The organism is Exiguobacterium sp. TNDT2 (genome assembly GCF_003331145.1).
GTDB lineage: Bacteria > Bacillota > Bacilli > Exiguobacteriales > Exiguobacteriaceae > Exiguobacterium.
On the sequence record NZ_QLVE01000023.1, the window covers coordinates 57672 to 98544 of the forward strand.

The window sequence follows — 40873 nt, forward strand, 5'->3', positions numbered from 1 at the left end:
AGACAGCGACGAAGACAGGCCTCGACCATATTAAAGACCTCGGCGTCACGCACGTCCAGTTCATTCCGGTATACGACTACAACACGGCCTCGGTCGATGAGACGAAACCGGATGCATCGTACAACTGGGGCTATGACCCGAAAAACTATAACGCGCCGGAAGGCTCATACTCGACGAACCCGTATGACGCCAAAGTCCGGATTCGCGAGATGAAACAAATGATCCAAGGGCTCCATGACAACAACTTGCGCGCCGTCATGGACGTCGTCTATAACCACATGTTCGATGCGCAGGCGTCGAACTTGCACAAGATCGTCCCAGGATACTACTATCGTTACACTGAAGGCGGCGACTTCGCGAACGGAACGGGCGTCGGCAACGACACCGCGTCGGAACGCAAGATGATGCAGAAGCTCATCGTCGACTCGGTCGTCTATTGGGCAAAAGAATACCATTGGGACGGGTTCCGTTTCGACCTCATGGGCATCCATGACGTCAAGACGATGAACCAAGTCCGTTCGGCGTTGAACAAAGTGGATCCTTCCATCCTCATCTTCGGCGAAGGGTGGGACCTCAGCACACCGCTCGACCCGGCACTCAAGGCGAACCAAAAGAACGCCTACAAGATGCCAGGCGTCGCACACTTCAACGACAACATCCGCGACGGCTTGAAAGGCAGTGTCTTCGTCGACACGGACAACGGCTTCATCAATGGTAAAGCCGGCCTTGAGAACCGCATCAAGACGGGAATCGTCGGCGAAATCGACTATAGCGCCGACATCAAAGGCTTCACGAAAGAACCGACGCAAGCGATCACATACGTCGAAGCGCACGACAACCACACGCTCTGGGACAAGCTCGAACTCACGAACCCAGAAACGTCGGAAGCGGACCGCACGAAGATGCACCGTCTCGCGTCGAGCATTCTCTTGACGAGCCAAGGAACGACGTTCATCCATGCCGGTCAAGAGTTCATGCGCACGAAAGAAGGCGACCACAACTCGTACAAATCACCGGATCGCATCAACCAAATGGACTGGAAACGGGCCGCTGACCGTAAGGCGGACGTCCAGTACATGAAAGGCTTGATCGAGATGCGTAAAGACAACCCAGGTCTTCGCATGACGAAAGCGGTGGACGTGAAGAAAAACTTGAAATTCTACAAAGCCGAAGCGAACGTCATCAGCTACTCGATCGATGACAAAGCGCCAGGCCAGAAGAAAGACTTGTTCATCACGCACAACGCCAACGCCAAGACGGTCAAAGTGAAATTGCCGAGCGGGCAATGGAACCTCATCGTCGATGGCAAACAAGCGGGCACGAAGACGATTAAACGCGTCTCAGGCTCAATCGATGTACCGGCTTACGGCTCGGTCGTCGTGAAACAACGCTAAAACGGGAGACCACGGCTCAATCGAGTGCGTGGTCTTTTTGCAAGGGTTAAAAATAATGACATTAATTTGAAAATATATACAAAAGAGGGATTATTCCCCTTATTTTCAAAAACAGATACCTGTTTGATCGTTCCCGTCTTATATAATCAAGGTAATACGATATTTTTGTGACGGACGTCACACCGGGGAGTGGTGGAAATGGGCTTCTTCCGACCCCGCAGACTGGGAACCTGCTCGGTTTGACGAAGCGACAGCTCGCGAATATGAAACGAGAGGACTTCCGAAACCTGATTCATGAGGACGACCGGGGCGCGTTCGAGGCGGCGCTCGAGGCGGGCACGCTGACCCCGATCGAGGAATATGTCGAGACGATTCCGTCCTCGAGCCGCTTGATTCACGCCGGTATCACGATCATACGCCTGCGCGACCAAGACGTCGCGGTCGGCACATCACCGATCGTCATCATGCGGCGCGGCTTCAAGACGATTGCCTTTTACGCGTCAATCCGCCTGCCGGTCGACAGTGACCTGAGCCTCGTCATCTTGTTAGATGACGGGATGGCACCGTTCCCGATCCAAGTGACGCGTCTGACCGAACTTGCCAACGGGCTTTATCAATACGAGGCGTCCTATGAACAGACGGTCGAACTCGAGAAACGATTGACCGCCTTAGAAAGTGAGAAACCGCGAGGCTTCACGATTCAAAAAGCGAAAGACTTGATTGATCAGACAGAATGAGTGCGAGCCTTCACTGGCTCGCTTTTTTTGTATGTCACAGGTGGAAACTCGGAGCGATTTTCTCTAAGATGAGAAGGACAGACTAAAGATAGAGGAGATTGACGATATGGACATCGAGGCAGCCCGACACTTTTTCTCACAACTTGAAGGCGATTATACGGACCGGCTCGAGGCGATCGCCGTCGAGCTAGAGCGGACGGGGACGTACACGCTCACGACCGAAGAGTTGACGGCAGGCGCGAAGCTCGCCTGGCGAAACTCGAACCGATGCATCGGCCGTCTGTTTTGGCAGACGCTCACCGTCCGGGACGCACGGCACGTGACGACGTTCGACGAGGTGTTTGAGGCGCTCGTCAGCCATCTGCGCTACGCGACGAACGACGGGAAGGTTCGCTCGACGATGACCGTGCTCCCGAACGAGTTTCGGCTCTTGAACACCCAACTCATCCGCTATGCCGCATATGAGACGGAAGATGGCATCATCGGCGACCCGTTATCGCTGACGATCACGAGGCAGGCCGAGCGACTCGGATGGGTCGGGCCGGGGACTGCATTCGACGTTTTGCCGCTCCTGATCACCGACGGGCGTGAGGTCCGACTCCATGAACTGCCAGACGACGCAGTGCTCGAAATCGAGATTCGGCATGAGGCGTACGACTTGTTCGACGGACGAACGATCAAATGGCACGCCGTCCCGGCCATCGCCGACATGGAACTTGAGATCGGGGGCTTGCGCTTCACGTCGGTCCCGTTCAACGGCTGGTATATGGAGACGGAGATCGGGGCGCGCAACTTGGCCGATTCGGACCGCTATAATCTATTGCCGCTCGTCGGCGCGTCGCTCGGGCTCGATACGTCGAAAGAACGGACGCTTTGGCGCGATCGGGCCCTTGTCGAATTGAACGTCGCCGTCCTGCAGTCGTTCGAGCAGGCCGGGGTGACGATTGTCGACCACCACACGGCGGCGAAGCAGTTCAACCGGTTCGAGAAGAACGAGCGTGACGCCGGACGTGACGTGACCGGTCAATGGAGCTGGCTCATCCCGCCGTTGTCACCGGCCGCGACGCACGTGTTCCATCGTCACTACAATGACGAAATTGTGACGCCGAATTTATTTGCGCGCTCCGGTTGTCCGTTTTCTGCGTTTCAAGCGTTGGCAAAAGAGGAATCTAAAGCCTAGAACCGAAATGAGAGGATGATGAACGTGGCAGTCCCGATTTGGAAACGAGCCGTTGCGAGTCAAATCGATCAATTTATTTTTCAGACACCGGCGAAACTCGTCGAGAAGGCGATTCGGAAAAAATTGCGGCCCGGTAAAAAAGTGAAACGTTACTATTTACCGACGCTCGTGACGATGGCCGGTGAAGTCTATTTCCTGTTGAGCAAAAACGGACAGACGATCGGCGACCGAGTCGTCGGCATTAAAGTCGTGAGTCAGGACGGACGCCCGCTCTCGCTCGAGCAAGTCGTGAAGCGGACGCTTTATAAAGACGTCGTCTATCCCGCGACGCTCGGATTGCCGCTCCTGAAGGCGTTGCAACAAATCAAGTCAGGCAAAGCGACAGAATTGCCGCATGATGAGTTTGCCCATACGAAGTTGATTTCGACCCGATAAGTCGAAGGCTGAGACAGAGCGATGATGCGTCGCCTGTCTTTTTTCACGGGAATCGGTCGAGAAGGAACGAATCCGAAAAATAAGGTATAATAAAGTAGGAAAAAATTGAACGAGCAACGGAGGATTTTTGTTATGACCAAAATCGCATGGATTACCGACAGTATGGCCAATTTCTCGAAAGAAGAGGCGGCCCGTCTCGGTGTCGATATCGTCCCAATTCAACTAATTGTCGACGGCAGCGGCTACAGTGAGGTCGACTTGTCAATCGAGGACTTGCACCGCTACATGATCGACCAAAAGAAAGAGGCGAAGACGTCACAGCCGATTTTCGGCGACTTCATCGCTCGCTATGAGCGTTTGAAAGAAGAAGGGTATGACTGCGCCATCGCCGTGCATTGCTCGAACGGCTTGAGCTCGACCGTAAAAAACTCGAGCGCGGCGGCTGAGGCGGCCGGCTTCAAAGTGTACACGGTCGACTCGCATGCGGCGCTCGAAGCGCAGCAAGAGCTCGTCCGTCTCGGACTTGCCGCTGAGGCCGAAGGGAAATCAGCTGAAGAGATTGTCGCCTTGCTCGAGGCGTGGCGCGACAAGAAGAACTTCTTCATGATCATCGGCAACATGGAGACGATGCGCCGCGGCGGTCGTGTCTCGTCCGGCGAGATGTTCCTCGCCAACATCTTGAACATCAAACCGATTATCACGCTCGATGAGACCGGGAAAGTCATTCCTTTCAAAAAAGCGCGGTCGCTCAAGAAAGCGTACGCTGAGATGGTGACCGAGCTCGAACGCCGCCACGCCGCGAACGGGATTCGCAATAACCGCGTCTTCGTCCAGACGGCACTCGCGCCAGACATGCAATCGGATTTGATTGCGCTCATCCAAGCAAGAATGCCGGATCTTGAAATCGTCAAGACGCGTTTCTGTCCGTCGATCGCGGTCCACGCCGGTTTTGAGACGGTCGGGATTCTCTGGCTCGACGCATAACCAGAACAGGAGGGAGTCTGATGGAAGCTGTCACCACACTTTCGGCGCTACAAGACCGGATTGCGGGCACGGACCAATTGCTCGTCTATGTCTCGCATCCGACCTGCAGTGTCTGCCACTCGCTCAAACCGCAAGTCGAGGCGATGCTGACGGAGTTCCCCGATATCGAGGCGGTCGCCATTGATTCGGACGAGGTACCGGAAATCGCCGGCGCCTATTCGATTTTCACCGTCCCGGTCGTCCTGTTTTTCCTCGGCGGAAGAGAAACGCTTCGCCGGGCCCGGTTCGTGCCAATCGGCGAACTGACGCATCAACTCGAGCGTCTCCAGGAGATGCGCGGCTGAATCCACAGACACCGTCTGTGGATTTTTTGGTTGTTTGCGCCTTAGACAGGGAATCGGGAAAGTAGTTGCGTCACTTTTTTGAATGAAGAAATGAGGAAGCACTATGGACATCATTCGCCACTCCGAATGGGCGGACACGAAGCTCACGCTCCATCTCGTGTCGCAAATTCTCGGGAAAATCAAACTCGGGCTCGCCCCGCAAGAACCACAGTGGGCCCACGTCACGTTGCCGCTCACCGTGACCGGATTTTCGACCGGTCCGCTTTGGAGCGGGGGGACGCTGTTCGAAATCGACGTTGATGTCGCGGCTGGAATCATCACGGTGCAAGTCGAGTCCAATCGAACGATGTTTCCGCTTGAGGACGGAAAATCGCTCAAAACGTATTACACAGAAATTCTCGGTACGCTTCAAGCGTCTGGCATCCATCTTATCCTCAATCCGAAGACGCAGGAGATGCGAGAACTTCGCTACTTGGACCGGGATGAGGCGTCGCTCGCTTACGATGCCGATGCCGCGCTGAAAGGAGTGCGCCTGTTCCAATACGCTGCGCGGGAACAAGCGACGTTCCTCGCCCCGCTCCGATGCCGAAAAGTGAAACCTGCCTTATTTTGGGGCACGTTCGACGTCTCGTCCATCATCATCTACGGGAAGTCCGAGCCGTTCCTGGAAGACAAACTGATCGAGAAGGCGGCGTTCGACGAGCACATGATCGAGTTCGGCTTTTGGCTCGGGGATGCATCCGTCGACGTGCCGATGTTCTTTATCTTGCCGTATCCGTTCCAATACACTGAGCTCGCCTCGGAGCGGATTCAACCTGCGGACGCCTACTACGACGCCAAGATGAGCGAATGTTTCTTGTCGCTTGGGCACGTGACGCCAGGTGATGTCCAAGTGTTCTTCCGAACGTCGTTCGATCTGTTGAGTGAGCAGCTCAGATGGGAAGGATGCGCGCACTATTTCTTGTCGCTTAATATGCCGCCGCAAGCAAAACAAGAGCCCGCAGAAGAAAGTCTGTGAGCTCTTGTTTAGTTTAACGTACGGTAGCGCGTCGTTGGCCCGTTTCCGACACGAATCACTTTTCGTTCGGCAATCAACTGTTCGATCAGTTTTCGGACGGTCCCTTTGCTTTTATTCAAATAGGCTTCGAGTTCTCTTGTCGTGAATTCGGACTGTTGACTAAGCCATTGTTCGAGTTTGTTTTCGTCAGAGTCAGGTGTCGTTAGCTGTTGTTTAGGCAACGTCACGACAAAGGCGTTCGGACTCGTAGTCCAGAATGGTCGTTCGAGACTTTCTTTGTAGCTTTCTTTGATTCGTTGTAACCCGGTACCGTAACTTTCAATCCATTTCAGACGATACAATACATTGGCCAGCCTTGAATTACGACTCTGAGAAATGCCTAAATTGATATCCTCAATCGTTAAGCCCTTTACAAGTCCACCCACCGAGACAATTTCGATTCGGTTTTGGAATAAATGAATCAAGGCGCTACCGCTAAAATTATAATCGCGATGTGTAACGGCGTTTACAAGAGCTTCTCGCAAAGCAGGACTAGGATAACTTTCGGTCTCGATCCGTTTTAGACCGACGAAGCGTGCTGACGTGGCATTGTTCAGACTAAGGTATTCATAGACCGATTCGACTTGTGCGAGAATGGAGCCGCTAAATTCTTTACGATCTTGAAATTCAAGCTTGTCGTTCCCTAAATAGCGGGCGCATTTGATTGAGTGTTCGCATTGGTCAGAAAGAAGGAGACCTAAATTTGTGTAATAGCCATCATCTGTCATCAGGCCAAGTGTACGTTGTTGCTCGACACCAAACTTGATGTTCGTTTGAGCAAAAAAGTGAGAAGCTTCCTCGAAAGTCAGTTCCTGTTTCAAACTACGCATCGTTTCAAAGTTCGTCCCATCTGATTCGATAATCATTTGACGAATATTTTCTTCCGATGCATTTGTGACAGACGTACCGTACCGAATGAAAACACCCGACGATTTCATGCCTTTTCTCTTCAGATGATAAGGGCGTCTCGTTCCGCGGGCCACAGTTATTTTTATGACCTCTTTTTTGTCGAGCTCAATCACTTCTAAATATAAATGGACTAGAATATTTGGTTGAATGTTATCATGTAGCTTGTTTGATACTGCTTCGAGTTGTTTACGTGCGTTAGGGACACCGAGGACGGTACCATCATCTTCTATACCGATATAAAGAACACCACCTTGCGTGTTGGCGAACGCAATCACTTCGTGAACGACAGCGTCTGTAAGTTCTCGCTTGAACTCAACCGTAGGCGACTCTTTCATGTGATGCACCTCTAATCTATTATTTGTATAGATAAATTATAATCGATTATAATCGATTAATCAAAAAAATCGATTTGGACGGGAGTCCGAATCGATCACTATGTTCAACCTTCAGTTGTCTGTGGGACAAGGTAAATCAAACCGAACGGGTTATGGAGCAAGTTGTCGATCGACGTCCGCTCGTCTTCACCCATCTCGACCGTGAACGTCTTGCCGTCCTCGAACGTGAAGCTGTCTCCGTCTCCGAACATCGAGCCACCCGAGATGAGGTGGAAGTTGAACGAGTGGACGACGTGAATCGCGTCTTCGATTTCGAGTGTGGCCGGTACGGCGACGTCGGCATGACCGAACGCTTTCATGCCCCACGAGACGTAGGCGTCTTCTTCTTCCGTGATGGCCGTCAAGAGCGAGTAGTCGAGAGCGAGGTCTTCTTCTTTCGACTCCTGCCACTCGTCTTTCGAATAGGCGACACCGGCCGTTTCGACCATGACGCCGAGTCCGCCGGCGTTCAAGATGGCGTTGGCTGCACGGCGCGCCGCCGCGATGTCTGACACGTCATTGACGTCGACGATCAAATAGACGATGTGCGTATGGCGGGCAAGCCCTTTCGCGATTTTCGGCGTGAAACCGCTCGAGCTGGCATGAATCATCGCTTCGGCGAGCGCCGGGTCGCGCTCGATGACTTCGACCGTGAACGCTTTCCCGGTCTCGTCTTCTAACAGTAACAGGCCGGCCATCGTGTAGCCTTCGCTATGTAAACTGATTTGTTCGCTGACTGCCTCGGCCGATGACCAGTTTCCTGGGATGGCGAGCAACACTTGTGTACGGTTCATAAGAATCATCCTCTTCTTCAAATAATCAGGCCCCTCACAGGGAGAGGCCCGGTCTCTTCTCTTATTATGCCCTATTTGGCGAAAAATTATTCTTGATACGTCTTCAAGACTTCTTGGAGCGGGATTTGATCGATTTTACGGCGGCTGATGAACGTGCTTGTGAAGAAGAGGAGCGTCACCGCACCGAGCGTGTATAACACGTATACCCACTCGAATTCGAGCGGCAGGACGAGGCCATAGTCTTCCGCGAACACGACGATGATGACCCGCAAAATGATGAGGGCGATCGGGATGCTGAGCAGTGCCGACACGAGCCCATAGATGAAGTAGCTATTGAGAATCATCGACCGGACCTCGCTCCGGTCATAGCCCATCACTTTCAAGAGTGAGATGACATAATAGTTTTTCTCGACCGTGAGCGCGATCAAGACGAACAGGATGCTGAAGGCGATCAACGCAGAGCCGCCGATCATGACGTTCATCATCAAGTTCATGTATTCGTTGATGGACTGGGTCTGCTCGATCAGTCCGCTTCGGGAGATGACCGTCGGATAGTACGTCTCATCCGGCCGTTCGGTCGCATAAATCCCGTTGAACAAGTCACGTGTCGTCCCGCCCGACAATTGTTCGCTGAGCGTCGCCCGAGGCAGATAGACGACGTCGCCCGCGTACTCGTCGGCGATGCCGCGGATTTTGTACGACAACGTCTCATTGTCGAGTTCGATGTCAATCGTGTCCCCGGCCTCAAGGCCGAGCTTCAAGGCGAGCGAGGCGTTCACGATGACCTCGTCTGAGGCGGGCGTCAAGTTATCTCCGTCCGCGTTGGTGAGACGATAGAGCGTATTCGTCTCATCAAGCCCTTTCAACGTGACGAGCTTGTCTTCGACGAAGGCGAACGGGTAAGTGAGGAACGGCTCTTGTCCGTCACGAAGCGCGGGTTGCGTCGTCGTGTACGCCTCATATTCATAGTCGGCCTCATTCAACTCGCCGACCGTCATCTGGTCGACGGCCCCGTTCATCATCAAGGCGAAGACGATGAGGAGCGTCGAGAACAGGATGCCGAAAAAGAAGATGATGAAACTGCCCGTGCTTTTGACGGCATATAAATATTTGAATTTCGTCTTGCCGCGCGCGTTCCGGAGCAGACGGCTGACGATGCGGCTCAGCCGGTTCAGCGAGACGTTGTCTCGAGGCGACAGCAAGGCGAGGGCGCTCTCGCCCATGATTTTATAAATGACGGACCCGGCGACGAGCGCGAAGAATAGGAGCGGGGCGAAGACGGCCGTGAGAAACACGAGCGGGCTCTGGGCGATGGTAATCGACGGCAACAGATAAAAATCGAGATACAGATTTTTGAGCGGCTCGGCGAAGTAGAGACCGAGGAAATAACCGATGATAAGCATGAGCGTCGCGAACAGCAAGATGAAAATCAGATACGGGAGCGCGATTTGCCGGCGGTTGTAGCCAATCGCTTTCAAGAGGCCGATTTGCCCGCGTTCGGCCTCGAGCATGTTCGAGATTAAAATGGCGACGATGATGACGGCGATTGAGACGATGAACAGGCTCAAGCCGAGCGCCATCGCCTTACCGGACGAAATCTCGCTATAGATGGCGCCGCTGCGCATGATGTTCTCCGTCTCCATGACCGAGATGACGAACGGGAGCTCGATGTCCGTCACGACCGTCCCGTCGCTGACACCGGCGAGCCGGAACGACTCCGTTCCAACGACCTCGTCGTAGGCGGCGTCCGTCATCAAAAGGAGCGTCTGCGTGCCGGGGTCCAAGTTGAAGAAGTTCTCATCAAACAGCGGGAGCGTGTAGTCCGGGAACAAGACGAACCCACTCACCGTGAACGGCGTGCCAAGGTCAATCGTGTCACCAATCTCAATTTCGTTCTTCTCCGCGTATTTCGCATTGATGGCGACCTCGTCGTCGCGCTCGGGCCGCTTGCCCGCCTCGAGATAGGACGTGTTGATCGTGTCCGCTTCTTTTAAGACGAGCCCGCGGTGTTCGCTCGAGCCGAACGGATAATTGAACAGTTTTGAGGCGCGCAGCTCAAGCGTCGCATCTTCCATCTCGCCCTCGACGGCGTCGATGCGGGCCGCGATCAAGTCATCGAACGCCGCCTCATCGACTTGTCTCAACTCCGAGAGCGTATAGCGGCCAGAAGCGACGAAATCTGCCAACTCTGGCAGTGCCGCCTCTTCTTCCGTGACCCGGTTCAGCATCTCGACGGCGAAGTCTTCTTGGTTCGAGGAGGCGAGGTACTCCTCGGTCGGTACTTCGATGCCGCTGATGCCGTAAAACATCATCGTGTACGTGAGCGAGCTCATGACGATGATGACGGCGATGGCGAGGAGTTGCATCCACTTCCCAGCGAGTGTCTTCCATACATTTTTATACAGCATCTGTCTCACCCCCAATGGATGTCGCGAGCGGCTTTTCGGCTCGGGTTATGTGTGTATTCGACAATCCGTCCCGAGTTCATCTTGATGACGTCGTCGGCCATCTCGCTGATGCCCGTGTTGTGCGTGATGACGACGACCGTCTTGTTGTATGTCTCGTTCAAGCGCTCGAGCAGTTCGAGCACGCGTTTTGAATTGTCTTCATCGAGCGACCCCGTCGGTTCGTCACAAAAGAGAATGGACGGATTTTTGGCGAGACTTCGGGCGATGGAGACACGTTGTTGCTCGCCGCCTGACAGTTGGTACGGATACTTGTCACGGGCGGCCGCTAGCCCGACCTGGTCTAACAACTCTTCGATGGGGAGCGGGTCGGTGGATAGATCGGCGCCGATTTGAACGTTCTCGTAGACGGTCAAATTTTGGAGCAGATTATATTGTTGAAAGATGAAGCCGAGATGATTGCGTCGAAACGCTGTCATCTGTTCAGACGATAAGTCCGTCAAGACGGTGTCACCGAACGTGATTGTTCCGGACGTCACCGTGTCGAGGCCGCTGATGACGTTCAACAGCGTGCTCTTACCGCTCCCACTCGGACCGAGAATGACGACGAAAGCCCCGTCGTTGATCGTCAACTCGATGTCTCTCAGCGCCGCAGTCTCAATCGCCCCGGTCTTGTAGACTTTACTGACGTGCTCGATATGAATCATGTGGATTCCTCCTTTGTCCGTGCTATCTTTTACCCGTTTCAAACAAGATGTGGACGGGAATATGTGAAACTTCAAGGGAAGTTCGGATTTGAAAAAATAGTGAAACCGCTTGGATTGTGATAAAATAATATTACCAGGTACTAACATTGATTGAAGGAGAGGCCACATCATGAAAATTGCTTACATTACGGACAGCACGATTGTCCTTCCAGACTCGATTCAGCAACATCCGGACATCCACATCGTCCCGCTCTACGTCGTCAAAGGGGACGAGCCATATAAAGACGGCGTCGAGGTCAATGCGGAGACCGTGTATGAATGGATCGATGCCGGTGAGCGCGTCTCTACGAGCCAACCGGCCATCGGCGACTTCGTCACCTTGTATGAAGAATTGAAACAAGAATACGACATGGGCATCGCCATCCACTTGTCATCTGACTTGAGTGGCACGTATTCAGCATCCGTCCAAGGTGCGGAAATCGCCGAGTTCAAACTGCGGGCCATCGATTCCCGGGCTGGCATCTATACGATGGGGCTATTGCTCGAGGAGTTGATTGAACGCGTCGAACGCGGAGACGCGCTCGACGATGTCGAGGTGTATATGAAAGAGCGCGTCGAGGACGTCCGCATCGAGTTGACGATTCAAAACTTGACGCAAATGCAAAAAGGCGGGCGCATCTCGAAATCAAAAGCGCTCATCGGCAACATGTTGCAGTTAAAGCCGGTGCTTCGTTTCGAAGACGGCCTGATCGTCCCGTATCAGACGGTCCGGACGTATAAGAAGGCACAAGCTCATTTGTTCGAAGCGCTCCGTGAAGCCATCGCCTCGGGTGAGTGCAAAGACGTCTCCATCTTCCATGGGAACGTTCCGGAGCTTGCCGAATCGTGGAAACGGGAGCTCGGTGACGATATTCAGATTCGGGTCGACACGCTTGCACCGCTCCTTGGGGCGCATACGGGATCGGGTTCGATCGGCATCTCGTTCTTGAAAGCAAAATGATGGGCGGGCCGTGACTCATGTCACGGTTTTTTTATTGTCACAACTTTCAAACCACGACTGGAATCTTTCACCAAAACCCTTCATACTATGTAGGAATGATCATGAAAAGGGGGGAGACGATGCGATTTCGGAAATACCTTATCAGAAGCTGGTTCTCGTGGTCGCTCGTCTTCATGGGAATCCTCGCTTACATATGGCTCGATATCGGCACGTTCGATTGGTCGTTATTTTGGTTCATCTTCACGCTCGGTGCCTTGTTCGTCATGAACCCGCTCAAGCGGCGGCATCTGCACTTCACGTTCCACGAGATGTTCGTTTTCATGACGTTTTTCCTGTACGGACTGCTCCCTGCCTTATTGATGGGACAACTCCTTTTACTCACGTTTCAGGTCCGGACGTTCACGAACAAGGTCGGACGTCGGCGCTTTTTGCATTTCTATCCGCTCAATACGTTGATCGAGGCGATGTTACTCGTATTGCCGGGACTTGTCTATTTGTGGCTCGGCGGGGAGATTGGACCGAACGTCCATCTGCTTGAACAGGGGACGGCGCTGCTCGGCTTCTTCGCCGTCTTGTTCCTCGTCCTCGGATTCAGCTTCCTTCTCTCGCGGTTCTTGATTGGGGAACGGATTCCACTCCCGATCATGTGGCGTCTGCTCCGATTTGATTGGCTCGTCATCTCGCTTGAACTGTTATTCACGATGGTCGCCATTGAAGCGTTCCAACTGTTCGATTATACGGGGTTGATGGCGACGTTTCTCCTCTTGTCCCTTCTTAAAATGAGTCTGTCTAAAGTAACGGAGACCGAGGAGACACAGTCCAAGATTGACCAAGTCGAACGCTTGAAAGAGCAGCTTTATCGGGTCGACAACGAGCAACTACTCATCGAGAAGTTTTGGAACGGGCTGCGGGAAGTCGTTGAGCTCGAGCGTGGTTGGCTGCAGGTCGACCGAACCGTCAATCAAACCTTTTACGACATGAGCGGCCGAATCATCGAACCGGTCGCGGATGCCGATACGCTTGAACGGCACCGTGATGCAGAAGAGCCATTTTTCATCTATGACTCGCTCCATGAATGGCACCCCGACCTACAAGCGCACCAAACCGAGTTCCATCATTCAGCGCTTGTCGTTCAACCGGTGTCGAGCACGACGAACGCGGTCAGTTGTATGATTTCCACCACGGCGAACGGAGCGTATGAAAGTGCGATCGCTGTCGAAATTTATCGACTCTTGAAAACGTTGTCCTGGTCGCTTGAACGAATCGACGAGCGGAACCGGCTCCAACATGAGAGTTTGACCGACCCGATGACGGGGTTGCCGAACCAGCGAGCGCTCAAACGATGGACGAAGGAACGATTGAATGATGTCGCGTCGTATCCGCTATCGATGTTCTTGATTGACCTTGATCATTTTAAAGCGATTAACGATACGTACGGCCATGCGTTCGGGGATGACGTCTTGATTGAGGCGGGGGCGCTGTTTAATCGTCTCGTACGGAGCGGCGACCTTGTCACCCGTTATGGCGGCGAAGAGTTCGTCTTCGTCTTTCCGCGTATGGACGAGGCCGATTCCATCAAAATGGGAGAAAAAATCCGACAAACGCTCCGTGTCCATCCATTCGGTTCGGAAGGGCTTCGGGTTCAGGTGACGGCGAGTATCGGCATCGAGACCATCCACGAGTACGAGGATTTGGATACATTGCTTCGTCACGCTGACCGGGCGATGTATGTCGGTGCGAAGTTCAACGGACGCGACCGTGTCGCGCATTACCGTGATACATCGACGGAACGGATTTAATAAAGGAGGACACCGGTCAACGGTGTCCTCCTTATGAATGAAGAGATTATAATTTCTGCTTGAAAATATCTGATTCGACCGCATGAATCGCAGCCGACCAAGAACCGTACCGATGAAGAATGGCTTTTGTAGATGGTTTGTTGTTCCGTTTGGCCCACTCTCGGTAGGCCTCGAAGGAAAGAGAGAATCCCATCTCGTGAATGGCTTCACGAAGCGCGTTCGAGAGCTCGGATTTCGAATAGGTCACACTCGCCTCAAGTCCCGCTTCGGCACAGGCATCATGCCATGAACCGAACGTCTTGACGATATGATAATGACTCGGTGCTTTCGGATGAAGCTTGCGCCATTCCTGATATTTTTTGAGCGTGATAATCGATCCCATGTCACGTGAGTAAAGCGCAAGCGTTTCAATGATATCTTCACGCGTGTACTTCGGCATTTTATCAGGAAGGTCAACAGGCGCCTCTCCATGCCATTCGAAGCCGGCAATCGCGAGCGCCTCGGCCCACGATCCGAATTGTCGAATAATCGACTCGGGAGATGGCCAGCTTTGTTCCATCGCGAAGCGACGGTACACAGATCGACGTGGACGTTCCTTCAACAAGTCGCCGAGTAGACGGATACAGTGAATCATCCTCTGTTGCTCGGTAGACAAGTGGTGGGATTTAGTGGATAACGTTTGACTCAATGATGGTTCCTCCTTCCATGGACTCATATCTGAACCGACAAAGATGACGAAATTGCTTCTACAATCATACTATCGGACAGTTATTAAAATTTATAAGTAGATTTTTTAAGTTTTTTGTCTCGAATGTGAACGAAGCTAGGTCTAAGGTCTAGTAATAAATTTGGAAAAACGGTAATTGCTCCATTACAAATTTAATATTAAATGGATTCAATTGTAAATAAAAACTTTCATTTGGACCCAATTGTCATTTTATGTACAAAAAAGTACCCAACCGTCCAATGGGGTCATCACCGTCGGACCGGTTGAGTACTCTTCTATAATAAATTTAATTTTCAGACTAATCAATGAAAGTTTCGAAAAATAATGATTTTTTTTGAAAGGGTGGTCAGTGTAACAGACGGTCTGCTAAAATAATGAAATTGATGTTTATAAGAAAAGAGGATTTTACGATATGACAATATGGGTGTTCTACTTATTGCTCGGTTTGATTCAAGGGTTCACTGAGCCGATTCCAATCTCATCGAGCGGTCACTTGGTCATTTTTCAGGAATTATTCAAGATTGAACTGCCAGGACTGTCGTTCGAGATTTTCGTCAACTTCGCATCGCTTCTCGCCGTCTTGACGATTTATCGGAAAGACGTCGTCCGTCTCATCGTCAGTCTGTGGACGTTCTTGTTTAAAAAAGATCGCCGCGACGAGACGATGATTGATGTCAAGTTTATCGGGCTCTTGCTCGTTGCGACCGTACCTGCCGGTGTGCTCGGTGTCTTGTTCGGTGATTGGATCGGAGAGACGCTCGGTGGTGTCGCGACGGTCGGCTATACGCTCATCTTGACCGGGCTCGCGCTCTGGTTCATCCGCAACATGCGCGGGAACAAAGGTGACGGCGGCATCACACTCCGTGACGCCATCTTGATCGGTCTTGCCCAAGCGGTCGCGCTCATCCCGGGGATCAGCCGCTCCGGTGCGACGATCGTCATGGCGATGCTCCTCGGCATCAAGCAAGAGTCGGCCCTCCGTTTCTCGTTCTTCTTGTTCATCCCGGTCAGTCTCGGGACGATGATTTTAGATGGACCGGCACTGTTCACGAATCCGGAAACGCGCGAGCTGTTCGGACCGCTCCTCTTGGCGTTCATCGCCTCGTACGCGCTCACGGCCATCTCGCTCAAATGGTTCCAGCACATCATGGCAAAAGGCGAGCTCAAATATTTCTCGTTCTATTGCTGGATTGTCGGTCTCCTCGTCGTCTTATTTTTAGCTTGATTCCAAAAGGCGCTGCTCACACGAGTAGCGCCTTTTGCACATTTCATTTTGCCATCCACTTATTTTTGCGCTAAAGTGTAAACGTACAAACAAATATTCCTTCGGGGTCGGGTGAAAGTCCCAACCGGCGGTGATGGGCGCGAGCCTTAAGTCCGTGACCCGGGCGCACGTGTGCGAACGGTGGATCTAGTGCGATTCTAGAGCCGACAGTATAGTCTGGATGGGAGAAGGAAACATGACAGGTCCACGCGACCTGTAGTTCGTCGTACGTTTTTCTGTAAAGAAAACGTTTATTTGGCTTGCCCAAGTGACGACCGACACCTCCCACCGAGACCTTGAGGATCATTCCTTGAGGTCTTTTTGTTTGTGCGAAACAAGGAGGGAGATTATGAATCAGTACATGCAACAAGCCATCCAATTGGCCAAATCCGCCTCATCGACCGGCATCAATCCGCGCGTCGGCGCCGTCGTCGTCAAGGACGGCCGGGTCGTCGGGTTCGGCGCCCATTTGAAGGCAGGGGAAGCACATGCCGAGGTGCACGCCATCCGTATGGCCGGTGCTGCCGCCTACGGTGCGACGATGTACGTCACGCTCGAACCGTGCTCGCATCACGGGAAGACACCGCCGTGTGCCGATTTGCTTGTTGAGTCCGGCATCAAACGTGCCGTCATCGCGATGGAAGACCCGAATCCGCTCGTTTCAGGACGCGGCATCAAGCGTTTGAAAACGGCCGGGATTGACGTCGAGGTCGGGTTGCTCGAAGGCGAAGCGCGGGCGCTCAATGTGGCGTTCTTGCGTTCGCTCGAGACGAAACGGCCTTACGTCATCTTGAAGACGGCGACGAGCCTCGATGGTAAAGTCGCGCTCGATCACGGGGACAGCAAGTGGGTGACGGGGCCGGAAGCGAGACGGGACGTCCATGAACTGCGGTCGACGGTCGACGCCGTCTTGACCGGTGTCGGAACCGTCCTCGCCGATGATCCGGCGCTCACCGTCCGGCTCGACCGCGAGACGACACAACCACTCCGGATCGTGCTCGACCGTGAGTTGCGCACGCCGCTCTCGAGCCAGCTCGTCCGGACAGCGAACGATGTACCGGTGCTTCTGTACACGACGTCGGACGACCGAGCGAAGCGGGACGCGTTGGCAGCAAATGGCGTCGATGTCGCCGACTACACGTCGCTCGACGCTGTCCTACAAGACGTCTACGCACGCGGCATCGGCCGTCTGCTCGTCGAAGCGGGACCGACGCTCGTCACTTCACTCTTAGACGGACAGTTCGTCGATGAGTGGGTCATGTATCAGTCGCCACGCGTATTCGGCGGCAAGGGCGGATTCTACCGCTCGCATCATGACGGTCCACTCGATGCGGTCCATCGGTATGACGTGCAATCGGTCGAGACGGTCGGCACCGACATCAAACTCATCATGCGAAAGGGGGAGTCCGATGTTCACGGGAATCGTTGAAGAAATCGGCAGTGTGAAAGCAGTAAAACGAAATGGTCTGTCGCTCCGGCTCACGCTCAGCGGAAAAATCGTGCTAGAAGACGTGAAGCTCGGTGACAGCATCTCCGTCAACGGCATCTGTCTCACGGTGACGACGTTCGACCGTGACAGCTTCTCGGTCGACGTCATGCCGGAGACGCTCAAGGCGTCGAGTCTTGACAGGGTCCGCCCCGGCACGAACGTCAACTTGGAGCGGGCCATGCCCGCGAACGGACGGTTCGGCGGCCATTTCGTCTCGGGTCACGTCGACGGCGTCGGGCGCATCGTCAAAAAACGGTCGCTCGCGAACGCCGTCTATGTCGATATCAGCTGTGAGCCATCGCTCCTTCGTTATATCGTCCCGAAAGGTTCGATTTCGGTCGACGGGACGAGCTTGACGGTGTTTGATGTGACGGAACGCGGATTCACGTTGTCGCTCATCCCGCATACGTACAGTGAGACGGTGCTCGGGATGAAGCAGGCAGGAGACGCGGTCAATTTGGAATGTGACATGTTGGCTAAATATATGGAAAAACTCGTAAGTCAAAAACCGATGACGCTTGAATCATTGGCGTCACAAGGATATGGAAAGGCGGGATGGTAATGTTCCACACGATTGAAGAAGCGGTCGAAGATCTGTTGACGGGACGACCGATCATCGTCGTCGACGATGAGGACCGGGAGAACGAAGGAGACTTCGTCGTCCTCGCGGACAAAATGACGGCTGAGACGATGAACTTCCTCATCACGGAAGGGAAAGGGCTCGTCTGTGCCGCCCTTGCCGAAGAAGTGGCCGTCCGGCTCGACTTGCAGCCGATGGTCGCGAACAGCACCGATCCGCACGGGACGGCGTTCACGGTCAGCGTCGATCACGTCGATTCGACGACGGGCATCTCGGCGAGCGAACGGGCCCATACGGTGCGCGAGCTCGCGAACATCAACGCCCGTCCGGCCGATTTCCAACGTCCGGGACATATCTTCCCGCTCATCGCGAAAAAAGGTGGCGTCTCGGTCCGGCGCGGACATACGGAAGCGTCGGTCGATTTGGCGCGACTCGCCGGCAGTGAGCCGGTCGCTGTCATCTGTGAGATCATCCGTCCGGACGGTGAGATGGCCCGGGTGCCGGACCTTGAACGCGTCGCAGAAGCGCATGATTTAAAGTTCATCACGATCGAGGCGCTCGTCCGCTATATGGAGACGGACCTCGTCAGCCGAGAGGCGGACGTATCGCTCCCCTCGGTGAACGGGGACTTCCGATTGATCGGCTATCGGAACGTCCTCGACCGGGAAGAACACGTCGCACTCCTGAAAGGTGAGCTCGAACATGCACCGCTCGTCCGCATCCATTCCGAGTGCCTGACCGGCGACGTGTTCGGGTCCCATCGTTGCGACTGCGGGCCGCAACTTAATACCGCGATGGCGAAAGTGGAAGCCGAAGGCGGTGTCATCTTGTACATGCGACAAGAAGGGCGCGGCATCGGTCTCCTCAACAAGTTAAAGGCGTACGAACTCCAAGAACAAGGGCTGGATACGGTCGAGGCGAACGTCGCCCTCGGTCTGCACGCCGATTTACGCGATTACCGAGTCAGTGCGGCGATGCTACGGGACCTCGGCGTCACGAACGTCCGGCTCATGACGAATAACCCGGAAAAAGTCGACGCCTTGGAAGCATGCGGGATCACGGTCATCGAACGTGTCCCGATACACGTCGGTGCCCATGCGGCGAACGAGAAGTACCGAATGACGAAACAACAAAAAATGAATCACTTTGGAGGAGAAGAATCATGATGCATACATTTGAAGGAAACTTGGTCGGAAAAGGCTTGAAAGTCGGAATCGTCGTCGGACGGTTCAATGATCTCATCACGATGCGCTTGCTCGACGGAGCGAAAGATGCGCTCAAGCGTCACGGTGTCGAACAAGACGACGTCGAGCTCGCGTTCGTCCCGGGAGCGTTCGAACTTCCGCTCGTCGCCAAGAAGATGGCGATGAGCAAGAAGTATGATGCCGTCATCACACTCGGTGCCGTCATCCGTGGGGCGACACCACACTTCGACTACGTCTGTAGCGAAGCGGCGAAAGGTGTCGCCCAGGCGAGTTACCAGTCAGAAGTACCGGTCATCTTCGGCGTCTTGACGACCGAGACGATCGAGCAAGCGATCGAGCGGGCCGGGACGAAAGCCGGGAACAAAGGTTGGGAAGCGGCGACGGCGGCCATCGAGATGGCGAATTTGATGAAGCAATTTTAAAAAAAGAGCGACTATCGCTTCTCAGGTTGTTGAAGGACCAAATCGCATATCGCAATTTGGTTCTTCTTTTTTATGTGTGTGAAGGGATTGAGGAGCTCTGTCCGACATTAACATAAAGAAATGCTATGGAGACGGTCGTGTCAGGATGATCGATGGACGTGCCCGCCATCGAACGTGAAGCGAAATCCGTGAAGTTTGTTTTTAGTTATTTATACCTAGTGAAAAATAGTTAAAAAGACTCAAAAATCCTATTGAATAACCGATACTTATATATATATGAGAATGATGGAGGGATTTGGATGAGGCACGTCATTACGGCACTGGAAAATGAGTTACGGAAGCAAGAAGAATTGCATCATTTGGTGTCTTTGTTACTCAATCGTTTTTTAACTACATCGTTGGACGATTTCTCGGAGCGGGTGAATCATTCTTTGGAAGAACTAGGACGTTACTTTCAAGCGGATCGGGTGTATGTATTTGATTATGATTTCGAAAAGAAACTTTGTCACAATACATTTGAATGGTGTGCACCAGGTGTCTCGTCCGAGTTGGATAATTTACAGAACGTCCCATTAGGTGCGCTTCCTGAATGGGTAAATACCCATATAAAAGGCGAATCGATGTACATTCCTCGAGTCCAAGCATTACCCGTTGAAAGTGGGATCCGGCAAATTCTCGAGCCTCAACAGGTTCAAAGTCTTCTCGCCGTTCCGATGATGAGCGGGAATCACTGTCATGGTTTCGTTGGATTCGATTCAGTCATGCAAGAACGGACGTATTCGAAACATGAGCAAAACGTACTAAAAGATTTTAGTAATGCACTTCTCGGGGCAGTCGAACGTCACCGGGTTGAAGCGCAACGTGAAATGATTCACCAGCAATTGATTGTCGCGAAGCAAGAAGCGGAACGGGCCAACATTGCCAAAAGTGAATTTCTCTCCAATATGAGCCATGAAATTCGGACCCCGTTAAATGTGATTCTTGGATTTTCCCATTTACTCAAACAAGAAGGATTAGATCAAAAAAATAAACGACGTGTCGAAGACATTCTCCAAAATGGCGAACATTTACTGATGCTCATTAATGAAATTTTAGATATGTCAAAAATCGAATCGGGATATGTACAGATCGTGAAACAAAACATCTCACTTCCTGTCATGATCGAGGATCTGTATCGTATGTTCGAAATGATGGCGTATCAAAAAGGTATCGAGCTATTGGTTGAAGTCGACCAATGTGTTCCAAATCAGATCGGGAGTGACCCGACGAAAGTGAAACAAATCTTAATCAATCTCATTCATAATGCGTTGAAGTTTACGGACCGAGGAAGGATCCGAATCAAGGTCTCGGTTTCCGCCAGTCAACTTTGTTTCATCATCACAGATACCGGTCGGGGAATCGAAGGGCAAGAACTGGAGCTACTGTTCGAACCGTTTTATCAAAAAAAGTATACCGACCAACAGCAGGGCACCGGTTTAGGGCTTCCAATCAGCAAGCAATACGCTACATTGCTTGGAGGCGATCTTCAAGTGGAGAGTAGCGTTGGACACGGTAGTCGGTTTACATTCACTCTCCCGCTCGAACAGAATGAGAGAGTGGAGACCGTCAATTCAGAGTCGGAGACATGGACGGACGTTCGATTTTCAAACATGCACGTCCTAGTCGTCGAGGATACGCCAGCCCAACAAGATATTTTACAAGAACTACTCGAAGCGGTTGGCTGCAAAGTCAGTTTGACTTCTTTAGGCAACGTTGCGCTCGAAAAAGTTCGAACAGAGCACTACGATATGATCTTATTGGACGTTCGGTTGCCTGATCTAGATGGAATCGAAGTAGCTACTCGACTCAAATCGCATGTTAATTGTCCACCAATCATTATCATATCGGCCAACGCGTTCGACGAAGATCGCCAAAAAGCCTTTGTGTCAGGCGCAAGTGCGTTCATTTCGAAGCCATTTCATCCAAACCAATTGTTCGAGGTCATGCATCGGCACCGAAATACCATCATCGTGGATTCACAAGCGATGTTGTCCGACGTGTACACAGCCATTCAAGAAGGGGATGTGGAAACGATTGAACACTTGGTGAGCGATTACCGGATGGAGACACCTCATTTACAACCGATATGGGAAGCGATTGATCAATTTGATTACGAGCTCGCAAATCGTCTGCTTCATCAAGCGTTAAGGGGGGAAGCTGATGTGTGAAGCCAAAAAACGAATCGTGTTTGTAGTCGATGACACACCGGCCAATTTACGGCTGTTATACGACATTTTACATCAGGCCGATTACCACGTACGTGTTTACCCGAACGGTAAATTGATGTTACAGGCGATGGAACGAGTGCAACCCGACTTGATTTTATTGGACATCATGATGCCTGATATGAACGGATATGAAGTCTGTGAGATTCTTCGGAGACGATATAATCCAAATATCCCTGTCATCTTTCTAAGTGCGCTGACCGAGTCGTATGATAAAGTGCGTGCTTTTGAAGTGGGAGGGCAAGATTACATTACGAAACCGATTCACCCAGAAGAAGTATTGCTACGTCTGAACGCTCAATTAAAACATGTGAATGAACGCGAACGATTCTCGTACAATCTAGAAGAAAAAGACAAACAGTTACACGAGTATCAGGAGGGGCTAGTCAAGACGTTACTCCGCTTATCTGGTTTGCGCGATAACGATACCGGTAATCATATTGAAAGAGTACAAGCGCTCGCGACAAGTTTGGCGGAGCTTCTTTTAACGGAATCGAGTGCACAAGTTAATCCAATGTTCGTCGAAGCGATTCGTCTGGCAGCACCGCTACATGACATTGGAAAGATTTCCGTCCCGGATTCAATCTTGTTAAAACAAGGTAGGCTTACTGAAGAGGAATGGCAACTCATGAAAGAACATGTTCGAGCCGGGGGCGAAGTGCTTGGAGAGCTCCATCGGCAATTTCCGGAAAATTCCTTTACCCAGATGGCGATGGACATCGCGCTCTATCATCACGAGAGATGGGATGGGCAAGGTTATGTCCATGGTCTATCTGAAGAAGCAATTCCGCTTGCGGCGCGAATTGTAAGCATCGTCGATGTATATGATGCGTTACGAACTATGCGGCCATATAAACCCGCTTATTCACATGTAGAGACATTGAAAATCATGGGTCAAATGGAAGGTGCGTTCGATCCTCACTTGTTCAATCTGTTTTTAAATCACGATCTGCTTTTCTCCACTGTGTTTGATTCCATTTACGAGGCGGGGCAGGTAGAGCGTAACGCTCAGACCCCGTTTACCATTTGATTGGGGCAAGAAGCGCGACGGCTTCGTCCTTCATAGATCCCCTATTCCAGACAAAAACCCGACTCATATGAGCCGGGCTGATAGATTAGAACGTCTCAGACGTCGTTTTCGCTTGCATGTGGAGCTGGAGGTAATCCGGTCCACCTGCTTTTGAGTCTGTACCAGACATGTTAAATCCACCGAATGGCTGATAACCGACGATGGCGCCAGTGCAACCACGATTGAAATACAAGTTCCCGACGTGGAAGTTCTGACGCGCGTACTCTTGGTTCGAGCGGTCACGCGTGAGGACGGCACCCGTCAAGCCGTACTCCGTGTTGTTGGCGATGTCGATCGCTTCTTTGAAGTCTTTCGATTTCGTGAAGGCGACGATCGGTCCAAAGATTTCTTCTTGCATGAGACGTGCTTTCGGGTCGACGTCAGCGACGACCGTCGGCTCGATGAAGTAGCCTGTCGAGTCGTCAGCTTTACCGCCGGCGACGATTTTGCCTTCTTCTTTGGCGACGTCGAAGTATGACGTGATTTTCTTGAACGCGGCCGCATCGATGACCGGACCCATGAAGTGTTCGTTCTGCTCAGTGTTACCGACCGAGAGTTCGTTCGTCAATTCGACGACGCGGTCGAGCACCGTGTCATAGACGCTGTCGACGATGACGGCGCGCGAACAAGCCGAACATTTTTGACCTGAGAAACCGAACGCCGATTTGACGATCGACTGGGCCGCGAGTTCGAGGTCCGCTGATTCGTCGACGACGATCGTATCTTTTCCGCCCATCTCTGCGATGACGCGTTTGAGCCAGATTTGGCCGTCGTTCAATTTCGAGGCACGCTCGTTGATGCGCAAGCCGACGTCACGTGAACCCGTGAAGCTGATAAAGCGTGTCTTCGGATGGTCGACGAGATAGTCACCGACTTCTGCGCCTGGCCCTGGGATGAAGTTGAGGACACCTTTCGGAAGACCTGCTTCTTCCATGACCTCGACGAATTTCGCAGCGACGATCGGTGTCGTCGATGCTGGTTTCAAGAGAATCGTGTTACCAGCGACGATGGCCGCAACGGCCGTCCCTGCCATGATCGCGAACGGGAAGTTCCAAGGGCTGATGACGATCCCGACCCCGAGTGGGATGTAGTCATAGCGGTTATATTCGCCCGGACGGCTCTCGACTTTTTTACCTGGTTTGAGCTCGAGCATTTGACGTGCATAATATTCCATGAAGTCAATCGCTTCCGCTGTATCCGCGTCCGCCTCGTTCCAAGGTTTGCCTGCCTCTTTGACGAGGTAAGCTGAGAACTCGTGCTTGCGCTTACGGACGATGTTCGCCGCTTTGAACAAGACGTCGGCACGGACGGCCGGGTCGACATGACGCCATGAGTCGAACGCTGTGAGCGCTTCTTGCATCGCCCGTTCCGCGAGCTCTTGGTTCGCTTTCGAGACGTGTCCGATGACTTCTTCTTTGTTAGCTGGGTTGTAAGACGTGATTTTGTCTTCCGTCGTCACTTTCTCCCCACCGATTACGAGCGGATAGTCTTTCCCGAGCTCCCCGTTCACTTTCTCGATTGCCGCTTGGATGGCTGCGGCATTCTCTTTGTTTGTAAAGTCTGTGAATGGTTCATGTTTGTATGGAATCATTCTCGTTCCCCCTTAAAAAGTGATCAAGCAGTTAAGCGCTTACGTCTGTATTGTATCGAAAATCTTCGTGAAATCCTAGTGAAACAATTTTCCAGAAAAGCGTGTCGTTTTCGCTCGAAATCGAGTCGTGGTAGGATGAATGTACAGGACGACTTACGAAGGGAATGATTCGATGAAACAGTGGATATTGCCGCTCGCCCTCACCGCCCTGCTTGCGGGATGCGGGACGGCGGACGAAGCGCCGATGGAACAGGCCGCCGAAGAGACGAAAGCGCCGCTCCCGGAAGCGGTCGAGACGTTGTATACGTCATACCAACAAGCACTCGAAACCGGGGATGCGGAAGCGCTCAAAGCCATCGACTATGCGGGCGAGTTGACCGACATCCCGGCAACCGGAGCCGAGATGCGTGACCTCACGCCGGGCGACATGTACGAGAGCTGGGTGAACGAGGACGGAGATGTCGCCTTTATCGTCCACGAGATGGAGGATGCGGATGGCAATGAACTGCCGAACCGGCTTTCGAAAGTCGCCATCAAAGACGGTGTGGACTGGAAGCTCGTCGTCACACCGGCCCTCATCCCGGCCGACGTGATCGGCGAGGTCGGCAACATGTTGACGGGCATCGAGGCGAACGAGTACGGGGTGAACCCAGAAGCGAACGCCCGTCTCGCCGATGTGCCGGAAGACGAGGCCGGTCCGATTTATGACCAAGTGAACGCCCAGACCGACTACGTCGCGCTCGAGGCCGACAATAACGTCTTCTTGCTCATGGCGGAGACGCTCACCGTGCCGGAGAATCAAGACACGATGGCCGAGTACTTCGAGGCGTACCGGACGTGGTATACCGATAATGAGGCGGCACTTAAAAAGGCCGCCGCAACGGAAGACCCGGTCGAGTATCTCGAGGTGCTCGAACCGCTCAAGAAAAAGCTTGAACAAGCGATCGACGGCTATGACGAGAACCTCGTCGACCCGTCGTTCGGATAAGGGGGAAACGATATGTTAGCACCGACATTCACATTACCGAACCAAAATGGGGACATGATTTCACTCGAGGACTATCGTGGTCAGAAAGTCGTCCTCTACTTTTACCCGAAGGACGCGACGCCGGGCTGTACGACCGAGGCATGTGACTTCCGCGACGCCGCGCCGAAGATGAACGGGGCCGTCGTCATCGGCATCTCGGCAGACAGCCAGAAGAAGCACCAAAACTTTATCGCCAAACATGAGTTGCCGTTCGACTTGCTCGTCGACGACACGCATGAGGTGTCGGAGCTATACGGCGTCTGGCAATTGAAGAAGAACTACGGCAAAGAGTACTACGGCATCGTCCGTTCGACGTTCCTCATCAACGAGGACGGCTATATCGAACAGGAATGGCGCAGCGTGAAAGTGAACGGGCACGTCGACGAGGTCGTCGCGGCGCTCACAAAATGAGACAGGACGGCTTCCTCATGGGAGCCGTTTTTTTTATGGGATGGTCATTACAGTTTTATTTCAAATACTAAAATCAAAATTAAGGTCGTACAAAGCGTTAAAGAGATATATTACAAAAATATTACACGGTAACAGAGGAAATAGATGCCCCGTCACCTTGACGAATTTGAGAATGTTCTGAAAAATATGAAGGAATGGTGAAGAACAGAAATACATAGGGGGCAGAGTAGCATAGAAAAGTTTGAAGCGGCCCTGACGAGTCTATCGAATCTCGTCTGGGGCCCACATCTATTGATTTTATTGATTGGGACAGGTGTTTATTTGACGTTCCGGCTCGGATTTATCCAAGTGACCCGGCTCGGATTCGGGTTGAAGGAAGCGTTTCTCCCGAAACCGAAGACGGGAGCGGAAGCGGAGAAACAGAAAAAGCAACGCGGGGACATCTCGCACTTTCAGGCGCTCATGACGGCGCTCGCGGCCACGGTCGGGACCGGGAACATGGTCGGGGTCGCAACGGCGGTCGTCCTCGGTGGTCCGGGGGCTATCGTCTGGATGTGGCTCTCTGGTTTTATCGGGATGGCGACGAAGTACGCCGAGGCGATTCTTGCCGTCAAATATCGTGTCGTCGATGAGCGGGGCGAGATTGCCGGCGGACCGATGTATTACTTGGAGCACGGCTTGAAGAAGAAGTGGCTCGGGATGACGTTCGCCTTGTTCGCTGCGATCGCTGCGTTCGGCATCGGCAACGGTGTCCAGACGAACTCGATCAGTCTCGCCTTGAATACGTCGTTCGGGGTACCGATGCTCGTGACGGGCATCGTGCTCATGGTGCTAACAGGATTCGTCATCCTCGGCGGTGTCAAATCGATTGGGAAAGTCGTCGGCGTATTCGTGCCGGTCATGATTTTCGCGTACGTCGGAGGCGGTCTCGTCATTCTCGTCACGAATTACGAGTTGATCCCATCGGCGTTCGCGACCATCTTCTCGAGCACGTTCAGTGCGGAGGCCATCGGCGGCGGGGCGCTCGGTGCAGCCATCCGTTATGGGGTCGCGCGCGGCGTGTTCTCGAACGAGGCGGGTCTTGGCTCGGCACCAATCGCAGCGGCTGCGGCGAAGACCGATTTCCCGGGACGGCAAGCACTCGTCTCGATGACGCAAGTATTGATTGATACGCTCATCGTCTGTTCGATCACCGGATTGACGATCGTCATGAGCGGTCAATATACGGGCGGGCTCCAAGGTATCGAGTTGACGCAAGCATCGTTCGCGTACTTCCTCGGGCCGATCGGAGAACTGATCGTCACGATCTCGCTCGTCTTCTTTGCCTTCTCGACGGTGATCGGCTGGTGTTATTACGGGGAACGGTCGGTCCATTACTTGCTCGGCGAACAGTCGATTGTCCCGTATCGTGTCGTCTATATCCTCGTCGCCGGACTCGGCGCGATGACGACGAATTTGAATTTGATTTGGTCCATCTCGGACGTCTTCAACGGGCTGATGGCGATCCCGAACTTGATTGGTCTCTTATTCTTGTCGGGTGTCGTCGTCGCCGAGACGAAGCGTTTCGAATTGGAACGGAAAAAAGAACTGCGGCAAGCGGCTTAACCAAAAGGAAGCATCCTCAAGCGAGGACGCTTCCTTTTGCCGATTCATACATGTTTTACGGCTCATCCTTTTTGGCGCCTCCGCTTTCCTAGGGGCGAGCAGGGAGCCGCATCGCTTAACGCTGCTGGGTCTCCCTTCGCTCGCTGGTCCCTCAGGAGTCTTCGGCGCCGTCGGATGAGCCACGCAAACGGTCGTTTTCGGGCGGCCGTTTGTCATGTTCTGAGGCGTCGAGAGACCGTGTTCCAATCATGACTGAAATGCTCACACCTAGACTGAAAAAAGATGCACCGACTCGCTTTTCGCGAATCGATGCATCAACCGTTTACACTTTAAATTGCCCAATCAACTCGTTCAATTCATCCATTTTCTGTTGGGAGGCTTCGGTAACGCGGTTCAACTCGCTGAAGCGGTCGACGGACATGGTCACTTTTTCGGCGATTTCTTGTGTGCCAAGCGCACCGTTGTTGACCGTGACGGCGACGTCCTGGATGACTCCGATCATGTTCGACGTCAACTGTTCGAGCTCGACAGCGGCGACGGCGAATTCCGAGGCGGTCGTCTCGAAGCGGCCGGCGTCCTCGCTGTAGCGTTCGGCCGCCTCTTCGAGTTGGTCGTAATCTTTCAACACGTTCGTATCGAGAAAGCCGAGCATCTCGCTCGACGTGTCGTTCAAATGGTCGACGGAGTGGAGTACGGTCGTCGAGATGGCTTGAATGCGTTCGACGGTCGTCCGGCTCGTCTCCGCCAGTTTCCGAATCTCATCGGCCACGACGGCGAACCCGCGTCCCGCTTCACCAGCCCGAGCGGCTTCAATTGAGGCGTTCAACGACAAAAGGTTCGTCTGGGCGGCGATGTCTAAAATATCGTTCGTGAGCGTGGCGATTTCTCGGACGGCTTTGGCGTCTTGCATCGCTTTCTCCAAGTTGACACGTGTCGACGACAGGACACTGAGTGCGGACGCTTTCGCCTCGACGGCATGGTCACGCAGCGCGACGGCGCGGGCGTCGACTTGTGCGGCCTCGGCTTTACGCTCGGCGGCCATCGTCACGATGTTGTGGAGCGTCCGTTCCATGTCAGATGCCGACGCGTTCATCTCTTGGGCACTCGCGGCCGTCTGTTGCATGCCGGCCGTCAAATCTTCCGTCGTCGCGGCGGTCGTCGTCATATACGTATCAAGCGCTTTCAATTCGTCGTACATATGAGCGGACTGTTCGGTCACTCCGCGTGATACGCCGTTCACTTGAAGAATCAATTGACGGAGGTTGGCCAGGAATTGGTTGAAGTCACGGGCGAGTCCTGAGAACTCATCGCGTCGCTTCACAGGGATGGCCGTGGTCAAATCGCCTTGGCTTGTGGCGAGCTCGCGCATCTTCAGTTTGAACTCGTTCAATGGCTCGAAGATGGCGCGGAAGATGAACACCATCATGAGCACGGTGAACACGACGGCAGCGGCCATGATGATCAGAAGCGTGAGTTGGACTTGCTCGGATAACGCCTCACCGGATTCGGTGTCAGATCGAATCTCATCACGGTTCAAGTTGACGAGCAGACCGAGCGTATTGGACAAAGCATCGGCACTCGGCGTCGCCGTATCGCGGATATAGGCGTCGGCAACGGCCGCTTCTTCTTCATTTGAGATGCGGATCAATTCATCGATATTCGCCCGAAACGATGTCCATTGGGCCGTCGCTTGATCGAATAGCTCCTGGCCGGTCTCGTTAATGATAGTCGACTCATACCCGCTCATCTGTTGTTCTAAAATCGTGATGCCCGTCTCAATTTTTGTTTCGACGTTTTGCTTCGTCACTTCGTCTTCGACGAGGGCATGACGCATCATCTGTTGACGAATCTCAAGCAGCTGTTTGTCGACTTGATGAATTTGATCCATCCCGGGAACCCATGAGACGTTCATATCTTTCTGAGCGGCCTTGGATGCGTTCAACGCATAGAACGAGTAGCCGCTCACCCCGAGCAACAACACGAGCAATACGGTGAAGGCGACGATCAATTTGTTACGGATTGACATAGGAATCCTCCTCGGAAAATAATGCTTCTTCCTAAGCATAATGAGATTGGGGGATGGACCGAATAGCCATTTTCGGAAACAAGTCAATATTACGAGCGTATTTCCTAATTTTTCAAAAAAGGGTTCACAAATGACGAGATGGGATTTTCTTTTTTGTCTTATGAAAAAGTGGTATGATAATGGACGATGTATTGAAAACTGTTGGAGGTGGAACCTTTGGCTCGAATCACAGAAGCTGAAGTTCGGCACGTCGCCGGACTCGCCCGACTTGCGATCACAGAAGATGAAGTGACGCACTTCACGGAGCAATTGACAAAAATCCTCGAGTTCGCCGAGCAACTCGATGAACTCGATACGACGGGCGTCATCCCGACGACCCATGCCCTAGATTTGAAAAACGTACTACGCAAAGACGAGGTTCGTCCTTCACTTCCACGCGAGGAAGTCGAACGGATGGCACCTGATTGGGAGAACGGCCAAGTCCGTGTCCCAGCGGTCTTTGAATAAGGAGGCCCTTCATGAGTTTATTTGATCACGGTGTAGCCAAGCTGCATACGCTTATAAAAGAAGGCGAAGTCACGGTATCGGACCTCGTCAAAGAATCATTTGACCGCATCGAGGCGACCGACGAGAAAATCGGTGCCTTCTTGACGCTCAACGAAGACGCGTTCGAACAGGCGAAACGGATGGACGAGCTCGCCAAGACATCGGACAACCCGCTCTTCGGTTTGCCGATCGGCGTCAAAGACAACATCGTCACGAAAGGGACACGCACGACGTGTGCCTCGAAGTTCCTCGAGAACTTTGTCCCGGCCCATGACGCGACGGTCGTCGAGCGTCTCCATGACGCCGGTGCCGTCACGATCGGGAAACTCAACATGGACGAGTTCGCGATGGGTTCGTCGAACGAGAACTCGGCATTCAAAGTCGTCCGTAACCCGTGGGACACAGACCGTGTGCCAGGCGGTTCGTCAGGCGGTTCAGCGGCAACGGTCGCGGCCGGGCAAGTACTGTTCAGCCTCGGCTCGGATACGGGTGGCTCGATTCGTCAACCGGCGGCCTATTGTGGCGTCGTCGGGATGAAACCGACGTACGGTCTCGTCTCACGTTACGGCCTCGTCGCCTTCGCCTCGTCGCTCGACCAAATCGGTCCGCTCACACGTACGGTCGAAGATAACGCCTACTTGTTGAACGCGCTCGCCGGTCATTGCGACATGGACTCGACGTCAGCGACGGTCGACCTTCCGGACTACACGAAATCGCTTCACGGCGACATCAAAGGCATGAAACTCGCGCTTCCACAAGAGTTCATGAGTGAAGGCGTGTCAGACGGTGTCCGCAAACAGATTGAAGAAGCGATCGAGACACTCAAGTCGCTCGGTGCGACGGTCGAGACCGTCTCGCTCCCGACGGTGAAATACGCGCTCCCGACGTACTACTTGCTCGCGTCATCGGAAGCGTCTTCGAACCTCGCCCGATTTGACGGCATCCGTTACGGACGCCGTGCCGAGGCCGATGCGCTCGAAGAAGTGTTCACGTACTCGCGCGAACAAGGTTTCGGGGAAGAAGTGAAACGCCGCATCATGCTTGGGACGTATGCACTCAGCTCGGGTTATTACGATGCGTTCTATAAGAAATCGCAACAGGTCCGCACGCTCATGAAGCAAGACTTCGCGAACGTGTTCGCCGACTACGATGCGATTATCGGACCGACTGCGCCGACGGTCGCGTTCAAACTCGGTGACCAGCTCGAAGATCCGCTCACGATGTATGCCAACGATATCATGACGATACCGGTCAACTTGGCGGGCATCCCGGCCATCTCGGTCCCAGCCGGCTTGTCAGAAGGCCTCCCGGTCGGTTTACAAATCATCGGGAACCATTTCAGTGAACCAACACTCTACCGCGTGGCCCATGCTTTTGAACAAGCAAACGGCGGTTTCAAGATGCCACAGCTCTAAGGAGGACGTACGATGAACTTTGAAACGATCATCGGGATCGAGGTGCATGCCGAGCTGAGCACGAAGTCGAAGATTTGGTGTGGCTGCTCGCGCACATACGGTGCCGAAACGAATACACAGACGTGTCCGATTTGTCTCGGACACCCGGGCGTCTTGCCTAAATTGAACGAAGAGGCGGTCAATCTCGCCATCAAGGCCGCGATGGCACTCAACTGCGAAATCGCGACCGACACGAAGTTCGACCGCAAGAATTACTTCTATCCGGATACACCGAAAGCGTACCAAATCTCGCAGTTCGACCAGCCGATCGGTTTCAACGGTCACGTCGATGTCGAAGTCGACGGTGAGATGAAGCGGTTCCGCATCGAACGCGTCCATCTCGAGGAAGATGCCGGGAAGATGAACCACACGGGCGATAAACATTCGGTCGTCGACTTCAACCGGACCGGGTCACCGCTCATCGAGATCGTCAGTGAGGCCGATATGCGTTCACCAAAAGACGCCGTCGCTTACCTTGAGCGTTTGAAAGAAGTGCTCTCATTCGCGGGCGTCTCGGACGTCAAGATGGAAGAAGGGTCGCTTCGTTGCGACTGTAACATCTCGGTCCGTCCGTTCGGTCAAGAGCCGTTCGGCACGAAGACGGAGCTCAAAAACTTGAACTCGTTCTCGAACGTCTTGAAGGCGCTCGAGTATGAGGAAGAGCGTCACCGCAAACTCCTCATCACGGGCGGCGTCATGCGTCAAGAGACGCTCCGTTTTGATGAGGCGGCGAAGAAGACGATCCTCATGCGTGTCAAAGAAGGAGCGGCCGATTACCGCTACTTCCCAGAGCCGGACCTCGTCCGTCTCGAAATCGATGAGGAATGGAAAGAACGCATCCGCGCCACGCTTCCGGAACTTCCGGTCGCACGTCGTGAACGTTATATGAACAACTACGGCCTGTCGGCTTATGACGCCAAGGCGCTCACGTCGACGCGGGAGTTCTCGGACTTCTTCGAAGCGACGACGGCGGCCGGTGCCGAACCGAAAGCGGCCGCGAACTGGCTCATGGGCGAAGTGCTCGGTCACTTGAACAAGTCGGACGATACGATCGAGACGATGAAATTGACGCCGAGCTCGCTCGCGGAGTTGATTCGTTTGATTGGAGAAGGTACAATTTCTTCGAAGATCGCCAAACGTGTGTTCACAGCCATGATCGAAGAAGGCGCCGAGCCGAAGGCGTACGTCGAAGCGAACGGTCTCGCCCAAATCTCGGACGAGAACTTGCTCCGGGGCTACATCCTCAACTTGTTCGAAGCGCATCCGCAGATGATTGAAGACTTTAAGAACGGGAAAGACCGTGCCAAAGGCTTTATCATCGGGCAGATCATGAAGCAGACGAAAGGGATGGCGAACCCGGCACTCCTCGATGGCTTGTTCCACGAAGAGATCGCCAAACGTTAAACAAGCGGCGAGGCACTTGTGTCTCGCTTTTCGCTCGACTTGAGCATGGGGAGAGAATAGTATGCAACGAAAACGCGCACGGGTCATCTATAACCCGACATCTGGAAAAGAAGTGATCAAACGGGAACTCCCGTACATTTTGAACCGCCTCGAGGATGCGGGTTATGAGACGTCGACGTACGCGACGAAAGCGATCGGCGACGCGACGCTCGAGGCCGTCCGGGCCGCCGAGGCCGACTTTGACTTGATTATCGCGGCCGGTGGGGACGGGACGCTGAACGAGGTCATCTCAGGACTCGCCCCGCTCGAAACGCGTCCGACGATCGGGCTCATCCCGGTCGGAACGACGAACGACTTCGCCCGGGCGATGCGAATTCCGCTGAGCGTCGTCGGTGCCCTCGACGTCATCTGTGACGGCTTCGAGATGCCGGTCGACCTCGGTGAGATTGAAGGGGAGAAAGGCGACATCCACTACTTCATCAATATCGCCGGGGGCGGCATCATGACGGAGCTGTCGTACGAGGTCCCATCGAAACTGAAGACGGCGCTCGGCCAGCTCGCCTATTACGTCAAAGGAATGGAGAAATTGCCGCTCATTAAGCCGACGTATATCGAACTCGAGCACGACGAGGGCACGTTCAGCGGCGAGGTGATGATCTTCCTCACGTCGAACACGAACTCGGTCGGCGGTTTTGAGAAGATTTCACCGCACGCCTCGCTAAATGACGGACTATTCGACTTGTTCATCTTGCGCAAGTGCAACTTGTTCGAGTTCATCCACGTCGTCCGCTTGTTGCTCCGTGGCGAGCATTTGTCGAGCCCGCTCGTCGAGCACGTCAAGACGGGGCGCGTCAAGATGAAGACGACGACCGAACGTATGAGTCTCAACATCGACGGCGAGTACGGTGGCGAATGCACAGGTGAGATGCGGAACTTGTTCCGCCACTTGACGGTGCTCGCGCCGAACGCACGCATCCGTGAGATGGAAGACTTGAACGCCCAGTATGAACGCGAACAGATGATCAAACAGCTGTTCAACGTCTCAAATGAGAAAGCAGAATGAGTCGGCTCGGCGTGGCGCACACGCCGGGCTTTTCGTTCGCTTGGAACGGGTATGAAGAACTAATACTATTTTTTGAATCGGGAAAGGAGAGACTCATGTTACCAGTCCAAAAGAATGACCGTCTCGACGTCCATATCCACGACCTCACGCACGAAGGAGCAGGCGTGGCACGCGTCGACGGGTACACGTTGTTCGTCCCGAACGCGCTCCCGGGGGAGACCGTGGAAATCGTCGTGACGAAGACGAACAAACAGTACGGATTCGCCCGCTTGATCGATGTGAAAGAAGCGAGCGCGGACCGCGTCGAGCCACCGTGCCCGATTTTCTATCAGTGTGGGGGCTGTCAGCTCCAACACTTCAGCTACGACGGCCAGCTCCGTCAAAAACGGGACCGTGTCGTCGATGCGCTGAAGCGACTTGGCCAATTCGATGTGCCCGTCCACGAGACGATCGGCATGCCGGAACCATGGCGTTACCGCAACAAGGCGCAAGTGCCGTTCAAAGACGAGGCCGGTCGCCTCGTCGCCGGTTTCTATCGTCCACGTTCGCACGACATCGTCGAGATGAAGAAATGTCTCATCCAAGACGAGCGCAACGATGAGGCCGTCCAAGTCGTCCGTGACGTGCTCGCGGCGCACGGTGTGCCGGCGTATGATGAGTTGACCGGGCGCGGTGTCATTCGCCACGTCATGGCCCGTTACGGCTACCATTCGGGTGAATTGATGATCGTCCTCATCACGAAGACGACGAAAATCAAAGGCGTGAACGAGATTGTCGCCGACATCTTGAAACGTCTCCCGGACGTGACGTCGATTATGCAAAACGTCAACCCGGACAAGACGAACGTCATCTTAGGGGCGACGAACAAACTGCTCTACGGGCATGAGACAATCGAGGACAAGATCGGTGGATTGACGTTCACGATCTCCCCGCACTCGTTCTTCCAAGTCAACCCGGTCCAGACGGAGAAGCTATACGGCAAGGCGCTCGAATACGCGCAACTCACCGGAACGGAACAAGTCGTCGACGCCTATTGCGGCATCGGGACGATCAGTCTTTTCCTTGCCCGGAAAGCGGCACACGTATACGGCGTCGAAGTCGTACCGGAAGCGATTGAGGATGCGAAACAGAACGCGCTCGTCAATGAAATCGACAACGTGACGTACGCATGCGGCGCAGCGGAAGATGTGTTGCCGCAGTGGAAGAAGAATGGCATCAATCCGGACGTCATCGTCGTCGACCCGCCGCGTAAAGGCTGTGCCGAGTCGTTCCTCGAGACGATGGTCGAAATGAGTCCGAAGCGGATTGTCTACGTGTCGTGTAACGTCGCGACGCAGGCGCGCGATATGCGTTATCTCGCAGACCGTGGCTACAAATTAGTCGAAGTGACCCCAGTCGACATGTTCCCGCATACGGCACATGTGGAGACGGTGGCGTGGATGGAGAAAATTGAAGAGTAAGTGAAGCAATCGAAGGATAGACGCTGAGTCGAGCGTCTATCCTTTTTTGTATAGGCTTCACCTATGACGAAAAAGTGCATAGGTCAATCTCGGATTTCTTGTAGACTGTCTCTAGTGAGTGAAATCGATTTGAACGGGAGTGCAGAACATGGGCAATCAGCGATGGATGAGACGGATGTGCAGTAACGGATTGAAACTATTCAAACGAGAAGCTTTAAAAGAAAATATTCAAGTGTTCACCTTGGAAGAAACGAAGCCAGATCAAAAGTACAATCCATTACCAGCACGAGAAATAAAAACAAGAAGCTACAGGGGTATCGGTTGGAGAATATCATATGACAATCCTGAAGGAATCATCGAGGGTTTTTCCAAGCTTCATATTAAGACGGAATATAGATTGGCTGCTTATCAATATCAAGAAGTAGATAACGGAAATGGCATCGTATGGGCAATTCCAATCCATAATAGTTTACCGGAACCGGACGAATGTAGCCGGTTAAACAATCAATTTCTCTCACCTCCTAAACCAAGTTTCGCTTGTGACGAATTCAAGGAGGCGATTGATGGAGACTATACTCCTTTGTCTTACTTACAGGCGGCGATTGCTTATCATAAGCTTAAAGAGTTTGGTGCGATGTGGCATGGGATTAGTTGGGGAGAGGATCGACTGTTAACGTCTTTAGACTCATCTGAATGGGATTGGGTAATAGGGGAAATAATTCCGAAATTGATACAACCACATTTTTATTATGACAAAAAGAAAAGACCGGTCATTGTATTTCATACGATGAACTCGATTGGAACTCTCACGCTTAATCGTTATGAACATACATTTGAGTCTCAAGGTTATAGATTGACGTGCAAAAAAACTGTTTTGGCGACAGATCAAGATGGAGGAGATCTGATTTTCTAGTAAATAAAAAATATAAAAAGAATCATTTTTATGGTCATATTTTATGATTTTACGAAAGTTATATTTAGTTGAAATTATTATTTTAATCGGGGGTATAAACTATGAGGAAAATACGAGGTATTCTAGTGTCAGCTGTATTGATTACTACTTTAGCAGGGTGTGGTGAGGGAGCAAATGACCATAAGGGTGAAGCGAAGACGCCTTCAGCATCAAGCGCTCAAGAGGGTAGGAACTACAAAGAAGTAGTCGATGAATTCAAGAAAAAAGGATTTACAAACGTCAAAACAGAAAAAGTCGAAGATTTGATTACAGGTTGGATTACAGAGGATGGCGAAGTCGAGGAAGTAGCTGTCGGAGGCGACGTCGAGTATGAGCCGAACACATGGATGGCTGAAGATACTGAAATTGTGATTACTTATCATACGTTCAAAGAAGAGGAGACTGAAAAAGCGACGGAAAAACCCGAAAAGACAGATACAGAAGACGAGTCTAGCAACCAAACGGATAAAGATGCAGAAGAAAAGAAAGAGCCTGAAGTATTGACTGTAGATAATAGTCCAGACTTGAAACAGGTGCTGAGTGTGAGCTTTGAATCGGATCCTTTGATTGCAGCGTTCGCTAATGAATATGAAGGGCGCACGATTGAATTCGATGCGCACACAGCCTACGTCAATAAGCACGATAACTATGATACCCGATTTGATTATTTAATTTTAGTCGGGGATGACACTCAAGATGAACCGCCCGGTCCTAATTTCCAACTGCGAGATGTAAATTATTATGATTTGAACTTAGAAGGCGACAATATTCCGGATTCGTTTGGGAGCGGCCTTCATATCCGCATTACTGCCGTAGTAGACCAGTATGAAGAAGCTTCAAATCTATTCCTCATCAATCCCGTATCTATCAAAATGAGATAAGCGTACACACGAAATAATCAAGAAGTAAACCGATGGAATCGAGAACGAATAGATTTAAAATGATTATTGCATTCAATGAATCACGTATTTCATTTTCCAATAAAAATCGATGAATTGGAGTGATTGGAATGAAGTTAGAAACTGTAACAGCCTATGGATCATTCGTGAAGCGAAATGGTCATATTTTTCGGACATCTGCTTATTTGCAATGGGGGGATTCTACGGATTCTTTAGGCGCTTGTTTATTATTAAACCCGGGTTCAGCAAGACTAATTGAGGGGTTGGATAGAGAACTTGATTCACAAGGCTTAGCAGAAGGAGAAATCAAAATGGATCCGACGATGGAAAGTCAACTCGTCAAAATTGTAGAGAGGATTCATCAGCAAAACGGACAATTATCGGGACGGTTCTATATTTATAATTTGTTCAATTTACGAGAAGGGAAAAGTGAAAAGGCAATAAACGATTTCGAAACGCTTTGTGGCTCTAATCTCTATAATATTGAGGATTCTTTAGCATCAGTCGAAGAATTGAAACAGCATCCTTGGATTCTATTAGGATGGGGAGTAAACAAGAAACAAAGATGGATTCATCTTCAGACAAGTAAAGAAAGATGGTTACATCGATTATCACAAGCTCAGATCCCTATCATTGGAAAACTAAAAGTAGAAAATGGCGAATACTATCATCCACTTCCACGGCTAGTAAAAAATCGAGCTGGATATATTGAAGATATCTTAAAGCAATATCAACAACAGAACGGATGAACTTGAGCGAAGAATCCCAGACATCTAATAAAGGAGAAAGTGAAAATGAAATCGGAATGGGAGAAAATCTTATCATTAAGCGGAGAAGGGGGTAGAATCTGTTTGGCAGGACGAAGATTGGAGACAAATGCGTGGGAGTTTGTCTTAGTGTCTGATGAGTCTACGTTGGTTGATACAATTCAAGATGAAAAGTTAGAATCGATTCGTCGCTCGCACGTCGTCAGTCATTGGTCTGAAGCTCTCCAACTGCTAGGTAGATATTGGATGCGTCTTAGTCCAAAGTATGTTCATCCTGAATTTACAGAACGATTTTTAACGGAGATAGAAAATTCAGATGCAAAGAATATGTTGCATAGATGGAAACGAGTGTGTTCAAAGTCACCGAATCAAAGGTAATGTTGAGTAATATTCAATCACACCTTTCGAAGGAGGAAACTCGGTTTGAAATCATTGAATGAGTTAATTCGAGCGTACACATCGACCATCAAACAAGGAGACGTACCGCTTGCTTATCGAAGCATTCTTGAGTTCATGGGACGGTTGAGATCTCGCTTCATGAAGAGCGGATACGAGGTGAGTGGTCTCTACCCGGGCTATATGGATATGTCGTATATCGCTGTGAACACATCATATTTAAAGGAGCACGGACTGAAAATCGCCGTCGTCTATCTACATGCGACCGGGCAGTTTGAAGTATGGCTGTCCGCTCGCAATCGAGTGTTAACGGAACAGTACGCGACCACGTTTCAAGCACTGTCGGGTTTTCATGATAATCAAAACCGAGATGCCATCATCGAGCGGACGTTAACGTCGGCACCGAATTTTGATGAGCCGGAACAGTTGGCTGAATTGATTGAACGGGAAGTCGAACAGTTCATTCAAGATGTGGAAGCAACACTTGAGGGAGGGCGCTGATGGATTGGATGGCCGAAGTAGAAATGAGACTGAAGCGAGGCAATCAACTTCTATTTGCGAAAGACAGTGCGCTTCTAACCGATTTGAATGCGTTGATTCAAGAGCAGAACCGGCGCACGCTGTCGTTATGGGCGTTCGAATTGGCCGATGCAACCGTTCAAACGCTATCTGAACGTTATCCGGATGAAACGAGACTGAAAACTGCGGTCCAACTGTCTAGAGAGTGGGCTGCGGGTAACGTGAAGATGCCCGTCGCAAAACAATCGATTTTGCAGGCCCATGCGGTGGCGAAAGAACTTGATTCACTTGAAGATCAGGCCTTGTGCCATGCCATCGGGCAAGCCTGTAGCGTCGTTCATACACGAGGACACGCGCTAGGGTTTCCGATCTATGAGTTGACCGCACTCGTTCGTCGTCACGGTGTGCGGGTGTGTCAACCAATCGTCGAAGCGCGCGTGAAGCACTATATGGAGCGGATTGAATATTGACGCGCGCGAACCGTTGAGTATGAGTGGGCCACGTTCATGATGAAAGACAACAGCACATCTCAAGGATGAACTCTTCAATCGTGGATGATTGGAGTTTTTTTTTGCTTCGTCATGACCAGAACGAGCGAGCAGGAAAGCGACGCTTTGAGGCTTGTAGTGTCAAGCCGCTCCGCTTGGCGATCTCCTCGACGACCTGGTCGACTGTAAGGTGATCGGTCTCGATTTTGTCATGTGTGATGTCGTGATGATAGGCGTGGAGGCAGCGGTCGATTTGTGCCTTGCCCCACGAATTGAACCATTCGAGGCGTTTATTCAATCGTCTTACGAGTGTCCGTTTATCGGCGTGGAGAATATAATGGTCGACCCGAATCGCGTCACGTTGCAGGACGCCGATGATTTCATCGTAGTAGAGCTGGTCCACGAGCGTCATCGGAACGATAATCACGCCATCGTATGAACGGGCAATCTTCGTCAGCATCTCGACGTTGAACGTCCGCCATTCCGGATGATGCTGGAAATCGGCCAGTCGCATGGATTTGGGCAGATTGTCACGAATGAAAAAGCCGACTTGTTCCGGGTCATACAAAAAGGCGTTCGGTAACCGTTGTTGCAATTGTTCGGCGGCTGTCGTTTTTCCTGATCCGAAAGCACCGTTTATCTAAATGATTCTAATATCCCTCAATTCTCAAACGTATTAATATATTATTCATTTAGTTAAAATGATAAATATTATGTATTGAATATAAAGCGACGAGTATATTTAAAATGGAAATAATATAGTTAACCAAAAATCACCTTTTCGCCCTGTGGCGTAAAGGTGATTTTTGGTTTCTTAAGAGACTAACTAAAAGGGAGAGGGAATGATGAGTTGAGTATCCTTTAAGGTGATAAGAAAAATATACAAGAGTGTTGTTTTTCTGTCCGCAGGTGTTGATATCTAGACAATAAGTTCTTGTAAAATGCAAAAGTATAAACGGTGATGTAATAAAAATAAAATATACTACTAAACCTTTGAATTTCGCTATTTTATAATGGACTGACAAAAAAATGAATTCATAAAACACTTAGAAAGCCGTAGGACATACGTAAGATATACTAAGATATTTATTTTTCTGAAAATTATATACTTTCTAATATTTGGATT

General features: G+C 52.0%; 37 protein-coding genes and 1 riboswitch (1 of these 38 running past the window's edge). Of the genes, 29 read left to right on the top strand and 8 right to left on the bottom strand.

Annotated elements, in window-relative coordinates; all coding sequences use genetic code 11:
- The 7 genes from pulA to DPV68_RS11400 form a co-directional block, all read left to right on the top strand.
- A protein-coding gene (gene pulA / locus DPV68_RS11370) for a type I pullulanase (protein WP_114166924.1) crosses the window boundary here: on the top strand, nucleotides 1–1394 show its 3' end. Its footprint begins 1528 nt before the window's first position; only the last 1394 of its 2922 coding nucleotides appear in the window; its start codon lies off the left edge, out of view; the stop codon is at nucleotides 1392–1394.
- Between the two features lie 167 nt (nucleotides 1395–1561).
- Nucleotides 1562–2131 carry a hypothetical protein gene (locus DPV68_RS11375; protein ID WP_114166925.1) on the top strand — a complete coding sequence of 190 codons (570 nt, stop codon included), beginning with the start codon at nucleotides 1562–1564 and terminating at the stop codon, nucleotides 2129–2131.
- Between the two features lie 106 nt (nucleotides 2132–2237).
- Complete coding sequence (locus DPV68_RS11380) at nucleotides 2238–3311, top strand: nitric oxide synthase oxygenase (RefSeq protein WP_114166926.1); 1074 nt, start codon at nucleotides 2238–2240, stop codon at nucleotides 3309–3311.
- Between the two features lie 18 nt (nucleotides 3312–3329).
- On the top strand, nucleotides 3330–3746 hold the full coding sequence (locus DPV68_RS11385; RefSeq protein ID WP_232819618.1) for an RDD family protein: 417 nt from the start codon (nucleotides 3330–3332) through the stop codon (nucleotides 3744–3746).
- Between the two features lie 132 nt (nucleotides 3747–3878).
- Nucleotides 3879–4730: a DegV family protein gene (locus DPV68_RS11390; protein WP_114166928.1), complete on the top strand. Its 852-nt coding sequence runs from the start codon at nucleotides 3879–3881 to the stop codon at nucleotides 4728–4730.
- Between the two features lie 20 nt (nucleotides 4731–4750).
- On the top strand, nucleotides 4751–5074 hold the full coding sequence (locus DPV68_RS11395; protein ID WP_114166929.1) for a thioredoxin family protein: 324 nt from the start codon (nucleotides 4751–4753) through the stop codon (nucleotides 5072–5074).
- Nucleotides 5075–5177: 103 nt separating this feature from the next.
- Entirely contained in the window at nucleotides 5178–6092 is a 915-nt protein-coding gene (locus DPV68_RS11400) for a DUF5996 family protein (RefSeq protein ID WP_114166930.1), read from the top strand.
- Between the two features lie 8 nt (nucleotides 6093–6100).
- Here the strand turns inward: DPV68_RS11400 and DPV68_RS11405 are convergent, their stop codons facing one another.
- The 4 genes from DPV68_RS11405 to DPV68_RS11420 all read right to left on the bottom strand — a co-directional run bounded on the left by DPV68_RS11405 (nucleotide 6101) and on the right by DPV68_RS11420 (nucleotide 11320).
- On the bottom strand, nucleotides 6101–7375 hold the full coding sequence (locus DPV68_RS11405) for an RNA-binding domain-containing protein (protein WP_114166931.1): 1275 nt from the start codon (nucleotides 7373–7375) through the stop codon (nucleotides 6101–6103).
- A 104-nt stretch (nucleotides 7376–7479) separates the two neighbouring features.
- Nucleotides 7480–8208 (bottom strand): DUF4261 domain-containing protein, encoded by a 729-nt coding sequence (locus DPV68_RS11410; protein ID WP_232819619.1) that lies wholly within the window; start codon nucleotides 8206–8208, stop codon nucleotides 7480–7482.
- 86 nt (nucleotides 8209–8294) lie between these two features.
- A complete protein-coding gene (locus DPV68_RS11415) occupies nucleotides 8295–10616 on the bottom strand; it encodes an ABC transporter permease (RefSeq protein ID WP_114166933.1) in 2322 nt (773 codons plus the stop codon).
- A gap of 5 nt (nucleotides 10617–10621) precedes the next feature.
- On the bottom strand, nucleotides 10622–11320 hold the full coding sequence (locus DPV68_RS11420) for an ABC transporter ATP-binding protein (protein WP_114166934.1): 699 nt from the start codon (nucleotides 11318–11320) through the stop codon (nucleotides 10622–10624).
- A gap of 169 nt (nucleotides 11321–11489) precedes the next feature.
- Here DPV68_RS11420 and DPV68_RS11425 point away from each other — a divergent pair, with 169 nt between their 5' ends.
- On the top strand, nucleotides 11490–12320 hold the full coding sequence (locus DPV68_RS11425; protein ID WP_114166935.1) for a DegV family protein: 831 nt from the start codon (nucleotides 11490–11492) through the stop codon (nucleotides 12318–12320).
- A 119-nt stretch (nucleotides 12321–12439) separates the two neighbouring features.
- A complete protein-coding gene (locus tag DPV68_RS11430; protein ID WP_114166936.1) occupies nucleotides 12440–14119 on the top strand; it encodes a GGDEF domain-containing protein in 1680 nt (559 codons plus the stop codon).
- A 46-nt stretch (nucleotides 14120–14165) separates the two neighbouring features.
- On the opposite strand, the gene DPV68_RS11435 is transcribed toward DPV68_RS11430, so the two are convergent.
- Nucleotides 14166–14807, bottom strand: coding sequence for a homing endonuclease associated repeat-containing protein (locus DPV68_RS11435; RefSeq protein ID WP_232819620.1), 642 nt, complete (start codon nucleotides 14805–14807; stop codon nucleotides 14166–14168).
- A 451-nt stretch (nucleotides 14808–15258) separates the two neighbouring features.
- Between DPV68_RS11435 and DPV68_RS11440 the strand changes: the two genes are divergently transcribed.
- The 7 genes from DPV68_RS11440 (at nucleotide 15259) to DPV68_RS11470 (ending at nucleotide 23100) form a co-directional block, all read left to right on the top strand.
- Nucleotides 15259–16071, top strand: a complete 813-nt coding sequence (locus DPV68_RS11440) for an undecaprenyl-diphosphate phosphatase (RefSeq protein ID WP_114166938.1) — start codon at nucleotides 15259–15261, stop codon at nucleotides 16069–16071.
- 93 nt (nucleotides 16072–16164) lie between these two features.
- Nucleotides 16165–16307, top strand: a riboswitch (FMN riboswitch).
- Between the two features lie 152 nt (nucleotides 16308–16459).
- Complete coding sequence (gene ribD / locus DPV68_RS11445; RefSeq protein ID WP_114166939.1) at nucleotides 16460–17539, top strand: bifunctional diaminohydroxyphosphoribosylaminopyrimidine deaminase/5-amino-6-(5-phosphoribosylamino)uracil reductase RibD; 1080 nt, start codon at nucleotides 16460–16462, stop codon at nucleotides 17537–17539.
- Entirely contained in the window at nucleotides 17520–18161 is a 642-nt protein-coding gene (gene ribE / locus DPV68_RS11450; protein WP_114166940.1) for a riboflavin synthase, read from the top strand. Before ribD ends, ribE begins: the two co-directional genes overlap by 20 nt.
- Nucleotides 18161–19345: a 3,4-dihydroxy-2-butanone-4-phosphate synthase gene (ribB, locus tag DPV68_RS11455; protein ID WP_114166941.1), complete on the top strand. Its 1185-nt coding sequence runs from the start codon at nucleotides 18161–18163 to the stop codon at nucleotides 19343–19345. Before ribE ends, ribB begins: the two co-directional genes overlap by 1 nt.
- Complete coding sequence (gene ribH, locus DPV68_RS11460; protein WP_114166942.1) at nucleotides 19342–19806, top strand: 6,7-dimethyl-8-ribityllumazine synthase; 465 nt, start codon at nucleotides 19342–19344, stop codon at nucleotides 19804–19806. Before ribB ends, ribH begins: the two co-directional genes overlap by 4 nt.
- 251 nt (nucleotides 19807–20057) lie before the next feature.
- Nucleotides 20058–22013, top strand: coding sequence for a GAF domain-containing hybrid sensor histidine kinase/response regulator (locus DPV68_RS11465; protein WP_198662299.1), 1956 nt, complete (start codon nucleotides 20058–20060; stop codon nucleotides 22011–22013).
- On the top strand, nucleotides 22006–23100 hold the full coding sequence (locus DPV68_RS11470; RefSeq protein WP_114166944.1) for an HD-GYP domain-containing protein: 1095 nt from the start codon (nucleotides 22006–22008) through the stop codon (nucleotides 23098–23100). The genes DPV68_RS11465 and DPV68_RS11470 overlap by 8 nt, the downstream gene beginning before the upstream one ends.
- An 85-nt stretch (nucleotides 23101–23185) precedes the next feature.
- Here the strand turns inward: DPV68_RS11470 and pruA are convergent, their stop codons facing one another.
- Nucleotides 23186–24730: an L-glutamate gamma-semialdehyde dehydrogenase gene (gene pruA / locus DPV68_RS11475; protein ID WP_114166945.1), complete on the bottom strand. Its 1545-nt coding sequence runs from the start codon at nucleotides 24728–24730 to the stop codon at nucleotides 23186–23188.
- 172 nt (nucleotides 24731–24902) lie between these two features.
- Here pruA and DPV68_RS11480 point away from each other — a divergent pair, with 172 nt between their 5' ends.
- The 3 genes from DPV68_RS11480 (at nucleotide 24903) to DPV68_RS11490 (ending at nucleotide 27773) form a co-directional block, all read left to right on the top strand.
- The gene (locus DPV68_RS11480; RefSeq protein WP_114166946.1) at nucleotides 24903–25718 is read left to right on the top strand and encodes a nuclear transport factor 2 family protein; all 816 of its coding nucleotides are present in this window, start codon (nucleotides 24903–24905) and stop codon (nucleotides 25716–25718) included.
- 12 nt (nucleotides 25719–25730) lie between these two features.
- On the top strand, nucleotides 25731–26168 hold the full coding sequence (bcp, locus tag DPV68_RS11485; protein WP_114166947.1) for a thioredoxin-dependent thiol peroxidase: 438 nt from the start codon (nucleotides 25731–25733) through the stop codon (nucleotides 26166–26168).
- A 231-nt stretch (nucleotides 26169–26399) separates the two neighbouring features.
- The gene (locus DPV68_RS11490; protein WP_114166948.1) at nucleotides 26400–27773 is read left to right on the top strand and encodes an alanine/glycine:cation symporter family protein; all 1374 of its coding nucleotides are present in this window, start codon (nucleotides 26400–26402) and stop codon (nucleotides 27771–27773) included.
- Between the two features lie 322 nt (nucleotides 27774–28095).
- Here DPV68_RS11490 and DPV68_RS11495 read toward each other — a convergent pair whose 3' ends face one another.
- Nucleotides 28096–29799, bottom strand: a complete 1704-nt coding sequence (locus tag DPV68_RS11495) for a methyl-accepting chemotaxis protein (RefSeq protein ID WP_114166949.1) — start codon at nucleotides 29797–29799, stop codon at nucleotides 28096–28098.
- 216 nt (nucleotides 29800–30015) lie between these two features.
- Between DPV68_RS11495 and gatC the strand changes: the two genes are divergently transcribed.
- The 10 genes from gatC (at nucleotide 30016) to DPV68_RS11550 (ending at nucleotide 39729) form a co-directional block, all read left to right on the top strand.
- Entirely contained in the window at nucleotides 30016–30306 is a 291-nt protein-coding gene (gatC, locus tag DPV68_RS11500; RefSeq protein ID WP_021066487.1) for an Asp-tRNA(Asn)/Glu-tRNA(Gln) amidotransferase subunit GatC, read from the top strand.
- An 11-nt stretch (nucleotides 30307–30317) separates the two neighbouring features.
- The gene (gene gatA / locus DPV68_RS11505; RefSeq protein WP_114166950.1) at nucleotides 30318–31760 is read left to right on the top strand and encodes an Asp-tRNA(Asn)/Glu-tRNA(Gln) amidotransferase subunit GatA; all 1443 of its coding nucleotides are present in this window, start codon (nucleotides 30318–30320) and stop codon (nucleotides 31758–31760) included.
- 12 nt (nucleotides 31761–31772) lie between these two features.
- Complete coding sequence (gatB, locus tag DPV68_RS11510) at nucleotides 31773–33203, top strand: Asp-tRNA(Asn)/Glu-tRNA(Gln) amidotransferase subunit GatB (protein ID WP_114166951.1); 1431 nt, start codon at nucleotides 31773–31775, stop codon at nucleotides 33201–33203.
- 61 nt (nucleotides 33204–33264) lie between these two features.
- On the top strand, nucleotides 33265–34266 hold the full coding sequence (locus tag DPV68_RS11515) for a diacylglycerol kinase (protein ID WP_114166952.1): 1002 nt from the start codon (nucleotides 33265–33267) through the stop codon (nucleotides 34264–34266).
- 95 nt (nucleotides 34267–34361) lie between these two features.
- Nucleotides 34362–35726: a 23S rRNA (uracil(1939)-C(5))-methyltransferase RlmD gene (gene rlmD, locus DPV68_RS11520; RefSeq protein WP_114166963.1), complete on the top strand. Its 1365-nt coding sequence runs from the start codon at nucleotides 34362–34364 to the stop codon at nucleotides 35724–35726.
- A 148-nt stretch (nucleotides 35727–35874) separates the two neighbouring features.
- Complete coding sequence (locus DPV68_RS11525) at nucleotides 35875–36639, top strand: hypothetical protein (RefSeq protein WP_232819621.1); 765 nt, start codon at nucleotides 35875–35877, stop codon at nucleotides 36637–36639.
- Between the two features lie 125 nt (nucleotides 36640–36764).
- Nucleotides 36765–37559 (top strand): DUF4839 domain-containing protein, encoded by a 795-nt coding sequence (locus DPV68_RS11530; protein WP_157964173.1) that lies wholly within the window; start codon nucleotides 36765–36767, stop codon nucleotides 37557–37559.
- Nucleotides 37560–37687: 128 nt separating this feature from the next.
- Nucleotides 37688–38326 carry a DUF1643 domain-containing protein gene (locus DPV68_RS11535; RefSeq protein ID WP_114166954.1) on the top strand — a complete coding sequence of 213 codons (639 nt, stop codon included), beginning with the start codon at nucleotides 37688–37690 and terminating at the stop codon, nucleotides 38324–38326.
- A gap of 441 nt (nucleotides 38327–38767) precedes the next feature.
- Complete coding sequence (locus tag DPV68_RS11545; protein ID WP_114166956.1) at nucleotides 38768–39241, top strand: DUF7000 family protein; 474 nt, start codon at nucleotides 38768–38770, stop codon at nucleotides 39239–39241.
- Entirely contained in the window at nucleotides 39241–39729 is a 489-nt protein-coding gene (locus DPV68_RS11550; RefSeq protein ID WP_114166957.1) for a putative immunity protein, read from the top strand. Before DPV68_RS11545 ends, DPV68_RS11550 begins: the two co-directional genes overlap by 1 nt.
- A 109-nt stretch (nucleotides 39730–39838) precedes the next feature.
- On the opposite strand, the gene DPV68_RS11555 is transcribed toward DPV68_RS11550, so the two are convergent.
- The gene (locus tag DPV68_RS11555) at nucleotides 39839–40387 is read right to left on the bottom strand and encodes an AAA family ATPase (protein WP_255418324.1); all 549 of its coding nucleotides are present in this window, start codon (nucleotides 40385–40387) and stop codon (nucleotides 39839–39841) included.
- Nucleotides 40388–40873: the final 486 nt, after the last annotated feature.

Coding starts and splice junctions, on each gene's coding strand:
- DPV68_RS11380 (WP_114166926.1), top strand. CDS start 2,238: ATGGACATCGAGGCAGCCCGACACTTTTTCTCACAACTTGAAGGCGAT.
- DPV68_RS11385 (WP_232819618.1), top strand. CDS start 3,330: ATGAACGTGGCAGTCCCGATTTGGAAACGAGCCGTTGCGAGTCAAATC.
- DPV68_RS11390 (WP_114166928.1), top strand. CDS start 3,879: ATGACCAAAATCGCATGGATTACCGACAGTATGGCCAATTTCTCGAAA.
- DPV68_RS11395 (WP_114166929.1), top strand. CDS start 4,751: ATGGAAGCTGTCACCACACTTTCGGCGCTACAAGACCGGATTGCGGGC.
- DPV68_RS11400 (WP_114166930.1), top strand. CDS start 5,178: ATGGACATCATTCGCCACTCCGAATGGGCGGACACGAAGCTCACGCTC.
- DPV68_RS11405 (WP_114166931.1), bottom strand. CDS start 7,375: ATGAAAGAGTCGCCTACGGTTGAGTTCAAGCGAGAACTTACAGACGCT.
- DPV68_RS11410 (WP_232819619.1), bottom strand. CDS start 8,208: ATGAACCGTACACAAGTGTTGCTCGCCATCCCAGGAAACTGGTCATCG.
- DPV68_RS11415 (WP_114166933.1), bottom strand. CDS start 10,616: ATGCTGTATAAAAATGTATGGAAGACACTCGCTGGGAAGTGGATGCAA.
- DPV68_RS11420 (WP_114166934.1), bottom strand. CDS start 11,320: ATGATTCATATCGAGCACGTCAGTAAAGTCTACAAGACCGGGGCGATT.
- DPV68_RS11425 (WP_114166935.1), top strand. CDS start 11,490: ATGAAAATTGCTTACATTACGGACAGCACGATTGTCCTTCCAGACTCG.
- DPV68_RS11430 (WP_114166936.1), top strand. CDS start 12,440: ATGCGATTTCGGAAATACCTTATCAGAAGCTGGTTCTCGTGGTCGCTC.
- DPV68_RS11440 (WP_114166938.1), top strand. CDS start 15,259: ATGACAATATGGGTGTTCTACTTATTGCTCGGTTTGATTCAAGGGTTC.
- ribD (WP_114166939.1), top strand. CDS start 16,460: ATGAATCAGTACATGCAACAAGCCATCCAATTGGCCAAATCCGCCTCA.
- ribE (WP_114166940.1), top strand. CDS start 17,520: ATGTTCACGGGAATCGTTGAAGAAATCGGCAGTGTGAAAGCAGTAAAA.
- ribB (WP_114166941.1), top strand. CDS start 18,161: ATGTTCCACACGATTGAAGAAGCGGTCGAAGATCTGTTGACGGGACGA.
- ribH (WP_114166942.1), top strand. CDS start 19,342: ATGATGCATACATTTGAAGGAAACTTGGTCGGAAAAGGCTTGAAAGTC.
- DPV68_RS11470 (WP_114166944.1), top strand. CDS start 22,006: ATGTGTGAAGCCAAAAAACGAATCGTGTTTGTAGTCGATGACACACCG.
- pruA (WP_114166945.1), bottom strand. CDS start 24,730: ATGATTCCATACAAACATGAACCATTCACAGACTTTACAAACAAAGAG.
- DPV68_RS11480 (WP_114166946.1), top strand. CDS start 24,903: ATGAAACAGTGGATATTGCCGCTCGCCCTCACCGCCCTGCTTGCGGGA.
- bcp (WP_114166947.1), top strand. CDS start 25,731: ATGTTAGCACCGACATTCACATTACCGAACCAAAATGGGGACATGATT.
- DPV68_RS11495 (WP_114166949.1), bottom strand. CDS start 29,799: ATGTCAATCCGTAACAAATTGATCGTCGCCTTCACCGTATTGCTCGTG.
- gatA (WP_114166950.1), top strand. CDS start 30,318: ATGAGTTTATTTGATCACGGTGTAGCCAAGCTGCATACGCTTATAAAA.
- gatB (WP_114166951.1), top strand. CDS start 31,773: ATGAACTTTGAAACGATCATCGGGATCGAGGTGCATGCCGAGCTGAGC.
- DPV68_RS11515 (WP_114166952.1), top strand. CDS start 33,265: ATGCAACGAAAACGCGCACGGGTCATCTATAACCCGACATCTGGAAAA.
- rlmD (WP_114166963.1), top strand. CDS start 34,362: ATGTTACCAGTCCAAAAGAATGACCGTCTCGACGTCCATATCCACGAC.
- DPV68_RS11525 (WP_232819621.1), top strand. CDS start 35,875: ATGGGCAATCAGCGATGGATGAGACGGATGTGCAGTAACGGATTGAAA.
- DPV68_RS11535 (WP_114166954.1), top strand. CDS start 37,688: ATGAAGTTAGAAACTGTAACAGCCTATGGATCATTCGTGAAGCGAAAT.
- DPV68_RS11550 (WP_114166957.1), top strand. CDS start 39,241: ATGGATTGGATGGCCGAAGTAGAAATGAGACTGAAGCGAGGCAATCAA.